Source organism: Sphaerisporangium sp. NPDC005289, from assembly GCF_040607455.1.
GTDB classification, from domain to species: Bacteria; Actinomycetota; Actinomycetes; order Streptosporangiales; family Streptosporangiaceae; genus Sphaerisporangium; species Sphaerisporangium rhizosphaerae.
In genome coordinates, this window is the sequence record NZ_JBEXGS010000006.1 from 56,995 (window position 1) to 113,833 (window position 56,839).

Annotated in this window: 50 protein-coding genes and 1 tRNA gene (2 of these 51 running past the window's edge); 25 read left to right on the forward strand and 26 right to left on the reverse strand. The window is 71.4% G+C overall.

The annotated features are described in order from the left end of the window. Positions 1-19 carry the beginning of a response regulator transcription factor gene (locus ABZT47_RS12750; RefSeq protein WP_354839861.1) on the reverse strand. 632 nt of this gene lie to the left of the window's left edge, so only the first 19 of its 651 coding nucleotides appear in the window; it begins with the start codon at positions 17-19; its stop codon lies beyond the left edge, outside the window. 122 nt (positions 20-141) lie between these two features. Here ABZT47_RS12750 and ABZT47_RS12755 point away from each other — a divergent pair, with 122 nt between their 5' ends. Genes ABZT47_RS12755 through ABZT47_RS12770 form a run of 4 tightly spaced genes read left to right on the forward strand, consistent with a single transcriptional unit; the run spans position 142 to position 3,891 of the window. Then, the gene (locus ABZT47_RS12755; RefSeq protein ID WP_354839864.1) at positions 142-681 is read left to right on the forward strand and encodes a hypothetical protein; all 540 of its coding nucleotides are present in this window, start codon (positions 142-144) and stop codon (positions 679-681) included. Beyond that, entirely contained in the window at positions 678-1,985 is a 1,308-nt protein-coding gene (locus ABZT47_RS12760) for a peptidoglycan-binding domain-containing protein (RefSeq protein WP_354839867.1), read from the forward strand. Before ABZT47_RS12755 ends, ABZT47_RS12760 begins: the two co-directional genes overlap by 4 nt. After that, the gene (locus ABZT47_RS12765; RefSeq protein ID WP_354839870.1) at positions 1,982-2,677 is read left to right on the forward strand and encodes an ABC transporter ATP-binding protein; all 696 of its coding nucleotides are present in this window, start codon (positions 1,982-1,984) and stop codon (positions 2,675-2,677) included. Before ABZT47_RS12760 ends, ABZT47_RS12765 begins: the two co-directional genes overlap by 4 nt. Continuing rightward, positions 2,674-3,891 (forward strand): ABC transporter permease, encoded by a 1,218-nt coding sequence (locus ABZT47_RS12770; protein WP_354839873.1) that lies wholly within the window; start codon positions 2,674-2,676, stop codon positions 3,889-3,891. The genes ABZT47_RS12765 and ABZT47_RS12770 overlap by 4 nt, the downstream gene beginning before the upstream one ends. 238 nt (positions 3,892-4,129) lie before the next feature. Here ABZT47_RS12770 and ABZT47_RS12775 read toward each other — a convergent pair whose 3' ends face one another. The 7 genes from ABZT47_RS12775 to ABZT47_RS12805 form a co-directional block, all read right to left on the reverse strand. Then, positions 4,130-4,507, reverse strand: coding sequence for a hypothetical protein (locus tag ABZT47_RS12775; protein ID WP_354839876.1), 378 nt, complete (start codon positions 4,505-4,507; stop codon positions 4,130-4,132). Between the two features lie 117 nt (positions 4,508-4,624). Further along, positions 4,625-5,764 carry a sulfotransferase gene (locus tag ABZT47_RS12780; RefSeq protein WP_354839879.1) on the reverse strand — a complete coding sequence of 380 codons (1,140 nt, stop codon included), beginning with the start codon at positions 5,762-5,764 and terminating at the stop codon, positions 4,625-4,627. Positions 5,765-5,914: 150 nt separating this feature from the next. Next, the gene (locus tag ABZT47_RS12785; RefSeq protein ID WP_354839882.1) at positions 5,915-7,435 is read right to left on the reverse strand and encodes a polysaccharide biosynthesis C-terminal domain-containing protein; all 1,521 of its coding nucleotides are present in this window, start codon (positions 7,433-7,435) and stop codon (positions 5,915-5,917) included. Between the two features lie 11 nt (positions 7,436-7,446). Next, positions 7,447-8,304, reverse strand: a complete 858-nt coding sequence (locus ABZT47_RS12790; RefSeq protein WP_354839885.1) for a sulfotransferase domain-containing protein — start codon at positions 8,302-8,304, stop codon at positions 7,447-7,449. After that, entirely contained in the window at positions 8,301-9,593 is a 1,293-nt protein-coding gene (locus tag ABZT47_RS12795) for a hypothetical protein (RefSeq protein WP_354839888.1), read from the reverse strand. The genes ABZT47_RS12790 and ABZT47_RS12795 overlap by 4 nt, the downstream gene beginning before the upstream one ends. Then, positions 9,590-11,113: a hypothetical protein gene (locus ABZT47_RS12800; protein ID WP_354839891.1), complete on the reverse strand. Its 1,524-nt coding sequence runs from the start codon at positions 11,111-11,113 to the stop codon at positions 9,590-9,592. Before ABZT47_RS12800 ends, ABZT47_RS12795 begins: the two co-directional genes overlap by 4 nt. Beyond that, the gene (locus ABZT47_RS12805) at positions 11,110-12,369 is read right to left on the reverse strand and encodes a hypothetical protein (protein ID WP_354839894.1); all 1,260 of its coding nucleotides are present in this window, start codon (positions 12,367-12,369) and stop codon (positions 11,110-11,112) included. The genes ABZT47_RS12800 and ABZT47_RS12805 overlap by 4 nt, the downstream gene beginning before the upstream one ends. 437 nt (positions 12,370-12,806) lie before the next feature. On the opposite strand from ABZT47_RS12805, the gene ABZT47_RS12810 reads away from it, so the two are divergent. Further along, on the forward strand, positions 12,807-13,811 hold the full coding sequence (locus ABZT47_RS12810; RefSeq protein ID WP_354839896.1) for a glycosyl hydrolase: 1,005 nt from the start codon (positions 12,807-12,809) through the stop codon (positions 13,809-13,811). 20 nt (positions 13,812-13,831) lie between these two features. On the opposite strand, the gene cysC is transcribed toward ABZT47_RS12810, so the two are convergent. Then, positions 13,832-15,082, reverse strand: a complete 1,251-nt coding sequence (cysC, locus tag ABZT47_RS12815) for an adenylyl-sulfate kinase (RefSeq protein WP_354840623.1) — start codon at positions 15,080-15,082, stop codon at positions 13,832-13,834. Positions 15,083-15,191: 109 nt separating this feature from the next. Between cysC and ABZT47_RS12820 the strand changes: the two genes are divergently transcribed. Together ABZT47_RS12820 and ABZT47_RS12825 are read left to right on the forward strand one after the other, a co-directional pair. Next, complete coding sequence (locus tag ABZT47_RS12820) at positions 15,192-15,722, forward strand: SigE family RNA polymerase sigma factor (RefSeq protein WP_354839899.1); 531 nt, start codon at positions 15,192-15,194, stop codon at positions 15,720-15,722. Further along, positions 15,719-16,978, forward strand: a complete 1,260-nt coding sequence (locus ABZT47_RS12825) for a hypothetical protein (protein WP_354839902.1) — start codon at positions 15,719-15,721, stop codon at positions 16,976-16,978. Before ABZT47_RS12820 ends, ABZT47_RS12825 begins: the two co-directional genes overlap by 4 nt. 40 nt (positions 16,979-17,018) lie before the next feature. On the opposite strand, the gene ABZT47_RS12830 is transcribed toward ABZT47_RS12825, so the two are convergent. Then, positions 17,019-17,750 carry a class I SAM-dependent methyltransferase gene (locus ABZT47_RS12830; protein ID WP_354839904.1) on the reverse strand — a complete coding sequence of 244 codons (732 nt, stop codon included), beginning with the start codon at positions 17,748-17,750 and terminating at the stop codon, positions 17,019-17,021. A 446-nt stretch (positions 17,751-18,196) separates the two neighbouring features. Between ABZT47_RS12830 and mfd the strand changes: the two genes are divergently transcribed. The 7 genes from mfd (at position 18,197) to ABZT47_RS12865 (ending at position 27,203) form a co-directional block, all read left to right on the forward strand. Further along, on the forward strand, positions 18,197-21,778 hold the full coding sequence (gene mfd, locus ABZT47_RS12835; protein WP_354839907.1) for a transcription-repair coupling factor: 3,582 nt from the start codon (positions 18,197-18,199) through the stop codon (positions 21,776-21,778). A 54-nt stretch (positions 21,779-21,832) separates the two neighbouring features. Then, entirely contained in the window at positions 21,833-22,456 is a 624-nt protein-coding gene (locus tag ABZT47_RS12840) for a SurA N-terminal domain-containing protein (protein ID WP_354839910.1), read from the forward strand. A 4-nt stretch (positions 22,457-22,460) separates the two neighbouring features. Then, positions 22,461-23,432, forward strand: coding sequence for a MazG family protein (locus ABZT47_RS12845; RefSeq protein ID WP_354839913.1), 972 nt, complete (start codon positions 22,461-22,463; stop codon positions 23,430-23,432). A gap of 300 nt (positions 23,433-23,732) precedes the next feature. Beyond that, entirely contained in the window at positions 23,733-25,010 is a 1,278-nt protein-coding gene (gene eno / locus ABZT47_RS12850) for a phosphopyruvate hydratase (RefSeq protein ID WP_354839916.1), read from the forward strand. A 57-nt stretch (positions 25,011-25,067) separates the two neighbouring features. After that, entirely contained in the window at positions 25,068-25,490 is a 423-nt protein-coding gene (locus ABZT47_RS12855; RefSeq protein ID WP_354839918.1) for a septum formation initiator family protein, read from the forward strand. Positions 25,491-25,623: 133 nt separating this feature from the next. Next, positions 25,624-26,196 (forward strand): DUF501 domain-containing protein, encoded by a 573-nt coding sequence (locus ABZT47_RS12860; RefSeq protein ID WP_354839921.1) that lies wholly within the window; start codon positions 25,624-25,626, stop codon positions 26,194-26,196. Then, on the forward strand, positions 26,193-27,203 hold the full coding sequence (locus tag ABZT47_RS12865) for a Ppx/GppA phosphatase family protein (protein ID WP_354839924.1): 1,011 nt from the start codon (positions 26,193-26,195) through the stop codon (positions 27,201-27,203). Before ABZT47_RS12860 ends, ABZT47_RS12865 begins: the two co-directional genes overlap by 4 nt. Before the next feature lie 16 nt (positions 27,204-27,219). On the opposite strand, the gene ABZT47_RS12870 is transcribed toward ABZT47_RS12865, so the two are convergent. Continuing rightward, a complete protein-coding gene (locus ABZT47_RS12870; RefSeq protein WP_354839926.1) occupies positions 27,220-27,843 on the reverse strand; it encodes a DJ-1/PfpI family protein in 624 nt (207 codons plus the stop codon). A 197-nt stretch (positions 27,844-28,040) separates the two neighbouring features. Between ABZT47_RS12870 and ABZT47_RS12875 the strand changes: the two genes are divergently transcribed. The 5 genes from ABZT47_RS12875 to ABZT47_RS12895 all read left to right on the forward strand — a co-directional run bounded on the left by ABZT47_RS12875 (position 28,041) and on the right by ABZT47_RS12895 (position 32,595). Next, positions 28,041-28,835 carry a uracil-DNA glycosylase gene (locus ABZT47_RS12875; protein WP_354839929.1) on the forward strand — a complete coding sequence of 265 codons (795 nt, stop codon included), beginning with the start codon at positions 28,041-28,043 and terminating at the stop codon, positions 28,833-28,835. A 216-nt stretch (positions 28,836-29,051) separates the two neighbouring features. Continuing rightward, positions 29,052-30,410 carry an NAD(P)/FAD-dependent oxidoreductase gene (locus ABZT47_RS12880; RefSeq protein WP_354839932.1) on the forward strand — a complete coding sequence of 453 codons (1,359 nt, stop codon included), beginning with the start codon at positions 29,052-29,054 and terminating at the stop codon, positions 30,408-30,410. Positions 30,411-30,640: 230 nt separating this feature from the next. After that, positions 30,641-30,713, forward strand: a tRNA-Leu gene (locus ABZT47_RS12885). Between the two features lie 643 nt (positions 30,714-31,356). Further along, on the forward strand, positions 31,357-32,145 hold the full coding sequence (locus tag ABZT47_RS12890) for a Bax inhibitor-1/YccA family protein (RefSeq protein ID WP_354839934.1): 789 nt from the start codon (positions 31,357-31,359) through the stop codon (positions 32,143-32,145). Between the two features lie 216 nt (positions 32,146-32,361). Further along, positions 32,362-32,595: a DUF4287 domain-containing protein gene (locus ABZT47_RS12895; protein WP_248961667.1), complete on the forward strand. Its 234-nt coding sequence runs from the start codon at positions 32,362-32,364 to the stop codon at positions 32,593-32,595. A gap of 141 nt (positions 32,596-32,736) precedes the next feature. On the opposite strand, the gene ABZT47_RS12900 is transcribed toward ABZT47_RS12895, so the two are convergent. Both ABZT47_RS12900 and tnpA read right to left on the reverse strand, forming a co-directional pair. Further along, positions 32,737-33,921 (reverse strand): transposase, encoded by a 1,185-nt coding sequence (locus tag ABZT47_RS12900; RefSeq protein ID WP_354839938.1) that lies wholly within the window; start codon positions 33,919-33,921, stop codon positions 32,737-32,739. Continuing rightward, positions 33,914-34,309: an IS200/IS605 family transposase gene (gene tnpA / locus ABZT47_RS12905; RefSeq protein WP_354839941.1), complete on the reverse strand. Its 396-nt coding sequence runs from the start codon at positions 34,307-34,309 to the stop codon at positions 33,914-33,916. The genes ABZT47_RS12900 and tnpA overlap by 8 nt, the downstream gene beginning before the upstream one ends. A gap of 154 nt (positions 34,310-34,463) precedes the next feature. On the opposite strand from tnpA, the gene ABZT47_RS12910 reads away from it, so the two are divergent. After that, positions 34,464-34,874: a PPOX class F420-dependent oxidoreductase gene (locus ABZT47_RS12910; protein ID WP_354839944.1), complete on the forward strand. Its 411-nt coding sequence runs from the start codon at positions 34,464-34,466 to the stop codon at positions 34,872-34,874. Positions 34,875-34,993: 119 nt separating this feature from the next. Here ABZT47_RS12910 and ABZT47_RS12915 read toward each other — a convergent pair whose 3' ends face one another. From ABZT47_RS12915 to ABZT47_RS12925, 3 genes are all read right to left on the reverse strand, one after another. Continuing rightward, on the reverse strand, positions 34,994-36,214 hold the full coding sequence (locus tag ABZT47_RS12915) for an acetyl-CoA C-acetyltransferase (protein WP_354839947.1): 1,221 nt from the start codon (positions 36,212-36,214) through the stop codon (positions 34,994-34,996). 146 nt (positions 36,215-36,360) lie between these two features. Further along, complete coding sequence (locus tag ABZT47_RS12920) at positions 36,361-37,713, reverse strand: PQQ-binding-like beta-propeller repeat protein (RefSeq protein WP_354839950.1); 1,353 nt, start codon at positions 37,711-37,713, stop codon at positions 36,361-36,363. A 51-nt stretch (positions 37,714-37,764) separates the two neighbouring features. Continuing rightward, complete coding sequence (locus ABZT47_RS12925; RefSeq protein ID WP_354839953.1) at positions 37,765-38,757, reverse strand: SGNH/GDSL hydrolase family protein; 993 nt, start codon at positions 38,755-38,757, stop codon at positions 37,765-37,767. Between the two features lie 279 nt (positions 38,758-39,036). Here ABZT47_RS12925 and ABZT47_RS12930 point away from each other — a divergent pair, with 279 nt between their 5' ends. Then, on the forward strand, positions 39,037-40,416 hold the full coding sequence (locus ABZT47_RS12930; RefSeq protein ID WP_354839956.1) for a cystathionine beta-synthase: 1,380 nt from the start codon (positions 39,037-39,039) through the stop codon (positions 40,414-40,416). A gap of 10 nt (positions 40,417-40,426) precedes the next feature. Here the strand turns inward: ABZT47_RS12930 and ABZT47_RS12935 are convergent, their stop codons facing one another. Then, positions 40,427-41,596 (reverse strand): histidine kinase, encoded by a 1,170-nt coding sequence (locus ABZT47_RS12935; protein WP_354839959.1) that lies wholly within the window; start codon positions 41,594-41,596, stop codon positions 40,427-40,429. Between the two features lie 385 nt (positions 41,597-41,981). Here ABZT47_RS12935 and ABZT47_RS12940 point away from each other — a divergent pair, with 385 nt between their 5' ends. After that, positions 41,982-43,127 carry a cystathionine gamma-synthase gene (locus ABZT47_RS12940; RefSeq protein WP_354839962.1) on the forward strand — a complete coding sequence of 382 codons (1,146 nt, stop codon included), beginning with the start codon at positions 41,982-41,984 and terminating at the stop codon, positions 43,125-43,127. Between the two features lie 33 nt (positions 43,128-43,160). Here the strand turns inward: ABZT47_RS12940 and ABZT47_RS12945 are convergent, their stop codons facing one another. From ABZT47_RS12945 to ABZT47_RS12960, 4 genes are all read right to left on the reverse strand, one after another. Next, positions 43,161-43,592 (reverse strand): hypothetical protein, encoded by a 432-nt coding sequence (locus ABZT47_RS12945; RefSeq protein ID WP_354839964.1) that lies wholly within the window; start codon positions 43,590-43,592, stop codon positions 43,161-43,163. Between the two features lie 76 nt (positions 43,593-43,668). Further along, positions 43,669-43,827, reverse strand: a complete 159-nt coding sequence (locus tag ABZT47_RS12950; RefSeq protein ID WP_354839967.1) for a hypothetical protein — start codon at positions 43,825-43,827, stop codon at positions 43,669-43,671. Positions 43,828-44,047: 220 nt separating this feature from the next. After that, positions 44,048-46,003 (reverse strand): hypothetical protein, encoded by a 1,956-nt coding sequence (locus tag ABZT47_RS12955; protein ID WP_354839969.1) that lies wholly within the window; start codon positions 46,001-46,003, stop codon positions 44,048-44,050. A gap of 141 nt (positions 46,004-46,144) precedes the next feature. Further along, positions 46,145-47,614, reverse strand: a complete 1,470-nt coding sequence (locus ABZT47_RS12960; RefSeq protein ID WP_354839972.1) for a sigma 54-interacting transcriptional regulator — start codon at positions 47,612-47,614, stop codon at positions 46,145-46,147. Positions 47,615-47,784: 170 nt separating this feature from the next. Here ABZT47_RS12960 and ABZT47_RS12965 point away from each other — a divergent pair, with 170 nt between their 5' ends. The 3 genes from ABZT47_RS12965 to ilvA all read left to right on the forward strand — a co-directional run bounded on the left by ABZT47_RS12965 (position 47,785) and on the right by ilvA (position 51,520). Beyond that, positions 47,785-48,954: an FIST N-terminal domain-containing protein gene (locus ABZT47_RS12965; protein ID WP_354839975.1), complete on the forward strand. Its 1,170-nt coding sequence runs from the start codon at positions 47,785-47,787 to the stop codon at positions 48,952-48,954. A 235-nt stretch (positions 48,955-49,189) separates the two neighbouring features. Further along, positions 49,190-50,233: an ROK family protein gene (locus ABZT47_RS12970; protein ID WP_354839978.1), complete on the forward strand. Its 1,044-nt coding sequence runs from the start codon at positions 49,190-49,192 to the stop codon at positions 50,231-50,233. 72 nt (positions 50,234-50,305) lie between these two features. Next, the gene (gene ilvA, locus ABZT47_RS12975; protein ID WP_354839980.1) at positions 50,306-51,520 is read left to right on the forward strand and encodes a threonine ammonia-lyase; all 1,215 of its coding nucleotides are present in this window, start codon (positions 50,306-50,308) and stop codon (positions 51,518-51,520) included. 62 nt (positions 51,521-51,582) lie between these two features. Here ilvA and ABZT47_RS12980 read toward each other — a convergent pair whose 3' ends face one another. The 5 genes from ABZT47_RS12980 to ABZT47_RS13000 form a co-directional block, all read right to left on the reverse strand. Continuing rightward, a complete protein-coding gene (locus ABZT47_RS12980; RefSeq protein WP_354839983.1) occupies positions 51,583-51,906 on the reverse strand; it encodes a MazG-like family protein in 324 nt (107 codons plus the stop codon). 190 nt (positions 51,907-52,096) lie between these two features. After that, a complete protein-coding gene (gene fxsT, locus ABZT47_RS12985) occupies positions 52,097-55,315 on the reverse strand; it encodes an FxSxx-COOH system tetratricopeptide repeat protein (RefSeq protein ID WP_354839986.1) in 3,219 nt (1,072 codons plus the stop codon). A gap of 42 nt (positions 55,316-55,357) precedes the next feature. After that, a complete protein-coding gene (locus ABZT47_RS12990) occupies positions 55,358-55,831 on the reverse strand; it encodes a toll/interleukin-1 receptor domain-containing protein (protein ID WP_354839989.1) in 474 nt (157 codons plus the stop codon). A 212-nt stretch (positions 55,832-56,043) separates the two neighbouring features. Continuing rightward, positions 56,044-56,244, reverse strand: coding sequence for a DUF397 domain-containing protein (locus tag ABZT47_RS12995; protein ID WP_354839992.1), 201 nt, complete (start codon positions 56,242-56,244; stop codon positions 56,044-56,046). Positions 56,245-56,251: 7 nt separating this feature from the next. Next, positions 56,252-56,839 carry the 3' portion of a helix-turn-helix transcriptional regulator gene (locus ABZT47_RS13000; protein ID WP_354839995.1) on the reverse strand. 261 nt of this gene lie beyond the right edge of the window, so the window shows 588 of its 849 coding nt (coding positions 262-849); its start codon lies off the right edge, out of view; its stop codon occupies positions 56,252-56,254.

The window sequence follows — 56,839 nt, forward strand, 5'->3', positions numbered from 1 at the left end:
CGATCAGCAGCACTCGCACCCCTGCACCCTCCCTGACCGCAGTATCCGCGATCGCGCATTACACCGGTGTTACCCGCTCTGTGACGACCGGGTTGCCGGCGTCCTGCTCCACTGGGCCGACAGGACCAGAGGAGAACACCGATGAGAACGCAATTACTGGCCGGCTGCCTGCTACCGCTCTTGCTGGTGGCGACGGCCGCCTGTACCCGACCGGCCGACGGCGAGCACGTCGCCTCGGCGGGCGGCTCGGCCGCGCCGGCGGCGACGGCGAGCCTCAGCCTCCTGGACCAGGGAATCAGGTGGGCACGGTGCATGCGGGAGCACGGGGTGCCGCAGCCGGATCCGGTGGTCAATCACGGTGACGGCATCCGTTACCAGGGGCTCGCCAAGGACGCGGTGGACGGCAACGTGCTGGAGAAGGCACAGCAGGCGTGCGAGAGCCTCCGCCCCGTCCTGCCGGCCGACGTGCGGCAGTTGAAGCAGGGGCTGTCGCGCGTGCTCGCCCAGTGCATGCGGGAGCAGGGGGTGGCGGGCTTTCCTGATCCGGAGCCCGACGGTCACTTCGAGATCGAACCGTCGGTGGAGAACGACCCGCGGTTCCCCGCGGCCAAGGAGACCTGCGACGCGCGGGAGGACGCGGCGGCCGCGTCGGCGCGGCCGAGCTCGCGGCAGAGCCCGTGAGCGGCGTGGCGCCGGCGAGCGACAGAGAACGGACGGGCGACGCGGTGCCGGCGGGCGACGCGGTGCCGGCGGGTGACGCGGAACGGGCGGGCGATGTGGCGCGGGTGGCCGACCCCGTGCCCGCGAGCGACGGCGAACGCGCGAGCGACGGCGAAGGAACGGATGACGGAGAAGGGACGGGTGACGTCGTGCCGGTGAGCGGCCGCGCCGCCCGACGGAGGCGCGGCGGGACCGTCGCGGTCCTTGGCGCGGTCGTGCTCGCGGCAGGTGCGGCGACCGCAGGCGCGGTCGGATTCGGCGGCGGCGGATTCGGCGGCGGGTTCGGCGGCGGGAGCGGCACGGGTGCGCCGGCCGCGGCGAACCTGCCGCCGGCCACCGCCCAGGTGACCCGGATGACGATGCTGGACACCGACGAGGTGCCAGGTGATCTGGGCTACCGTGCCGAGACCGTCCTGGCCGGCCGGATCGCGGGTGTCGTCACCAAGATGCCTCTGCCCGGCGACGTCATCGCCAGGGGCGGGCGGATCTACCGGGTGGACGACACGCCGGTCGTGCTCATGTACGGCGACGTCGCCGCCTACCGGACGCTCGCTCCAGGCGTCACCGGCGCGGATGTGCGGCAGCTCGAACGCAACCTCAAGGCGCTCGGCTATGGCGGGTTCACGGTGGACAAGACCTACACGTGGAGCACCTCGGTCGCGGTGCGGCGATGGCAGAAGCATCTCGGCCTGCCGCGGACCGGCCAGGTCGAGCTGGGGCGGGTGGTGTTCGCCCCGGGCAGGATCCGGATCGACGCCGTCTCGGCGGGGGTGAACCGGTCCACCGGCGGCGGGCAGGAGGTCCTGCGGTACACCGGGACCGGCCGCCAGGTCACCGCCCGGCTGGAGGTGTCCAAGCAGCGGCTGGCCCGCAAGGGGGTCCGCGTACGGGTCCAGATGCCCGACGGCCGGAAGGTCGCCGGCCGGGTGGAGCGGGTCCGTACGGTGGTCCTGCGGCCGACCGGCTCCGGAGGGCAGGCGGAGACCTCGATCGAGACGATCATCGGGCTGCGCGATGCCAAGGCGGCCGCGGGGATCGAGGTGGCCGTGGTCAGCGTGGTCTTCACCGCTGCCGAGCGCGAGGACGTGCTCACCGTGCCCGTCGCGGCGCTCGTGGCGTTGGCCGAGGGCGGCTACGGCGTCGAGGTGGTCGAGGGATCCGCCACGCGCTACGTCAAGGTGAAGACCGGCCTGTTCGCGAACGGCCGGGTGGAGATCACCGGCGACGGGCTGCGCGAGGGCACGACCGTGGGGATGCCGCGATGATCGAACTGACCGACGTGACGAAGGTGTACCCCGGCGATGTGCGGGCGCTCGCCGGCGTCACCCTGACCATCGGCGCCGGCGAGCTGGTCGCGGTGGTCGGCCCGTCCGGCTCGGGTAAGTCGACCATGCTGCACGTGCTGGGCACGCTCGACCGGCCCACTTCCGGCCGGGTGGTGGTCGACGGCCACGACGTGTCGCGGCTGTCCGACCGGCAGTTGTCGGCGCTGCGCGCGACCCGCATCGGCTTCGTGTTCCAGCAGTTCCACCTGGCCTCGGGCGTGCCGGCGCTGGACAACGTGGCCGACGGCCTGCTCTATGCCGGGGTCGCCCTGAGGGAGCGGCGACGGCGGGCCGGGGCGACGCTGGAGCGGGTGGGCCTCGGACACCGGCTCGACCACGAGCCGCATGAATTGTCCGGGGGTGAGAGGCAGCGGGTGGCGATCGCCCGAGCGGTGATCGGCGACCCCGCGCTGCTGCTCGCCGACGAGCCGACCGGCAACCTCGACTCCGCCTCGGGCGAAGGGATCATGGCCGTGCTGCGGGAACTGCACGCCGCCGGCACGACGGTCGTGGTCATCACGCATGACCTGGACATCGCGGCCGGGCTGGACCGGCAGGTGCTGATGCGCGATGGCAGGGTGGTCGGCGACACCGTCACCATGCCGCACGAGGCGGGAGTGACCACGTCATGACGGGCCCGCAGACCCGCCCCCGGCTCACGCCCGCCCGGCTGTCCCCGCGTGAGGTGGTCCGGGTCGGCGCGACCGGCTTGCGCAGCCGGCCGACCCGGGCACTGCTCTCGGCGCTGGGCATCGCGATCGGCATCGCCGCCATGGTGGCGGTGGTGGGCATCTCGTCCTCCTCGCGGGAACAGCTCGAACGGCAGCTCGCCGCGCTCGGCACGAACCTGCTCACGGTCGTACCCGGACAGACCTTCGACGGTCAGGAGGCGAAGCTTCCCGCCGAGGCCGAGGCCATGATCGCGCGGATCGGACCGGTCACCGCCGTCTCCGCCACCGGGGCGATCCGCGACGCCAAGGTGTACCGCTCGGACAGGATCCCCAAGGTGGAGACCGGCGGGCTGACCGTGTCGGCCGCCCGGGCGAGCCTGCCGGGGACCGTCGGTGCGACGCTGCGCAACGGCGTCTGGCTGAACGGCGGCACCGGCCGGTACCCGGCCGCGGTGCTCGGCGCCGACGCGGCCGGGCGGCTCGGCATCGGCCGGGCCGGGCCGGAGACGATGATCCTGGTCGGCGGCGAGCGGTTCACCGTGATCGGCGTGCTCGACCAGGTGAAGCTCGCACCCGAGCTCGACACGGCCGTCCTGATCGGCTGGCCGGCCGCCACCGACCTGTTCCGCTTCGACGGGCGGGCGACCACCGTCTACACCCGGTCGCGGGACAGTCAGGTCGAGGCGGTGCGCGCCGTCCTGGCGGCCACCGCCAACCCGCAGGCGGCTGGTGACGTCAGCGTGTCCCGGCCCTCGGACGCCCTGGCCGCGAGCCGGGCGGCCAACGCCACCCTGAACGGACTGCTCCTCGGCCTCGGCGCGGTGGCACTGCTGGTGGGAGGCGTCGGGGTCGCCAACACGATGGTGATCTCGGTGCTGGAGCGCCGGTCCGAGATCGGCCTGCGCCGTTCGCTCGGCGCCACCCGAGGGCAGATCCGGACGCAGTTCCTCGCCGAGTCGCTGCTGCTGTCCGCGCTCGGCGGCATCGGCGGGGTACTCCTGGGCATCGCGGTGACCACCGGCTACGCCGCCTACCAGAGCTGGCCGACCGTCGTGCCGGCGTGGGCGACGACCGGCGCGCTCGCCGCCACCGTGCTCATCGGCGGCGTGGCCGGGCTCTACCCCGCGATCCGCGCGGCCCGGCTGTCCCCGACAGAAGCGCTGGTGATGGTCTGAGTCCATCCGCGTGGCCCGGTTGTTCTCGACGGAGGCGTTGGTGATGGTCTGAGTCCGTCCGCGCGATCCGGGTTGTTCCCCATCTGAGTCCGCTCGCGTGGTCCGGTTGTCCTCGACGGAGGCGTTGGTGATGGTTGCGTCCGCCGGCGCGGCTCGGTTGTCCCCAGCGGAAGCGCGGGTGATGAGCTGAGCCTGCCCAGGCGGCCTGGCTGTGTCTTCGTCGAAGCGCTGGGACGATCTACGTTTGGACGACTATGGCGAGGGCGTTCGGGGCGGCGCTCCTGGTCGTGTGCCCCCTTCCCGTGGTGTCCTCGATCATGATCACGTCCCCGGTCGTGAACGTACGCGTCTCGCCGTCGCTGACGGTCACCTCGATCGCGCCGCTCATCATCACCATGAGCTGCTCGCGCGGCGCGGGATGCGCCTCGCTCGACCAGTTGTCGGGCAGGGCGAGGAACATCGAGCGCGCCGCCGCCGTGGGCGGCGAGACGAGGATGGCGGGGGCCGGCGGGGCGAACTCGGCCAGGCCCAGCGTCATGCTGTCGTCGGTGAAGTGGGATTCGCCGTCCTCGTCCGCGTGCAGCCGGACGACGGGGACCGAGTGGTTCTCGTTCATGCCACCTATCCTCTGACCAGCATGGATGTGCTGACAATTCCCTCCATGACATTGCCTTGACGCATGGAGGGGACCGGCCGGGGTCACCGGCGGCGAGGAGGCTCACGCGAGCGGCCGTCATCGCGTGATCGCTTCGATGCGCGAGAGGTCCTGGGCGGTGAGCCCGGAGGGCGGGCGGGCGGCGGCGCTCGCCGAGTCCATGCGGCGGTAGGCGGTACGCGACAGACCCGTCCAGGCGAATCCCCCCGCCCGAGGGGATCCGTCCGCCAGGGTGGATTCGCGCTCCTGAGAGGACGCGTGCCCCTGAGCGGATCCAGCCGTCCGGGTGGACCCGTCCGTCCGGGTGGATCCGCTTGCCCGGGTGGAGTCGTCCGTCCGGGGGGACCCACTTGCCCGGGTGGAGCCGTCCGTTCGGGTGGAGCCGTCCGTTCGGGTGTCGCCGTGGCGCGCGGCGGAGGCGCCGTGCGGCGGGCGGGCCGCGCGGGGGCCGGTCGTGCAGGCGCGCTCGACGCGCCGGGCCGCGCGGGGCGTCCAGGGCAGGCCGCACCAGGCGTACAGATCGCGGTAGCCGGCGAGCGGATCGGCGGCCAGGTGCTCGTAGGACACCAGGCGGACGGCGGGGTGGCGGGCGGCCAGTTCCCCGGCGACCTCCCGGGCCACGGCCCACAGTGTGGCGATCGCGGCGATGTGGTCGGGGGAGCCGGCCAGCGGGCGCACCCGTCCGACCACCGGGTGGTCGCGCAGCAGGAGTGGCTGTTCCAGCAGCTCGTGAAGGTGAACGGTCCAGCCGAGCCGCCGCCAGCTCGCCACCAGGGACGCCGGATCGCGCACCAGCAGCACCACCCGGCAGCCGAGGCGCTCGGCGAACCACCCCGCCGAGAACAGCGCGAACGGGTCGTCCAGCAGCGCGCGGCGGCGGCGTGTCCGGCCGAGCGCGAAGGCCGAGGCGTTCTTCACCAGACGCGCCAGATCGCCCGGCGAGCGGTTGCGGCGCAGCTCGGCGACGTACTGATAGCGCAGGGCCACGGTGTCGGCGAAGGCTTGCCGCCACGGCTCCTCGTCGTCCCGGCAGATGTACTGGAACCGGTGCTCCACCGTGGCGTTCAGCACGCCAGGGGAGCGCCCGGGCGGGCGCTGCGGGTTGAGCGGCTCGTTGACGTACACCGCGCCGCCCCCGGCGGTGAGCATCTTGCCCGCCCAGCTCGTGCCGCTTCGCGGCAGCCCGGTGACCAGGATCGGCGCCGCTTCTCGCGTCACGTCGCCTGGTCGCGGCGCGCGCTTCATGTGTCGCCTCGGGGGCCGGTGTCGCCTTCTCGGTCGCTCATCTCGCCTTCTCCGAGCATCGCGTCGTCTCCGCGGGTGCCTCGTGTCGCCTTTCCGGGTCTCATGGCGGCCCTCCGGCGGACATCACGTCGCCTCTTCGGCGTGCCAGAGGCGGAGGGAGGGGAGGCTGTGGGCTCCGAAGGGACGCAGCCCGTACAAGCGGGCGATCTTCACCAGGGGCATCAGGTTCTTGGCGAACATCCCGCCGGACCAGCCGAGGGCGGCGCCCAGCGCCCCGTGCGAGGGGACGAGCGCGACGTCGAGCGCGACGGTGACCGCGATCGCGCTCAGGATGTTGGCCGTGCTCGCGGCGGTGTGTCCTGCGGCGATCAGCATGACGTCGGCCATGCCGCACGCCGTCGCCAGCATCATGGTGGCGGCCAGGACCACGGCCACGGTGGCTCCGTCCGGGTAGCCGTCGCCGAAGGCCCGCAGCAGCCAGGGGGCGAGCACGGCGTAACCCAGCCACACCGGCCAGGTCAGCAGGACGAGCCACATCGTGGTCATCTGGTACAGCCTGCGGGCGAGGGGGAGATCACCCTCGGCCATGGCCCGGACGAGCCGGGGCTGGGCCGCCTGGGCGAACCCCTGGTTCACGAGCTGGCCGACCACCTTGAACCGGGTGGCGGCCGTGTACAGCGCCGCCTGCGCGGGCCCGGCCAGCACGGCCACGACGACGACGTCAAGCCGCTGGAACACCGCCTGCGCCGCCCCGCCCAGCGCACGCGGACCGGTGTACCGCCAGAACGCGCGGGCCGCGCGGGGGACGTACGGCCCGGTGGGCATCCGCCGGCGCAACCAGAAGGCGCTCAGCGCGAGCACCGGCAGCGCGGGCGCCGCCCAGGCCGCGGCCAGGAGCCACCCGGTGCCGGACGCGGAGCCGAGCGTCCGGGTGCCCTCACCTAGGCCGGTGGCGCCGGCGAGGACGACGGCGCCGACCAGGAGGAGCTGCGCGCCGGGCTGGAGCACCCCGCTCAACAGCGCGGTCGGGCGCATGACCCCGAAGCCCCTGGTCGCCGACACCAGGATGTCGGCCAGGACGATCACGGGAAGCGCCAGACCGAGCCCGCGCAGCGCCGCGCCGAGCAGGACGACGGCGGGGTCCGCGCCGGGCGAGGGCGCCGCGGTGGTCCCCAACGCGACATGGGCGGGGCCGGTCGTGGTGTGGGTCAGCGCGGTGGCGAGCGCGTCCGCGTAGGCGACGACGAGGGCCGCGACGGCGAAGGACAGGATGACCACGGGCAGCAGGGCGGCCCGCAGGTATCCGCGGGGCGCGGCGGGCATGGCAGAGGCGGCGGACGTTGATACGCGAAGGGTGGCGCGCCCTGCGGAGGCGGGTTGCTGTGCGGGGGTGGCGGTGCGGGCTGCGGCGATGAAGTAGATCAGGCCGTTGCCGCAGTCGAGGCGCAGGACGCCGGCCGCCATCAGGCACACGGTGGTCGCGGTGAAGAAGCAGCCCGCCGTTCGCGCGTCGAACCCGCGGGTGACGGCCACCACGATCAGGAACTGCGACCCCGCGGCCACCGCCGCTCCCACCAGCCCGGCCGCGCCGCCCTTGACCACCGATCGCGTCGCGCCCGCTCCGCCGGCGGAGACGACAGGCATGGGGTGCGGGGTCAGGGGCGCCATGAGGGGCGCTCGTCGAGCCAGGGTTCGAGGCGGGCGTCCCAGGGGGCGAAGTGCTCCGACAGTCGTCGCCGCAGACCCGCCGGCATGTCGCACGGGCGGGGGCGGGCGTTGTGCCGCTCGAACACCGGGTCGCCGAGACGGGGCAGCCCGAGGAACTCCAGCACCCGGTCGTACGCGCGCTCGGGTGCGGTGAACAAGGACCCGCTGTCGAGCACCAGGATGCGGTCGCGGCCGACCAGCGGCTCCAGCCGCGCGAGCTGTTCGGCGTACTGGCCGCGGGCGACGTAGGCGTGGTGCCGGTGGGCGCGGCTGCGCGCGGCCGGGTCGGCGCGCAGCCGTTCCTCCTCGCCGTCCAGGCGGTAGGGCTCCAGCGCGAGCGCCCGCTCGAACGAGGCCTCGGTCTCGAACCCGCGCGCCACCTCGTGCGCGTGCGCCGAGTAGGCCCGCTCGACCGGGTCGCGGACCAGGGCGATCAGCTTCACCCCCGGCAGGTCGGTGGCGATGCGCGAGGGGACCATCGGATGGAACAGGTAGTACGGCGAGGATTCGAAGCTGAGCGGGCGGATGCCGAACCTGCGTTCCAGGCGGTGCGCGGTGACCTTCAGCGGGAAGTGCGCGCGATACCAGGAGGAGCCCTTGCCGTAGGCCATGTCGAAGTAGTGCACCCCCTTGCGCAGCACGGGTTTGAGGATCAGGGGATGCTGTGCCAGGGCGCGGTACAGGGAGGTGGTGCCGCAGCGCTGAGCGCCGGCGATCAGGAAGGACGGCAGGAGCCGCCCGCTCACGGTGAGCCGGCCCGCCGTATGGGACAGGGCGTGCGCGGATCTCTTCACCGTGCGGTTCAATGCAGGACCTCCAGATGGTCGAGGGCGGGGTTGAGCCACGCGGCCGGCGGGCCGAGCGGCTGGTGGCCGTCCCCCTCATGGCGGTCGGCCAGGGTGATCAGGTACTGGACGGCCGTCCACCGCGCCGCGCCCGCCGAAGGGCCGTACGGCGCGAGCGTGCGGACGGCGCCCGCCACGCACGCCTCGGCGGCGAGCCGGGGAGGCATCCGGCGCAGTGCCCGCTGGAAGAAGTGGTGCAGCGCGTCGAACCCGAGCGGCACGCCGGTGGTGAAACGCTCCCAGTCCCAGACGGCCAGGCGGCCGTCGGGGGAGAGGGCCATGTTCCACGGCGAGAAGTCGCCGTGCCAGGCGTGGTCGCCCCGCCCGTCCGCCGGGAGGCGGAGGACGCGTGCGGCGCCGTCGTTCACCTCGTCGCCGGCGGCGGAAGAGCGCGCGGGGTGGCCGGTGGCGAGGTGACGCCCCGGGTCGGCGGCGAGAGAGCGCACCTGGTCGGTGGAGGCGGAAGGACGCGGGTGGCCGGTGGCGAGGGGGCGCGCCGGGTCGGTGAGGTCGTCCTCGCTGGGGCGCTGGGAGGGGACGAACGGAGAGGCGCGGCCCTCGCCGGGCGTGGCCCGGGGGACGGCGAGCGCGGCGATCTCGTGGACGGCGTCCTCCAGCAGGGCCGCGGGGACGCGCCGCCGCCGCGTGGCCAGCGGGGACAGGGCGAGCACGTCGAGGCCGTTCCAGACGCCGTGGTGCAGCACGATGGGCGCGGCGACGACCCGCAGTGGCAGCCCGGCCAGCGCTTCGAGCACCGCGCTCTCGTGCCGGACCAGCGACCGGGAGCGCTCGGTGTCCCCGATCTTGACGAACGCGAGCGGCTCCCCGGAGCCGGAACGGATCTCCAGGATGGGCTTGCGGTTGGCCCGCCGGGCCGGCCGGACGTGCACGATGACCTTGACCGGCCGGCCGAACACCTCGCTGAGGTAGGTCTCGATCGTGCCCGGCCCGTGCGGCAGGCGCCGTCGTCCCGGCAGCCAGCGGGAGCGCGGCACGAGCCGCCGGGGCAGGTACCTGCTCGGCAGCACGGCGTACGCGGCCCTGGCCCCGGAGGAGCCGGGGTCGACGCCGGAGTCCGTGGTGGAGGGAGTGGAGTGGCTGGCCGGAGACGAGCGGCCCGTCTCCGGAGGAACGGAGACCGCGGTGCCGGGATCGGTGGCCGAGGGCTGGGACGGCGTGGGAGCGGGGGTCGGGTAGAGCAGAGTGGTGACCTGGTCGAGATAGCCCAGACGGGCGCGGTAGTCCCTCACCGGAACGCCTCCATTGGTGCGGTGGTCGTCGTACCGGTGGTCCGTGTCGGACGACCGGCCTCATTACCGACTGCCCGCAGACGACCGCGGGTCACGCCACCGACGGTCCGCATCGGGTCAGTGACCGCCCTGTTGTCGTTCAAGATCGGTTCGGTGCCCGCCGCGCCGTTCGTCCCGATCGGGGCGGTGAGGGCCCGCGATCCGGCGGGGCCGGGGGGCGCGGCGCCTGGGACGGGGGCGTTGCGCCAGAGGAGGGCGTAGGAGACCAGGTAGAGGATCAGCGCGGTGACCAGGCCGTCGTACACGACCATGTACATCAGCACGAGGATCATGACCAGCGTCCCCGCCTGGCCGATGGGGGTGCGGTCGTGCCGGAACCGGCGGACGGCCCCGGCGAAGAACGCGATGTACAGCGCGGCGCCGGTGTAGCCCTGAGTGATCAGCAGCAGCCACAGCTGCCCGTCGCTGCCGAGCGGGGGGTGGCCGCATTCGGCGCACCAGTCGGTGCGGCCCGTGGTGATCGTCTGGTAGTTGCCGAAGGCGTTGCGGGTGTTGCCGTACCCGATGACCGGCGAGTGGGCGGCGGCCTCCAGCGTGCCGGCGACCGTGAAGGCCCTGATGCGGTTGCTGTGCGGGCTGTCCAGGCGCTGGGCGACGATGGCGCCGAGCGGCCCGGCCCAGAACGCGAGCGCCGCCGCCGCGAGGGCCGCGCCGACCGCGAGCGCCGTGCGCGACCGGGCGCGCACCAGGACGTAGGCGACGGTGACGGCCAGGCCGATCCACAGGCCGCGGTTGAGGGAGTAGACGATGGGCACGGTGGCCAGCGCGACGACGGCCGCGCACAGCAGGCGGCGGACGGTGCCGCCGTAGGTCCACCAGCCGACGACGAACCAGATGAGCAGCACCGAGATGTTGCTCCCCCAGGCGTTGGCCCATTCGAAGGGCGCCTCGGGGCGTGGCGAGGCGTGCCCCAGGACGTGCTGCACCTGCGCGGCCGTCGGGTGGATCAGGTTGCGGACGTAGGAGTTGCCGCCGATCCACTCGGGCAGCGCCATCTCCAGTGGCGAGGTGAACTGGAAGCCGGGGGCGAGCACGCCGAGCAGCCCGCCGGCCACGGTGGTCACGCAGAGCACGCCGAGCATGCGCACCAGCGTGCGCTGCGGCAACTCGTCGGGGGTGAGGTTCCCCAGGTACAGCACCATGATCATGAGGGACAGGTAGAGCGCGAGCCGCATCGCGTACCCCAGGACGCGGGCGGCGCCGAGGTCGCCGTAGGTGCCGGGCGGCATTTCGCCGAGCATGAGGGCGCTGACCAGGTATCCGGCGATGAGCAGCGCCCACAGGCCCATGCCCTTGGGCACCGCGATCGGCCGCCGCCGCCACAGCACGACGGCCATCGGGACGGCCAGGACCACCAGGGACAGGCCGCCGAAGCCGAGCGCCCACCACAGCGGGTAGCCCACGAGCAGCGCGGCGATCGGCCAGCGTGCCGGGGGCGGCGGCCGCAGGAGCCGTCTCATGAGGCGCGGGAGGCGGGGTTGCCGGGGTGACGGTGGTGGCCGTGCGGCAGGGAGGCTTGGCCGCGGGGCAGCGGAGCGGGCGAGGGCAGCAGGATCACGCCGAGGGGCGCGGTGTCGGTGCGCCTGAGCTGCCGGACGGCCTGGGCGAGCTGCTTGGACCGGGCGGCGCGGCGCTCGACGACCAGCACCGCGGCGTCGGCGCGCGCCGCCTGGTCGGTGCGCACCCAGATCGGGGCCAGGCCTGTGAGCGCCACGCGCAGGTCGTCGGCGATCGGCTCGGGGTCGGTGTCGGGGGAGACACCGCGCACTAACAGCTCGCCGCCGTCGCGCAGGTGGCGGGCCACGGCCATGGCCAGCTCGCGCAGCTCGCGGGCGTTCTCACCCTCGCACAGGACGGGCAGCCCGGTGAGGCGCTCGATGTCGGCGGCCGTCCTGAGACGGGTGTCGAAGCGGTCGCGGACCATGGCGGCGCCGGCCCCGGCGAGCAGGCCGAGGAACAGCCCGCTGCCGAGGTAGAGCGGAGGGCTCGGCTGGGAGGGCGACGCGGGTGGGCGGGCGTCGCTGATGACGGTGCCCGGGGTGATCGCCACGGTCTTGAGTGCGTCGTACTTGACGGTGAGGTTGTAGACCTGCCGGCTCAGGACGTTCTGCCGCTGACCGGCGATGGTGCGCGCCGCCGAGCCCGGGGCGGTGCGGGGCAGGCCGGCGACGGTGGTGGCGAGCCGGGAGTCGATCTCGCGCAGCTTGCCGGAGAGCACCTTGAGCTGGGCGTCCAGGGCGCGGGTGGCCGTCGCCTCGCGGTTGGCGAGGTAGGCCTTGGCGAACGCCTGCGCGCCCGCGGCGGCGCTGACCGGGTCGGCGGCGGTGTAGGAGATGGCGAGCACGGCGGAGTTGGGCGGCACGGTGACCGCGACGCGGTCTCTGAGCGGGTCGGGGTCGTTGACCTTGAGGGCGCGCGCGGCCCGGGCCGCGACCACGGCCGAGCGGGCGACCTGCGCCTCGGTGTCGAGGTTGAGCGGCTCGCGCTGGCGGGGCGTGGTCGGGTTGGTCTGGTCCTGCACTCCGGTGGGGGCCACCAGCACCTCGGCGGTGGCCGTGTACGAGGGCGGGGTGGTCGCGAGCACGACGCCGCCGCCGCACACCCCGGCGAGCAGGAAGACGGTGAGGGCGACGCGGCGCCGCACCAGCATCGAGCCGAATTCGGCGAGCTCGCGCCCGGGGGCCGGGCCGGAGACTGAGGACGCCGGGTGGTCCATGGGAACGGCATGCCTCTCGGTGCGGAATTGTTCCTGCGAAATCCGCCCGGTTCGCTGTGATGTGCCGGGCGCCGCGTGGTGAACGGTTCCCGAGGGGCGGATCCAGAGAACTATAGGCACAACGCGGGATGCCGCGACCGCATACCGGAGTTTTGGTGGACGAGGCATCGTCCCAGCTCAGCCTCATAATCGGATATTTCCGTTATTGGGGTCCGGTATGACGTGCGCCGCGACGCGGAGCCAACGACGGCGCGGACGCCGGACCGCCGGGAAAGCGCGCCGAGTTACCGGCGGCATGGCACCGATTAGTGGGAAGGTGAATAGCGACCTTCGGGGAAGACCGGGGAGAAGGGGGTTTGGGTGCATTGCGAAAAGTGACGGGAATATGGTTTTTCGGCACCGGGCTCGCCGTCGGCTGTGGACTGATCATTTACGCCGTGGCCTCGGTGAAGCCCCCGCAGCCCGCCGTGGAGGGAGACCGCGTCCCGGGCGCCGGCGTGACCGCCACCGACGACGCCCCCGACTGCGCGGCCACCGCCAAGCTCATTCCGAGCTGCGGCGCGTGGTGGGGGGTGGCCCCGGAGGTCTTCGGCGGACGGGCGCCCGCCCGGTCCATCGCCGCCGCCGAGGAGCGCATGGGCCGCAGGGCCGACATCCTGCACGTCTACCACCGGGGCGGCGACCCGTTCCCCACCCCCGAGGAGCGCCGGCTGGCCAGGAAGCGCATCCTGCTGATCAATTGGAAGCCCTCCGTGCACCACACGTGGGCCGAGATCGCCGCCGGCGCCATCGACGGCCGCATCGACCGCGTGGCCCGGCGCATCAGGCGCACGCTGCCCGAGCGCTTCTTCCTCACCGTCCACCACGAGCCCGAGAACGACGTGCGCGCCCGCCCGGGGTCGGGGATGACCGCCGAGGACTACGCCGCCATGTACCGCCATGTCGTGCTACGCCTGCGCGAGCGCGGGGTCAAGAACGCCGTCACGGTCATGACGTACATGGGGGCGCCCAACTGGGCCGCCAAGCCGTGGTTCGAGCGGCTCTACCCAGGAGACGACGTGGTCGACTGGATCGGCCTGGACCCCTACGCCGACCGCCGGGTGAACGACTTCGCCGGCCTGGTGGACAAGACCCGTGACGACCACTCCGGCTGGCCAGGCTTCTACCGCTGGACGCAGATGCGCTTCCCCGGCAAGCCGATCATGGTGGCCGAGTGGGGCGCCTTCGAGCGGCTGGACGAGCCGGCGTTCAAGGTGTCGTTCTTCAACTCGGTGCGCCGCCAGATCAAGGGATACCCGCAGATCAAGGCCCTGGTGTACTTCGACTCGCCGCGCGCGCCGCGCGGCGACACCCGCTTCGACGCGACGGTGGCCGCCCGGCGCGCCTTCACCGAGCTGGCCCGCGCGCCGTACTTCAGCTCCACCCCGGTCCCCGACCACTGAGCCGCAGGCGCGGGCGGGGCTCAGCGCAGCCAGCCGCCGGCGGTGAGCACGTCGAGCACCCGCTCGACCCCGCGCTCGACCGATATGCCCGTCGTGTCGAGCGTCAGATCGGCGTCCTCCGGCTCCTCGTACGGCGAGGAGATGCCGGTGAACTCGGGGATCAGCCCGGCCCTGGCCTTGGCGTACAGGCCCTTGCGGTCGCGGCGCTCGCACTCGTCCAGCGGCGTGGCCACGTGCACCAGCAGGAAGTCGGCGCCGACCCCCTCGACCATGTGGCGCACCTCGTCGCGCGTCGCCGCGAACGGGGCGATGGGCGCGCAGATGGCGAGGCCTCCGTGCCGGGCGACCTCGGCGGCGACGAACCCGATGCGGCGGATGTTCAGGTCGCGGTCGTGCCGGGAGAAGGTGAGCCCCGCCGACAGCAGCCGCCGCACGACGTCGCCGTCCAGGTAGGTCACCGTGCGGGTGCCGCGTTCGAGCAGCGCGTCGTGCAGGCCGCGCGCGATCGTCGACTTGCCCGACCCGGACAGGCCGGTGAAGAACACCACCAGGCCGCGCCGGTGCGGCGGCCCCGGCAGCGTGACCGGCTCGGGCCCGGCCAGGTGCTCGACCGCCCCGTACGCCGTGGCGACGTGCTCGCGCAGTTCGAGGTCGATCTCGGGCTCACGGGGGGCGAGCGGGACCACGACGACGGCGGTGCCGGACGGCAGACGGTCGCGCGCCTTGAGCGCCGCGCGGACGACCGCCGGGCCTCCCTCGCCGAAGGCCAGCGGCAGCAGCAGGATCGCCGCGTCCAGCTCGCGGGCGGTGGCGGTGATCTCGTCCAGGTCGTCCAGCGGCCCCCGCATGGTGACGGCGAGGACGGGACGCTCGCCCAGCTCGGCCCGCACCTGCTCCGGCGAGCGCCGCAGCCGTGCGAAGGGGCCGTGCTCGGGTGCGCCGAGAGAGGTCACCGGGCCGGCGACCAGGCCGTCCGCCGTGCGCTCGGTCACGCTCATGACGGCGACCGCGGCGCCTTCGGGGTCGCGCAGCGTGAGCTCGTCGCCGGCCGAGACGGGATGGTCGTGCGGCACCAGGAGGGTGACCGGGTCGGGCCACGGCGTGCCGTCGGGAAGGCGGCCGTCCTCGGTGACCGAGGCGGCCTCGGCCGAGCCGAGGAACCCCTTCAGCGGGGCGAACGCGCCCGAGAGCAGCAGCTCGAGGTCGGCCAGTTCGCGCGCGTCGGGCACCCACTCGGGGGCCGTCCCGGAGGGCGGCGTCGTCTGCTCCACGTTTCCCACCGGGACAGGATAGTGCGGGAGTGCGTCCACGGAACGGGGTGAGGCATAGCGGGGGGCGGCCGGTCGCGTCCTAGGGGCACGACGACTTCTGGAGGTGATCGTGGACGTTGCCGAGGAGCGACGTTTCCGCGAGTTCGTGTCGGCGCGGTCGCCCGCGTTGATGAGGCTGGGCTTCCTGCTCACCGGCGGCGACCAGCACGCCGCAGAGGACCTGCTGCAGACCGTCCTGGCGCGGGCCGCCGCGCGGTGGAGCCGCATAGACGACCCCGAGCCGTACGTCCGGCGCGCCATGTACCGCCAGCAGGTGAGCTGGTGGCGGGGGGCGTCGCGGCGGCGCGAGACGGTGGTCGCGGACCCGCCCGAGCGGGCCGGGCGCGACGACACGCATCTGGCCGACACCAAGCTCATCCTGCGCCGCGCGCTGGCCCGCCTCACCGCGCGCCAGCGCGCCGTGCTCGTGCTGCGTTACTTCGAGGACCTGCCGGAGGCCGAGGTCGCCCAGATCATGGGCTGCTCGGTCGGCACGGTCCGCAGCACCGCCCACCGGTCCATCGCCCGGCTGCGTTCCGTCTCGCCCGAACTCGCCGATCTCCGTACGCCGAGCCGCTCCTTGGAGGAGGCCATCTCATGAAATCGGAGACCTTGCTGCCCGAGACCCTTGGAGAGTGGTCCAAGGAAGCCGTGGTACCTCACGACCTCGCCGACCGGGCCCTGCGGGGGCGGGCCCGGTACCGGTTTCGGTCCGGCGTGCTCGCGGCGGGGCTGACGGTCGCGGTCGTCCTGGTCGCCGTCGCCGTGCCCCAACTCGTGCGCAACGACCGCGCGCCCGTTCCCGCCGCTATGACCGACCCGTCGGACGACATCCAGATCAGCGTGGCCCCCGCCGAACCGGCGGAGACCGACCTGCGTACGGACACCGGGAACTCTCCGCCGCGGACGCTGATCGCGGCGGGACGGACGGCCGTGTCCGCGTACTACATCGACAGCGCGGAAAAGCCGGCCAAGGGCCCCAAGGGCGCGGTGCGCTACCGCTCCACGTGGTATCTGTACAACCCGTCAACCGAGAGCTACGAGAAGACCCCATGGGCGGCGCTGGACGTCGCTCCGGGGTTGAAGTACGCCGCCGTGCTGGAGGACGAGCTTCCCACCCGGCGGGTCGGCATACTCGACACGGCCACCCGCGAGGTCGTGAAGTGGATCGGCCTGGATCACCCGGTGGGCGAGGTCGCCTGGTCCCCGGACGGCACCCGGCTCCTCACCACCGCCTATGACGAGGATCCCCGGATGCGCATCGAGCGGCCGTCCGGTCCGGTGTCGTTCGAAGACGTGCAGAACGGCCGCACGGGGTTTCACGTCGTCGACGTGAACGCCGGCACGGCGCGGTTCCACGCGATGGCGAACCCGTCGCTCATGGAGCGGACGGGCATCCTGTGCCCCATGGGCGGCAGCCCTTTCGGGTGGAGCCATGACGGCGCGTTGATCTGGGAATCGACGTGCACCACCCCGTCGAAGGTCTTCTACGACCTTCAGGGCAGGCCGCACGACCCGCCCAACGGGTGGACCCATCCATGGATGAGCTCGGAGGATGCGGGGATCTCCCCGGACGGCAGGCTGTACGCCGACGGCGGCGCGCCGCCCGGTCCGCAGACGACGGTGCGGGAGGTCGGGACCGGCAAGCTCGCCGGGGTGCAGACGACGCTGCAGTTGCTCGCCTGGGCGGACGACGAGCACCTGATCGGTCTCGGGTGCGCGGGCAGGTGCGAGAACGAGTTCCACAACGGGCTGGTGCTGGTCAGCCTCGACGGCAAGCAGATCACCCAGCTCTCGGGCGACCGCGAGAACGCCGACGCGGCCGGAACCTGGCGGCCGCTGTTGACGCGCCGCTGACGGTTCGTGCCTTCGGGGGCCGGCCGGTCCCCGAAGGCGTTCAGATCAGGCGGGCGAAGTGGTTCTGCGGCTTGCGGATGACCAGGGTGATCTCGTCGCGGCCGGCGGGCAGGCGGTCGCCCGAGAGGTGCTGGACGACGCGCAGCGCGGCCCGCACCAGCTTGGGGTGCCGTCCGCGCAGCGCGGGGCCGGAGGTCGCCGAATAGTCCTCGGCGATCATCAGCCCGCGCATCAGGCAGTACGAGTGGATGCCCTCGCGGGAGGCCACCTGCTCGTAGACCGCCCGCAGCGGGCCCACGGCGCCGGCCGGGGCGAGGCGCGCCCACAGCAGGCGGCGCAGCCACCACGGCGTGAGGCGGTCGCAGAAGCCGTACGCCGACGTGCGGTCGCGCATCCTGATCAGCAGCAGCCCGCCGGGGCGCAGGGCGTTGACCATGCGGTCGAGCACGAGCTCGGCGTTGCGCACCCGTTCGAGCAGGAAGGCGGCGTGCACGACGTCGAAGGTGCGCGGCAGCAGCGGCGCGTCGCGCAGGTCGCCGAGGAAGCGGGCGTCGAGGCCGGAGCGGCGCTCGACGGCGGCGCGCAGCACCGGGGTGTCCTCGTCGATGCCGGTGACCCGGGTGTCCACGCGCTCGACGTCGATCGCGTCGCCGCGGGCGCACCCGGCGATCAGGACGTCGAGCCGCCGGCCGAGCTGCTCGGTCCACAGCTCGCGGATGCGGTGACCGAACACGTCGCCCTGGGTCTCCGGCCACCATCGAACCTCTGACATGTGACTCAGAGTAGTCACCCTGGCCCTCTCTGTATTGGATTCACCTGACGAAAGCTCCGGCTTTCGCCGCCGGGAGCGCGCCGCGTCCGCCCTCAAGGCCCGCGCCGGGCGGCCGGGGAGTTTCGCGTTTCCCGACAGAACGGACGGAGGGACGGTTCCCGGCATGGTGCCGCCGAGGGGGAAGTAGCCTTGAGACAACCCCGACTCCGACGAGCCGGGGTCGCGCGTGTCGCCGTGGACACCGTGGGCCGTTCCGGTTCCGTCATGTCGTGATTCGATGGACGTGTTCCGTCTGCGGTCATCGGTGGGTTCGCGGAGTGATGCGCGGTGACGGGCGCCACGCGGGGATCTCGGCCGGCCGATCAGGCCGACAAGATCGAGAAGGCCGGCAGGCCGGGCCCTGAAGCGCGTGAGAAGGCGGGGATGACCATGTGGGGGCATTTCTAATGAGTCTTTCCGGACTGCTCGACCTTGTCGTCGCCGATCCGCAACTCGCCGGTGCCCTTGAGCGCCACGGCGAGGACGTCAACCTGGTCGCGCCGCCCGCGCTGCGGCCGTTCGCCGTGGCCGCCCTCGCGCGCCGGCGGCCGGTCCTGGCCGTCACCGCGACCGCCCGCGAGGCCGAAGACCTCGCCGCCGCGCTCACCGGCCTGGTCGGCGACCACGCCGTCGCCGTCTTCCCGGCTTGGGAGACCCTGCCGCACGAACGGCTCTCGCCGCGCAGCGACACGGTCGGCCAGCGGCTGGCCGTCCTGCGCCGGCTGGCACACCCCGTCCAGGGCGACGCCGCCGCCGGGCCGCTGGACGTCGTGGTCGCGCCGGTCCGGGCCCTGCTGCAGCCGCTCGTCGCAGGGCTCGGCGACCTCGAGCCGGTGCGGCTGCGCTCCGGGGACGACGCCGATCTGGAGAACGTGGTCGAGCGCCTGGTCGGCAACGGCTACCACCGCGTCGACATGGTGGAGAAGCGCGGCGAGGTCGCCGTGCGCGGCGGGCTGCTGGACGTCTTCCCGCCCACCGAGGAGCACCCGCTGCGCCTTGAGTTCTGGGGCGACACCATCGAGGAGATCCGCTGGTTCAAGGTCGCCGACCAGCGCTCTCTGGAGGTCGCCGAGGGCGGGCTGTTCGCCGCGCCGTGCCGCGAGCTGCTGCTCACCGACGAGGTCAGGGTGCGGGCGGCCGAGCTGGCCGACCGGCATCCCGCGCTGAAGGACATCCTCGACCAGCTCGCCGACGGCATCCCCGTCGAGGGCATGGAGGCGTTCGCGCCCGTCCTGGTCGACGGCATGGACCTCCTGCTGGACCACCTCCCGGCCCGCGCGTCGGTGTTCGTCTGCGATCCCGAGCGCATCCGCGGGCGCGCCGTTGAGCTGGTGCGCACCAGCCAGGAGTTCCTCGAGGCGTCCTGGATCAACGCCGCCGCCGGCGGCGAGGCGCCGATCGACCTCGGGGCGGCGGCCTTCCGCGACCTGGAAGAGGTGCGCCACCACGCCCGCGAGCTCGGCCAGTCGTGGTGGACCATCGCCCCGTTCGCCACCACCGACCAGCCCTCGGGCGGCCAGGCCCCCGCGGCGCCCCCCGCGTCGAGCGGCGACGTCTACGGCGAGAGCGAGATCGTCGAGCTGTCCGCGCGCGAGGCCGAGGCCTACCGAGGGGACACCCAGCGCGCGCTCGGCGACATCAAGGGTTGGCTCGGCGAGGGCCGCGCGGTCGTCCTGCTCAGCGAGGGCCACGGCCCGGCCGAGCGCATCGTCGAGCTGCTCAAGGGCGTGGACGTCGCCGCCCGCCTGGTGCCCGGCCTCGAGACCGCCCCCGGCAAGGACGTCGTGAGCGTCACCACCGGCCGGGTCGAGCACGGGTTCGTCGGCGACGCGGTCGCCGTCCTGACCCACCTCGACCTGGTGGGGCAGAAGGCCTCCACCAAGGACATGCGGCGCCTGCCGTCCCGGCGCAGGAACATGGTCGACCCGCTCCAGCTCAAGGTCGGCGACCACGTGGTCCACGGGCAGCACGGCGTCGGGCGCTACGTCGAGATGGTCCAGCGCTCGGTGCAGGGCGCCACCCGCGAATACCTGGTCATCGAGTACGCCAAGGGCGACCGGCTGTACGTGCCGACCGACCAGCTCGACGAGGTCACCCGGTACGTCGGCGGCGAGTCGCCCACGCTCAACCGCATGGGCGGCGCCGACTGGGCCAAGGCCAAGTCCCGCGCCAAGAAGGCCGTCAAGGAGATCGCAGGCGAGCTGATCCGCCTCTACAGCGCCCGGATGGCCTCGCCCGGGTACGCCTTCGCCGCCGACACCCCCTGGCAGCGCGAGATGGAGGACGCCTTCCCCTACGCCGAGACGGGTGACCAGCTCGAGGCCATCGACGAGGTCAAGCGCGACATGGAGCGCGCGGTGCCGATGGACCGGCTGATCTGCGGCGACGTCGGCTACGGCAAGACCGAGATCGCCGTGCGGGCGGCGTTCAAGGCCGTGCAGGACGGCAAGCAGGTGGCCGTCCTGGTGCCCACCACGCTGCTGGTCCAGCAGCACCTGTCGACCTTCGGCGAGCGGTTCGCGAGCTTCCCCGTGGTGGTGAAGCCCGTGTCGCGGTTCCAGAGCGACGGCGAGGTCAGGGCCACTCTGGACGGCCTCAAGGACGGCACCGTCGACATCGTGATCGGCACCCACCGGCTGCTCAACCCCGACATCCGCTTCAAGCAGCTCGGCCTCATCATCGTCGACGAGGAGCAGCGGTTCGGCGTCGAGCACAAGGAGGCCATGAAGCACATGCGCACGCAGGTGGACGTGCTCGCCATGTCGGCGACGCCGATCCCGCGGACGCTGGAGATGGGCCTCACCGGCATCCGCGAGATGTCCACCATCCTCACCCCTCCGGAGGAGCGGCACCCGATCCTCACCTTCGTCGGCCCCTACGACGAGAAGCAGATCGCCGCCGCCGTCCGCCGCGAGCTGATGCGCGACGGCCAGGTCTTCTTCGTGCACAACCGGGTCTCCTCGATCAACAAGGTGGCCGCCCGCCTGCGCGAGCTGGTGCCCGAGGCCCGGGTGGCCGTCGCCCACGGCCAGATGAACGAGCAGCAGCTCGAGAAGATCATGGTCGGCTTCTGGGAGCGCGACTTCGACCTGCTGGTCAGCACGACGATCGTCGAGTCCGGCCTGGACATCCCGAACGCCAACACCCTGATCGTCGACCGCGCGGACAACTACGGCCTGTCCCAGCTCCACCAGCTCCGCGGCCGGGTCGGCCGGGGCCGCGAGCGGGGCTACGCCTACTTCCTGTACCCGCCGGAGGCCCCGCTCACCGAGACCGCCCACGAGCGGCTGGCCACGATCGCCCAGCACACCGAGATGGGCGCCGGCATGTACGTCGCCATGAAGGACCTCGAGATCCGCGGCGCCGGGAACATCCTCGGCGCCGAGCAGTCCGGCCACATCGCCGGCGTCGGCTTCGACCTGTACGTCCGGATGATGGCCGAGGCCGTGCAGGAGCAGAAGGCCAAGCTGTCGGGCGAGGAGGTCGTCGAGGGGCGCGCGGACGTCAAGGTCGAGCTGCCGATCAACGCGCACATCCCGCACGACTACGTCACCTCCGAGCGGCTGCGCCTGGAGGCCTACAAGCGCATCGCCGCGGTGGGCGACGGCGCCGACATCGTGGCCGTCCGCGAGGAGCTCGTCGACCGGTACGGGCGCCCGCCGCAGGAGGTGGACAACCTGCTGGAGGTGGCCCGCTTCCGCGTCCACGCCCGCCAGGCCGGCCTGACCGACGTCGCGCTGCAGGGCCAGCACATCAGGTTCGCCCCGGTCACGCTGAGGGAGTCCCAGCAGGTCCGCCTGGACCGGCTGTACCCCAAGGCGATCCTCAAGGTGGCCGCCGAGACGCTGCTGGTGCCGGTGCCGAAGACCCGCCCGCTCGGCGGGCAGCCGCTGCGCGACCTGGATCTGCTGAAGTGGTGCACCGACCTGGTCGAGGCGATGTTCCTGGAGCCCGCACGGGCGGCCGGTGGCCAACGAGCACATCGATGAACGGACCTGCGCGCGGTTTGAGTAGAGTAGCCGCGTCTGTCGAAGGGACCGCTAGTGAAGTCGAATCCTGTGCGCCTGCTCCTGGCCGCCGCGGCCGCGTGCGTCGCGCTGACCGCCTGCTCCTCGCCCGTGCAGGTCGGCACGGCGGCCACCGTCGGCGGCGAGCGCATCAGCAACGGCCGGCTGGACTCCGAGATCCGCGAGTACCAGGCGGCGCTGAAGCAGGCCAAGATCAACGAGTCGCAGCTCCAGATGCCCTCGATCCCGCGCGCGGTGCTGCTCCAGCTGATCTACTTCAGCCAGTTCGAGCAGTTCGCCCAGCGCACCGGCCTCACCATCAGCGAGGGTGACGTCGACAAGTTCATCAACGAACAGGGCGGCATCGAGAAGGTCGGCCCGGCCATGCTCGGCAGGGGCGTCCCGCCGTCGGAGGTCCGCAAGTGGGTCCGCACCTCGCTGACCTACCAGAAGGGCCTTGAGCGGTTCGGGGCCAACCTCACCGACCAGGCCTCCGTCCAGGCCGCGCAGCAGAAGCTGTTCGCGCAGCTCGACTCCATCCCGGTCAAGGTCTCCCACCGCTACGGCACCTGGGACACCGAGCAGGGCCTGGTCGAAGAGGCGCGCTTCGGGGCTCCGGCCCAGGGCGCGGCCCAGCCGGCGCCGCCCGCCGCCCAGTAGACACATGCCCCTCCTCGTCGTCACGACGTCGCCCAGGGTGGCTCCGGGCCTGCTGAGCGGGCGGGCGTGGGCGGCCCTGGGCTCCGGGCGGGTGCTCACCGGCTCCGGTGACCACCCGCTGCTGCCCTACCTGGCCGAGGAGGACATCCCGGTCGAGGTCGTGACGCCCGACCCGGCGGCCCTGGCCCGCGAGGGCCGCGACGGCACTCTCGTGTGGCTGGCAGCCCAGGACGGTGACGAGCCGCTCATGCGCGCCATCGGCCACGCCGCGCTCGGCATGGACGACCCGCCGGTCATCGAGCTGGTCCCGGGCTCCTACGACCTGCCAGGGGCGCGGATGCTCGACCTGGTGGCCGTCATGGACCGGCTGCGGCGCTCGTGCCCGTGGGACGCCGAGCAGACCCACGAGTCCCTCCTGCCGTACCTGCTGGAGGAGTCCTACGAGGTCATGGAGACCATCGAGGACGGCGACCACGCCGCCCTGCGCGAGGAGCTCGGCGACCTGCTGCTCCAGGTGGTCTTCCACGCCCGGCTGGCGCAGGAGCGCTCCTCCGAGGACGGCGGTTTCGACGTGGACGACGTCGCCGCCGGCATCGTCGACAAGCTCGTCCGGCGCCACCCCCACGTCTTCGCCGACACGGTGGTCGAGGGCGCCGAGGACGTCAGCGCCAACTGGGACGCCATCAAGGCCGCCGAGCGGGCCGCCAAAGGCTGGGAGTCGGTGCTCGACGGCGTGCCGATGGGCCAGCCCGCGCTGTCGCTCGTGAGCGGGCTGCAGAGCCGCGCCGAGCGCTCTGGGGTCCCCGACTCGCTCGGGCGCGCGGTCGGGCAGGGCATCGGGCGCGAGCTGTTCGACCTGGTGCGCCGGGCGCGCGCCGCCGGCATCGACCCCGAGGCCGAGCTGCGCGCCGCGGCCCGCGCCTACCGCGACCGGGTGCACGCCTGGGAACGCTCCGAGGGGCGCCCGCAGCAGTAGGGGGCGCGTCCGCGTCGGGGAACGGTGTGAGGCGGAGGGTGTCCGGAAGCGGTTCGCGGCCAAAGCGGCGGGCATCCGGGAGCGGTGTGAGACGGATACGGCGGGCGTCCGCGTCCCGGTCGCCCCGGGTTCATCCGAGTGTGGGCAACCAGACACCTGATCCGCGGGCGCGTTATCCGTACCCGCCGGTAGACCCCGATAGGCTCGTGAGGCAAACCGTCCGCAACCGCATCGCGTACGACGGTGCGGTGATGGGTTCCGGGGGCCCGTCCCCGGGCTACTGACTCATAGGAGCGCTTCGTGGCTGCCATCGAGGCCGTTACCGCCCGCGAGATTCTCGACTCCCGGGGCAACCCGACGGTCGAGGTAGAGATCCTGCTCGACGACTACAGCACCGGGCGCGCGGCCGTCCCGAGCGGTGCCTCCACCGGCCAGTTCGAGGCCGTGGAGCTGCGCGACGGCGACGAGCGTTACGCGGGCAAGAGCGTGCAGAAGGCCGTGCTCAACGTCACCGACGAGATCGCCGACGAGATCATCGGGTTCGACGCCGAGGAGCAGCGGCTCGTCGACCAGACCATGATCGACCTCGACGGCACGCCCAACAAGGGCCGGCTCGGCGCCAACGCCATCCTCGGCGTCTCCCTGGCCCTGGCCAAGGCCGCGGCCGACAGCGCCGACCTGCCGCTGTTCCGCTACGTGGGCGGGCCGAACGCCCACATCCTGCCCGTCCCGATGATGAACATCCTGAACGGCGGCGCGCACGCCGACAGCAACGTCGACATCCAGGAGTTCATGATCGCGCCGATCGGCGCCGAGACCTTCTCCGACGCCGTGCGCATGGGCGCCGAGACCTACCACGTGCTCAAGAAGGTGCTCAAGGAGAAGGGCTACTCCACCGGCCTCGGCGACGAGGGCGGGTTCGCCCCCAGCCTGCCGAGCAACCGCGACGCGCTCGACCTGATCCTCGTCGCCATCGAGAAGGCCGGCTACACCCCGGGCGAGGACATCGCGCTGGCCCTGGACGTGGCCGCCACCGAGTTCCACTCCAAGGGCGTCTACACCCTCGACGGCAAGGGCCACGGCTCCGACGAGCTGATCTCCTTCTACGAGGACCTGGTCCGCTCCTACCCGCTGGTCTCCATCGAGGACCCGCTCGACGAGGAGGACTGGGAGGGCTGGAAGGCCATGACCGCCGCGCTCGGCGGCAAGGTCCAGATCGTCGGCGACGACCTGTTCGTCACCAACCCCGAGCGCCTCGAGCGGGGCATCGCCGAGGGCGCGGCCAACGCCCTGCTGGTCAAGGTCAACCAGATCGGCACCCTGTCGGAGACCCTCGACGCCGTCGACCTCGCCCACCGCAGCGGCTACCGCTCCATGATGAGCCACCGCTCCGGCGAGACCGAGGACACCACGATCGCCGACCTGGCCGTGGCCGCCAACTGCGGTCAGATCAAGACCGGCGCCCCGGCGCGGTCCGACCGCGTGGCCAAGTACAACCAGCTTCTCCGCATCGAGGAACTTCTCGACGATGTCGCCCGCTACGCGGGTCGCGGAGCTTTTCCGCGCTTCCAGGGCTAGTTTCTTCCGTACGGCTTGCGCGCTTATGGGCGCAAGCCGTACGGACCCGGGAGGACCATGAAGAAGCGACCGCAGTTGACGGGACGGGCTGCGATCCTGGCGGTCGTCGTGTGCGCGATCGCCATGAGCCTCGCCTATCCGGTGCGCGAGTACGTCGCGCAGCGACGCCAGATCGCCCAGCTGGAGAGGCAGCAGGCCCAGGCGCTGAAAGACCTCCAGGAGCTGGCCGAGCGCAGCCGGCGGCTCGACGACCCCGCCTACATCAGGCAGCTCGCCAGGGGCCGGCTGCACTACTGCGGCGACGGCCGCCAGACGTGCTACGTCCTGCTGGATCCGGCGAAGAAGGCCAGGAAGCCCGCGGCCGGGGCCACGCCGCAGTCCGCGCCCCCGTGGTACCAGACATTGTGGGAGTCCATCGAGGCCGCCGACCGCGGCACCGGCCAGAGCGTCGAACTCGGCGCCCGCACCCCCGCCCCCTGACGCCCGAGGCTCGGGCCATGGCTCTGTGGTCTCTGGGCATCGGTGGTCGTGGGGTGCTGGATACTTACGTGTCCGGGTTTTCGGTCCGGGTGTGCCCGACGGGCCTGCCCGTCGTTCTCAGGGGGAGTGCGCGATGGTCGATCCGGCCGACACGGCCGCCGGAGGCCGGGAAGGGGCGCCGGAGGTGGACCCGGCGGACGCCGCCGTGGTCGAACGGCAGCTCGGCCGCCCGCCGCGGGGCCTGCGGGCCGTGGCCCACCGGTGCCCGTGCGGACTGCCCGACGTCGTCGAGACCTCCCCGCGGCTGGCCGACGGCTCGCCGTTCCCCACGCTGTTCTACCTGACCTGCCCGAGGGCCGCCTCTGCCATCGGCACACTGGAGTCCTCCGGGCTCATGAAGCGCATGCAGGCGCGGCTCGCCGAGGACCCGGCCCTGGCCGAGGCGTACGCGAAGGCGCACGCCGCCTACGTCGAGAGACGCGACCAGGCCGCCGCCGAGGACGGCCTGGAGCCCCTGCCCCGCGACATGCAGAGTGCCGGCGGCATGCCCGACCGGGTGAAGTGCCTGCACGCCCTGGTGGGCCACGAGCTAACCATGCCGGGCACCAACCCCTTCGGCCGCGAGGCCCTCGACTCTCTGCCCGAGTGGTGGAGCGACGGGCCCTGCGTGCCGGCCGGCCCCGACGAGCCCGAGGAGGGCGCATGATCCGCGTGGCGGCCATCGACTGCGGCACGAACTCCGTCCGCCTGCTCATCGCCGACCTCACCGGCGGCCCGGCGGGCGCCGACAGCGCGGCTGGGGACGGCGGTGCCGCCCGGGACGGCGGCGCGGGCCCTGCCGGGGGTACGGCCGCCGGGCGGCTCGTGGACGTCGAGCGGCGCATGGAGATCGTCCGCCTTGGCGAGGGCGTCGACCGCACCGGGCGGCTGGCCCCCGAGGCGCTGGAGCGCACCTTCACCGCGATGCGAGGCTACGCCAAGCTGATCAGGGAGCACGGCGCCGAGCGGGTGCGCGTGGTGGCCACCAGCGCCACCAGGGACGCCGCCAACCGCGCCGACTTCGTCACCGGCGTGCGCGAGATCTTCGGCGTCGACCCCGAGGTCGTCACCGGCTCGGAGGAGGCCCACCTGTCCTTCCTCGGCGCCACCGCCGGGCTCACGGGCGTCCAGGCTCCTGTGCTGGTGGTCGACATCGGCGGCGGCTCCACCGAGTTCGTCCTGGGTTCAGCCGACGTGGAGGCCGCGATTTCGGTCGACATCGGCTGCGTCCGCCTCACCGAGCGCCACTTCGCGGCGGCCGGCGCGCGTCCCGGGGCCGGGTCTGAGGCCGTGGCGGCGGCGGCCGCCGACATCGAGGCGGCGCTCGACCGGGTGGCCGAGGCCGTGCCGGTGGGCCGGGCGCGCACGCTGATCGGCCTGGCAGGGTCGGTGACGACGGTCGCGGGCATCGCCCTGGACCTGCCGGCCTACGACCCCGAGCGCATCCACGGCTCGCGCGTCCCGGCGGCCACGGTGGGCGAGATCTCCCGGAGCCTGCTGGACATGACCCACGACGAACGGGCGGCGATCCCGGTCATGCACCCCGGCCGGGTGGACGTGATCGGCGCGGGCGCGCTCATCCTCGACCGCATCGTCAGCCGGTTCGGCTTCGGCGAGGTCGTCGTCAGCGAACACGACATCCTCGACGGCATCGCCCGCGGCCTCGCCTCCTGACGGCCCGCCGAGGCGCTCAGCGCCGGCGGGCCAGAAGAAGCTCCATGGCCTCGTGCGGGGCCTTCGCCGGTGACCCGGCGTCGAAGGGGGGCTGGGGGTCGTACTCGATGGCGAGTTGGGCGGCCTCGGCCGCCGTCCGGCCGGCGATGCGTTCGAACAGCGTCAGCGCCATGTCGATGCCGGAGGACACCCCGGCGGCCGTCACGATCTTGCCTTGGACGACGACGCGCTCGGGCGTGTAGGTCGCGCCGAAGGCTTCGAGCGTTTCGACGGCGCCCCAGTGGGTCGTGGCGCGGAGCCCTTCCAGCAGGCCGGCGCCGCCGAGGATCAGCGACCCGGTGCACACCGAGGTCGTCCAGGTCGTGCCGTCGTGCAGCCGCCGGATCCACGCGGTGAAGGCCTCATCACGCATCATCGTCCGCGCCCCCGGTCCGCCGGGGACGACCAGGACGTCGCAGGAGTCCACCTCGGCCGGCGTTGCGGTGGCGGACAGGGCCAGCACCCCGACGCCGTCCCGGACGGGGCCGGCCTCCGGGGCGGTGAACACCACCTGGGCCTCCGGCAGCATCCGGAGCACCTCGTACGGGCCGACGACGTCGAGAGCGGTGAAGCCTTGGAAGAGCGGGATGACGATTCGCATGGTGAGTCCTCGGTCGGTGGTCCGGTCGGGTGCCGCCGGGTTTCGGCGGTCCTCGACGTCGTGGCGGCGACGACAGGCGTCGTGACGATCATGCCAAAGGCGGCGAGCGCGGCGCGGGTGGCCGCGGAGTGGTCGGGGCATGCTCGGGTGGCCGCGGGGTGGTCAGGGCATGCCGGGGTGGCTGGCACGATCGGGGTATGAGCTTTGTTCCCCCTGGCAGTGGCTGGCCGGAGGATCCGGCCGGGCCGGACACCCCTGTGGCGGGCACGCCCGAGGAGGTCGCCGATCTCGCCCGCACGAGCGGCACGCTCGCCGAGCTGACCGCCCGGCAGTCGGTGTGCCGGGCGTGTCCCCGCCTGGTCGAGTGGCGGGAGGAGGTCGCGGAGGTCAAGCGGCGGGCGTTCATGACGGAGACCTACTGGGGCAGGCCCATCGCCGGCTGGGGGGACGACAAGCCGCGCGTCCTGCTCGTCGGGCTCGCACCGGCGGCGCACGGCGGCAACCGCACGGGCCGGGTCTTCACCGGTGACCGCAGCGGCGACTGGCTGTTCGCCTCGCTGCACCGCACCGGGCTGGCGGCGCTGCCCACCAGCACGCACGCCGGGGACGGGCAGCGGCTGCTCGGCGCGCGCGTGGTCGCGGCCGTCCGCTGCGCCCCGCCGGCCAACAAGCCGACGGTCGAGGAACGGGCGGCGTGCTTCCCGTGGCTGGCCCGGGAGCTGGAGCTGGTCGCCGATCCGCTGCGCGTCATCGTCGCCCTCGGCGGGTACGCCTGGCAGGCCCTGTGGCCCGCGCTGCGGCAGGCCGGGTACACGCTGCCGAGCCGCAGGCCGCCGTTCGGGCACGGCGCCGAGGTGGAGATCGCGCGCGGCGGCGCGCCGGTGCGCCTGCTGGGGTGCTATCACCCGAGCCAGCAGAACACCTTCACCGGGCGGGTGACCGAGGAGATGCTCGACGCGGTCTTCGCCCGCGCGGTGGAGCTCTCGGGCTGACGCCCGCGCCGGAGCAACGGGCCCGCCGTCCTCGCGACGGCGGGCCCGTTCCGTTCCGCGGACGTGCCGACTTGGAGTGAAGTTCGTCACTAGACGAAAGTTTTGCCGAACTTCTGTGGAGAAACGCCTGCTCAAGGGGTTAGTTTCGGAAAAATCGCCAAAGTTTGATGCCTGGCGGGATTGGCGTCGATAGGCAACCGTGACGTAAGCTTGTGAATGCTTTCACAAGCGACCATGCCGCGAAGGGGCACTCACGTGGACCAGAAGGCGAAGCACATCCTGATCGTCGGCGGAGGGTACGTCGGCCTCTACACGGGCCTGCGGCTGCAGCGCCAACTGCGCGACGAGCTGCGCTCCGGGCGCGTCCGCATCACGATCGTCAGCCCGCAGTCCTACATGACCTACCAGCCGTTCCTGCCGGAGGCCGCGGCCGGCAACCTGTCGCCGCGCCACGTCGTCGCGCCGCTGCGCCGGGTGCTGAACCGTGTCCGCATCCTGAACGGCAAGGTCACCAAGGTGCACCACGCCAACAAGTCCGTCACGTTCGAGCCCAGCACCGGCCCGGCCAAGGAGCTCACCTACGACGTCCTGGTCATGGCGGCCGGCTCGGTCTCGCGCACGCTGCCCATTCCGGGCCTGAAGGACGCCGCCATCGGCTTCAAGACGGTCGGCGAGGCCATCGCGCTCCGCAACCGCGTGCTCGCCCTGTTCGACCGGGCCGACTCCACCGACGACGAGCAGGTGCGGCGCAGGGCGCTGACCTTCGTCGTGGTCGGCGCCGGCTTCGCGGGCGTCGAGGCGCTGGCGGAGCTGGAGGACATGGCGCGCGACGCGGTGCGCTACTACGACACTCTCAACGAGAGCGACCTGCGCTGGGTGCTCGTCGAGGCCAGCGACCGCATCCTGCCCGAGGTGGGCCCCGAGATGGGCAAGTGGACGCTGGAGGAGCTGCGCGAGCGGGGCATCGAGGTCAAGATGCGCACGCTGCTGGAGTCCTGCGAGGGCGGCCACGTGATGCTGTCCGACGGCGACCGCTTCGAGTCGGCCACGATCGTGTGGACGGCGGGCGTCAAGGCGAGTCCCGTCGTCAACGCGGGCGACCTGCCGCTGGACGAGCGGGGGCGCATCAAGACCACGACGCGGCTCACGGTCGCCGGCGTCAAGGACGCCTTCGCGGCCGGCGATGTCGCGGGCGTGCCCGACATGACCAACCCCGGGCAGTTCTGCGCGCCCAACGCCCAGCACGCGGTGCGGCAGGCCAAGGTGCTCGCCGACAACATCGTCCGGCACCTCAAGGACCGCCCGCTGCGGGAGTACCGGCACAAGTACGTCGGTTCGGTGGCCGGGCTGGGGCTGCACAAGGGCGTCGCGAATGTCTACGGCGTCAAGCTTCACGGATTTCCTGCGTGGTTCATGCACCGCACCTACCATCTGTCCCGGGTGCCTACGTTGAACCGCAAGGTCCGCGTGGTGGCCGACTGGACGCTCGCGCTCTTCTTCAAGCGGGAGACCCTCTCACTGGGTGAGATCGAGTCTCCGCGTGAGGAGTTCAAGGCGGCCGCCGCCACCGGCTGACCGCTTCTGGTACGGCTCGCGCCCGAGGACCTCGGGCGCGAGCCGTACCGTTGTCTGTAGGCATAACAAGGATGCGTGGTGGAATTGGGCTACTTGAGCGGTCTGTTGTTCATTGCCCGAGTCGCGGGGGCGTGCGACGTATACGGTTATCTTGCGGACTACGGAAGGAAGAGCGGAGACGTGGGCTCTGACCCGTTACGCAAGTGTGGTCCGTTACGTATGATTACGGCGCCCCCGTAGCCCAATGGCAGAGGCAAACCCCTTAAAAGGGTTCCAGTGTGGGTTCGAGTCCCACCGGGGGCACTCTGCCGGCTATATGAAACACCCCGTGATAGTAACGACGGGCCTCTTGCCCCTATAATTGTTGGTTCGCCACCCGGAGCCGCGTGTTTATCCCCGGCTCCGTGCGGGTTCCGCGGGCCTTGCTCCGTCCGCCACGGGCAATCGTTACCGTCTTGTGTCCTGCCGCGACGCCGTCCCGGCACTCCCGCCGGTGGCCCGCTATTCGCCGCCCGGCCCGTCGATGATCTACGCACGGTAATTGCTTATAAGCGATAAAGTCACCATAAATAGGGTAGCGGTCAACAATGGCGGAAAAATCCACCTGCGGCGGAGGTTAGGGACGGGACAGAACCTCCCATTCCAGTGACGGTACGTCCCGCGAAGCCCCGAGTCCGCCATCGGACGCCGACCTCGCCGGTCGGAGAAGTCACGGGCGCGCCGTCCGGGCGGACCGCGGTGATCCAACCGCAACATGCGGGGCGGAACTCAGGTGGAGAGTCGGTCGTTGTACTCGTTGCCGCCGGAGGCCGGGATGCCGTCCCCGGCGGCGCAATACGGCAGGGTCGTCCTGACCGCCATGACCGATGACGAGTTTTCGCGTGCAAGCGGCATCCCCTGTGAGGCTCGACGAGCAGGGTGATCGCAGGTCGCAGTGGAGGCAGTGATGCAGAGCAGGAACCCGGTCCTCAACAGGCTGGGTAAGAACAACCGTCAGTCGTGGGCGGGCCCGACCGCCAGTCCGCAGTACCTGCAGGAGATGTACAACACTCCGTCGTACGCTCCGCCGACCGCGGCGCGGCCGATGACGATCGACGATGTCGTCGTCCGGGGCTTCATCACGCTCGGCACCCTCGTGGTTTCCGCGGCGCTCGCCTGGTACCTCAACCTGGGTCTCGCGGTGGCCATGCCGGCGGCGATCGTCGGCCTGGTGCTCGGCCTGATCGTCTCCTTCCGGCAGAGCACGAACCCGGCGCTGATCCTCGGCTACTCCGTGGCCTACGGCCTGGCCATCGGGGTGATCAGCAACGCCTACAACTACATCTACGAGGGCATCGTCTTCCAGGCCGTGCTCGGCACGATGGTCGCCTTCGGCGGCACGCTCGCGGTGTACGCGCTCAAGATCTTCCGGCCGACGCCGAAGTTCACCAAGTTCGTCGTCGCCGCCGGCTTCGCGGCCGTCGGCCTGATGCTGGTCAACTGGGTCGCGGGCTTCTTCACCGACGGCGGCCTCGGACTGCGCACCGACAGCCCGATCGGCTGGGTATTCAGCGTCGCGATGATCCTGCTCGGCTGCTTCTTCCTGCTGCTGGACTTCGACTCCATCGAGCAGGGGGTGCGCGCGGGCGTCCCCGAGAAGTACTCCTGGCTGATGGCCTTCGGTCTCACGGTGAGCCTGGTGTGGCTCTACCTGGAGATCCTGCGCTTCATCAGCTACTTCTTCAACAACGATTAGATCCTCGCCACGCACGCCCCGCCCGGTCCCGGGCGGGGCGTCCGTATTTGCTGGTTCCTGACCGAAAACCGGCATGGCAAGCGCAGGTATGGGTATGCCAACGCGCTGCGACCAATGATCTACCTGGTGAGATGCAAGTCTGGCCTTTGGGCCCTTGCCATCACGGGGCTGGTGATGCAGTGTCGAGCAAAAGAGGCTTCACTCATGGAGGTGCCCATGTCGTTGAACCACTCACCGGAGACGCAGAACAAGCTGATCGCCAGGGTTCCGGACATCACCGGACGCGCACTCCCAGAGTGGTTCCAAGCCATCGACAACGGCCCGTCGTTCCTACGCTGCGATGAGCGGGCCAACTGGCTCGCCGACGAGCACGGGCTGACCCACGGCTACGCCGCCGCGATCGTCATCGAGCACGAGCGGCAACGCCGTTCCCGCATGGGCTTCATGTAAGTCCTGCAGTCCCAGCGCCCACGTCACCGTCTGGCGTGGGCGCCGTTCTGTGTCATGAGGCCTGCCGCCGTGACGCCTCTGCCGCCGCGGGATCATCATGGAGACGTGACTCCTCCGTTCCCTGAAGGGAGCGGCTTCTCGTTAAGCCGCTTTCGCAGCGTCGCGAAGGGCAAGCCCTGCCCTGAGGATGTTGATCGCCGCGTTCACGTCGGCGTGCGCGACATGCCCGCACGCCAGGCATCGGAACTCGGCCTGGGTGAGGCGGTTCTCCTTTGCCTGGTGCCCGCATCGGGCACAGGTGCGGGAGGTGCCGGCGGGGTTCACCTCGATCAGCTCTCGACCGGCGCTTTCAGCCTTGTGCGACAAGATCGTCAGGAACACCCCCCAGCCCGCGTCGAGAATCGAACGGTTGAGACCGGACTTGCCGGCGACGTTGCGCCCCGGGGCCTCGAGCGTGCCGGACGCCGAGCGGGTCATGTTCGCGATCCGCAGGTCCTCATGCACGATGACGTCGTAACCGCGTACCACGGCCAGAGCGGCCTTGTGCGCGCCGTCCAGACGTCGGCGGCGCACCTTGGCGTGCAGAGCAGCGACCCGCAGTGCGGCCTTGCGGCGGCGCTTGGAGCCGCGCTTGGTGCGGGCGAGGTCGCGCTGGGCGGCGGCCAGGCGGACGGCGCAGCCGGTCAGATGGCGCGGGTTTGCCAGGTGCCTGCCGTCGCTGGTGGTGATCAGCGACGACACTCCCATGTCGATTCCCGCCGCCGCGCCGGTCGCCGGCAGCGGCGCGGCGGGCACGCCGTCACACGACAGCACCAGGTACCAGCGGGAACCCTCCCGCTTCACGCTGATCGTCTTGACGGTGCCCCGCACGGGCCGATGCTGATGGACCCGGACGTGCCCGACGCCCTGGAGGCGGACGAACCTCGCCGATGGGTGATCGGGCTGGGTGTCCCACCGGCAGCCATCGCCGTCCTTGGGCCAGACCACGGTGTCGAACCGGCTCTTGCCCTTGAAACGGGGAAAGCCCGGCGTGCGCCCGGCCTTGACCCGGGCGAAGAACGCCGCGAGCGCTCTGTCCAGACGGCGCAGGGTGGCTTGCTGGGAGGAGAACGACCACCGGCCCTGACCCGCAGGATCGTCGCTGCGGATGTACTTCAACTCGGCCGACTGATCGCCGTACTTGATGCTCACCCCGGCCTTGGCATAAACGGTGCGGCGGTGCTCCAGCGCGGCGTTGTACAAGGCGCGGTGATCGTCCAGGCACGCCGTCAACGCGATGACTTGCTTGCTGGTAGGACGCAGCAGGAACTTGTAGGACCTACGCATGGCTCTGCCCCTTGGGGGTGCGCTCGTATTGCCTGTCGATGTAACGCCGCACCGTCTGGGCGGACACCACGCCGACCGTGGCCACCACGTACCACCGTGACCACATGGTGGGCAACCGGGAACGCAGAGGCGCAAACCCGGTCCGCAGGTGATGGGAGGTGAAGCCCTTGAACCGGCCGGCCACGAACGACGGCGCGTTGCTCGGGTGGGGCATGACCTCCAGCGCCACCATCTGCCGGCCGTGCGCGGCGGCCCTGGCGTGGATCAACCCCTCCAGGCGGCCTTTGAGCCGGCCACCCAAAACCGGGCGGCGGTACTTCGGGCACCACACGAGGTGGTATCCCAGGTCGTACGCCGCGCCGGGGGAGGTGCGCACCTGACGAGTCACACGACCTTCCTAACAGCATCATCCATATGACATGCGGTGATTGGAGAACTCTGATGCGCAGACCTGACCGGTCAGGACACGCCCGGGCCCTGGCGGCCCTCCCGCTCCCAATTCCCCCCTCGCCTGAAGGCGCCGGTCCCCTTGGGAGGATCTGATGGATCTCGACAAGGCCCGTGAATTCCTCCGCGCCAACCACCGCGCGGTGATGCTCACCTTCCACCCCGACGGCCGCCCGCAGATGTCACCGGTGACGGTCGGCGTGGACGCCGACGGGTACGCGGTGGTCAGCACCCGGGAGACCGCGGCCAAGACCCGCAACCTGCGCCGTGACCCCAAGGTCGCGCTGTGCGTGATGAACGACGGCTTCTACGGCGACTGGATCCAGATCGAGGGCACCGCCGAGGTCGTCTCCCTGCCCGAGGCGATGGAGCACCTGGTCGGCTACTACCGCACCGTCGCGGGCGAGCACCCCGACTGGGACGACTACCGCGCGGCCATGACGCGGGACCGGCGGGTGATCGTCCGCATCGACCTCACCCGCGCCGGCCCCGACGTGCACGGCTGACCGTCCCCCCGCCGGGCGTCCGCGAGCGACCCTCTGCCCCGGCGTCCACGGCTGATCGCCCCCGGCCGGGCGTCCACGGCCCCAGGGCCACGTGGCGCGCCCGGTCGCCGGGGAGGCGTCTAGTTGAGGCGCTCCAGCACCATGGCCATGCCCTGGCCGCCGCCGACGCACATCGTCTCAAGGCCGATCGACTTGTCGTGGAAGCGCAGCCCGTTGAGCAGCGTGGAGGTGATGCGGGCGCCCGTCATGCCGAACGGGTGCCCGACGGCGATCGCGCCGCCGTTGACGTTCAGCCGGTCGAGGTCGATGCCGAGCTCCTGGTAGGACGGGATCACCTGCGCGGCGAACGCCTCGTTGATCTCCACCAGGTCGACGTCGGAGATCGACATGCCGGCGCGGCCCAGCGCCTGCCGGGACGCCTCCACCGGCCCGAGGCCCATGATCTCGGGGGACAGGCCGGTGACGCCGGTCGACACGATGCGGGCCAGCGGCGTGATGCCCAGTTCGGCGGCCTTGACGTCGCTCATCACGATCACCGCGGCGGCGCCGTCGTTCAGCGGGCAGCAGTTGCCGGCCGTGACCGTGCCGTCGGGCCGGAACACCGGCTTGAGCTGCGAGACCGCCTCGTAGGTGGTGCCGGGCCGCGGGCCGTCGTCCTTGCTGGCGACCGTGCCGTCGGGCAGCGTCACCGGGGTGATGTCCTGCTCCCAGAACCCGTTGGCGAGGGCCTTCTCGGCGAGGTTCTGCGAGCGGACGCCGAACTCGTCCTGCTCCTGGCGGCTCACGCCGCGCATGCCGGCGACGTTCTCGGCGGTCTGGCCCATCGCGACGTAGATGTCGGGCAGCCGCGCGTCCTGGCGCGGGTCGTGCCACACCGGCCCGCCGCCCTCGGCCCGGGCGTCGGTGCGCGTCTTGGCGTCCAGGAACAGCGGGTTGGTGGTGTCGGGCAGCGAGTCGGAGTTGCCCTTGACGAAGCGCGAGACGCACTCGACGCCGGCGGAGATGAACACATCGCCCTCGCCCGCCTTGATGGCGTGGAAGGCCATGCGGGTGGTCTGCAGCGAGGAGGAGCAGTAGCGGGTGACCGTGGTGCCGGGGACGCCGTCCAGCCCGAGCAGCACCGAGACCACCCGGGCCATGTTGAACCCCTGCTCGCCGCCCGGCAGGCCGCAACCGAGCATCAGGTCGTCGACCTCGTTGGGATCGAGCTGCGGCACCTTGTCGAGCGCGGCCTTGATCATCTGGACGGTGAGGTCGTCGGGACGGATGTCCTTGAGCGACCCCTTGAAGGCTCGGCCGATCGGCGAACGTGCGGTCGCGACGATGACTGCCTCGGGCATGTGGCTCTCCTGGGTTCGTGACAGGGCTCCCTCCAGCGGAGGTTACCGCGCGGTAGGGCCGTTGCCACGCGCCGGGGCGTCAAGAAACAGAACTATGTACGGCCAACACGTACCGGGCCGCGCCGGCCTGTGCCCCGGCCCATGTGTCAGCCGTACATACCGGGAGCGGTGCCCGTGGCGTCCCGGACGGCGTGCACGGCGCCCTTCTCGTCGCGCCACAGGCGCCAGCCGTCCTGGCTGCCGGTGAACCACGCGGGCGGCGTGCCCGCCGCGCTCAGACGCCTGCCGGTGGCCAGGTCGAACTCGCACAGGGCCGCGACGGAGTAGAAGCCTTGGGCCGCCTCGCGCAGCGGCAGCGGCTTGGGGTCGGTCACGCAGAACGACCAGCCGTGCTGCCCTCGCACCGGGGCGGCCCGCCCGGAGGCCAGGTCGAACGCCGACCCGGCGGCGCCGGGCTTGAGGAAGCCGAGCCGCCCCATGTCGCCCGGGAAGGCGAGCCACCAGCCGGTGCCGGGGACCTGCTCGGAGGTGATCTGCCCCGTCACGCGGCCGGTGCCGGGGTCGAGCCGGGCGAAGCCGCCGTACTGCCCCTGTTCGTCGACGGGACGCACGATCGGGGCGAGGCCGGGGCTGCCGCTGGGGTAGACGCGCACCACCGACGGGCGCAGCCAGTTGACCCGGCCGTCCGCCAGTCGCACCGAGAAGACGCCGAAGGAGGAGGTGCGCTTCTTCTCGGGGTTGGTGTACGGGGCGACGTAGCCGACCAGGTCGCCGCCGGTGGCGCCGAAGGCCCAGCCGCCCGACAGGTCGACGCCGGTGTTCAGCGCCTGCTCCACCGGAAGCCGCCACACCGGCTTGCCGGTCTTGACGTCGTGGGCGGACAGCACGGGGTGCCTGGCCATGCGGAGCATGACGACCCGGGCCGCGTCGGACCACTCGACCTCGGCGATGCCGGGCAGCCGCCACAGAGTGCGGCCGGTGAGCGGGTCCAGGACGACCATGCGGGCGGAGGCCAGGGCGGTGTTCTCCGACACGCAGAAGTAGGGCCCGCACCGCTGCGGGCCGAAGGTGGAGTGGATCGGGCGGGACCACCTGCGCTGCCCGGTCCGCGCGTCCACGGCGGCCAGGGACGCCGTCCATCTGCCCTGCGCGACCGGGTCGACCGCGGCGACGACCCCCTGGCCGGGGGCGGTGTCGACGGCGGCCGGGGGTTGCACGCCCATGCCCGGCAGGCGCCCGGCGATGGTGGCGGGGCGGGCCCACAGCTTCCGGCCGGTGGCGAGGTCGAGGGCGGTGGTCTCCAGCGTGCCGTCCGCCCTCATGGAGGTCACCGCGGCGACACCGGCGGCCACGGTGGCGCGGCTGACGGCGTTGACCTCGTCGTTGCGCCAGGTCGGGTGCGTCTGCTCGCCGGCCGCCTTGCTGCTGGAGCAGCCGGCCAGGGCCAGGACCCCGGCGAGCGCCAGGGCTGGTTGCGCGAGAGACCGGATCACGGGCATTACCCTCCAATGCCGACATAGTGACGGCTGTATCGCGGAGGGTGACCGGGTCTAGGCGCTGCGAGGCATCGTCCCCGGCCGCCGACGAAGAATCATGGCCCATCTGCCGTGGGGGCCGGTCGCGCGGCCGGCGACGCGGGTCGCGGTGACCTCGGTGCCGGACTCCTCCGCGGCCTTGGCCGCCGCGAGGTAAATCGATTGCGATCCCTCGCCGCGCTCGGGCTCGGGCTCGGGCCCGAATCCCAACGCGGCGCATACAGAAGGTAGCACTACGTAAGCGGACCGTTGGTAACCTCGGGCAGATGGGTGATATCGATCAGGTCCGAACATCTCGTCCGGATATGTCGTGAATTCCGGGCCGAGGATGTCGGCGAAGGCCACCGTGCGGCCGCCCTCCTCGATCACCGCCACCGTCTGCGCCGCCGCGAGCTGCCGGCTCCACCGCTGCGTCATCCAGCGCAGCGGCTGGGCGATGGGACGGATCGTCCCGAGGTCGGGACAGGTGCCGACGACGACCTCCGTGCCCGCCTCGCGCAACCGCGCCACGGCCTCGCGCAGGTGCCCGACCGCGTCGCCGGGCCGGGTCTTGGTGGTCACGTCGTTGGCGCCGACGAAGATGACCGCGATCTCCGGGCGCGTCTTGAGCGCGCGGTCCACCTGGTGGGACAGGTCGGCCGACACCGCGCCCGACCGGCCGAACACGTCGAGCCGGACGGGCCGGCCGGCGGCCGCGGCCAGGCCTCTGGCGATGATCACGGCGGGGGTGTCCTCCGGATCGGACACGCCGAGCCCGACGGAGGTGGAGTCGCCCAGCATGACCATGGCGATGGGCCGGCCCTGCTCGGCCCCCGCCCGGCCGTAGAGCCCATCTGAGGCGGGGCCGTCCATGCCGTGCGGGCGGCCGACGATTCTGCGGGCGACCAGCGCCTCGGTGAACAGGACGGCGTACATGGCGGCTCCGAGCGCGGTCACTCCACCGCCGCCCAACGCGGCCGCGGTGGCGATCCGGCGAGCGGCCCGTGCGGTCGCGGGCGTCCAGATCACTTCCGGTGTCCTTTCCTGGATCCGTTTGCTTCTGTGATGATTCCCATCCCGGCCGCGGTGCTCACAACGACGCGGGCGGCCGGTGAACGGCGGCCGACGAGGACCGCCGTGCGCCCGCGCCCGTCTTTAGGGGCCCCCGACTCGTGGCGGCCCGTCCCCTGTGGTCCTGGTCGTGACGGTACGGTGAGGAATTGGAACCAGCCGGACCCGGATCACGCACCGGAAACCGGCATCAATCGGCACGCTGACACAGCTTCGGCAAATGAGGTGTTATTCCCGGTGCGCGTTCACGATTCGCTCATCGAGCTCATGGGCGACACTCCGCTCGTGCGGCTGCGCAAGGTCACGACCGGCATCTCGGCGCAGGTCCTCGCCAAGGTCGAGTACTTCAACCCCGGTGGCTCGGTGAAGGACCGCATCGCCCTGCGCATGGTGGAGGCCGCCGAGCGCTCGGGCGCGCTGCGGCCCGGCGGCACCATCGTGGAGCCGACCTCGGGCAACACCGGCATCGGCCTGGCCATCGTGGCCCAGGACCGCGGCTATCGCTGCCTGTTCGTGGTCCCCGACAAGGTCGCCCAGGACAAGATCAACGTGCTGCGCGCGTACGGCGCCGAGGTCGTGGTGTGCCCGACGGCGGTCTCGCCCGACCACCCCAACAGCTACTACTCGGTCTCCGACCGGCTGGTGCGCGAGGTGCCGAACGCCTGGAAGCCCGACCAGTACTCCAACCCCGAGAACCCCGAGAGCCACTACCGCTCGACCGGGCCGGAGATCTGGGAGCAGACCGAGGGGCGCATCACCCACTTCGTCGCCGGCGTCGGCACGGGCGGCACGATCAGCGGCACCGGGCGCTACCTCAAGGAGGTCTCCGGCGGCCGGGTGCAGATCATCGGCGCCGACCCCGAGGGCTCGGTCTACTCCGGCGGCTCCGGGCGTCCCTACCTGGTCGAGGGCGTCGGTGAGGACTTCTGGCCGGCGACCTACGACACCAAGATCGCCGACCGCATCGTCGCGGTCTCCGACAAGGACTCCTTCTGGATGACCCGCCGCCTGGCGCGCGAGGAGGCTCTGCTGGTCGGCGGCTCCTGCGGCATGGCGGTCGTGGCCGCCCTGCGGGTCGCGGCCGAGGCCGGTCCGGACGCCGTCGTGGTCGTCCTGCTGCCGGACGGCGGGCGCGGCTACCTGTCCAAGATCTTCAACGACGACTGGATGGCCGACTACGGCTTCCTGACCTCCTCCAGCGAGGAGGGGCTGGTCGGCGACGTGCTCGGCCGCAAGTCCCCCGGCCTGCCGGAGTTCGTGCACACCCACCCGCACGAGTCGGTCAGCACGGCCATCTCGATCATGCGCGAGTACAGCGTCTCGCAGCTTCCCGTCATGAAGGAGGAGCCGCCGGTCATGGCGGCCGAGGTGGTCGGCTCGATCGTCGAGCGCGACCTGCTCGAGGGGCTGTACCGGGGCAAGGTGCGCGGCGAGGACCCCATCGAGGACCACATGTCCGCGCCGCTCCCCATGGTCGGCGCGGGGGAGCCGGTCGCGGTCGCCATCGAGGCGCTGGAGAAGGCCGACGCGGCGGTCGTCCTCGACGACGGCAAGCCGATCGGCCTGATCACCCGCCAGGACCTGCTGGCCTTCCTCGCCAGCACGGTCAACGCCTGACCTTCGCCCGTCAGGAGGCGGTGGTCTCGCGGTCCGCGCGGTCGAGAGGGAACCAGGCGCGGACCTCCCACGCGCCGTCGGCGGCGGGGCCCGCGACGAGGTCGCCTCCGACGGCCTTGACCCGCTCGGCCATGCCGACCAGCCCGTACCCCCCGCCCATCTTGGACAGGCGGGGGTCGGCCGAGGTCCGCGGGTTGCGCACGCGCAGCGCCACCCCGCGCTCGGCCGGGCGCAGGTCGGCCGTCACCCAGGCCGCGTGGGGCGCGTGCCGCCGTACGTTGGTCAGGGACTCCTGAAGGACCCGGTGCAGGGTGGTGAGCACCTCCGGCGCCAGCGACGGCTCAGCGAGGCCCTGGCCCACGTCGAAGGCCACCTGCGGGCCCGAGGAGGAGAAGCGCTCGACGAGCATGCGCAGGTCGGCGAGCGTGGTGGCCCCCGCGTTCCGCGAGGCGTCGTCCTCGGCCCGCAGGACGCCGACCAGGCGGCGCATGGAGGCCAGCGCGTCGGCCCCGGCGCCGGCGATGGCGGAAAGGGCGGGCTCGACGGCGTCGGGCCGGTGAGCCGCCACCGCCTTGGCCGCCTGTGCCTGGACCACGATGCCGGTGATGTGGTGGGCGACCAGGTCGTGCAGCTCGCGCGCCAGCTCCAGGCGCTCGGCCCTGCGCACGGCGCTCACGGTCGCCTGGCGGCGTTCCAGCTGGTAGCGCAGGTAGCTGCCGATGCCCATGGCGGCGGCCCAGGCGACGAACATCATGAACCCGAAGGCGAGGTTGGCCGAGGTCATCGGGCGCAGGCTCGCCAGCTGCAACGTGAGGGCCGACAGCACCGCCAGCAGCACGGCCGTGCGCAGCGGCCGGACCCAGCGCACGACGCCCACGGTGATCAGCAGGAGGGCGCCGGCCTCGGCCAGCCCGGGGTTGCCGTGGGAGCGCAGCGCGAGCACCGCGATGGAGACGGCCGCGGACATCGCCATCAGCAGCACCGCGCCCTGCGCGCGGTAGCGGTGGCGCAGCAGATAGGCTCCGATGCCGATGAGGCCGCACAGCGGGACCGCCGGCTGCGCCTTGCCGACCTGGAAGGCGATCACCGTGTCGACCGCCAGCAGCAGGCACAGGAACCCGACCAGCGTGATCTCGCTGAGCCGCTGGACGACGTGGACCAGCTGCGGGGTCTCCCTCACAGGCATCGAGGTTAACCGCCGTCCGGACATCCCGTATCGGCCGTTCGGCCGGTTCCCGAGGCCGTGCCCGCGCGGCGTTCGGGGGGCCCTGCCCGCGAAGTCGGGGGCCCTATTGCTCCCGGTCGGGGCGGCCGCGCGGGAAAACGGGGTTCACACGGCGCCGATCATGTGGTCGCGCCCGTGAGAGCGTCCGGCCGGCGGCGCGTTGCATCGACGTCGTGCGGCGGAGCCGGAGCCGCCGTCCGGAGCGCTCGGTCTCCGCACGGCCGGCATTAGGGGTTCCCGGCGCCGCGCGCGGGCGAGCGCCGGGCCGATCCCGGCGTCATCGCGGGTACGTCGTCCCCTGCCGCCGTTTCCCCCTCCGAGAGGGCGATACCGTGAAGTCATGATTGAAGGCTTTGAGACGCTGGCCATTCACGCAGGCCAGGAGCCCGACCCGCACACCGGCGCGGTCGTGCCCCCCATATACGCCGTGTCGACCTACAAGCAGGACGGCGTGGGAGGGCTGCGGTCGGGGTACGAGTACAGCCGCTCGGCCAACCCGACCAGGGACGCGCTGCAGGAGTGCCTGGCGGCCATCGAGAGCGGGACGCGCGCCATGGCGTTCGCCTCCGGCCTGGCGGCCGAGGACGCCCTGCTCCGCACGATCTGCCGGCCCGGCGACCACGTCATCATCCCCGACGACGCCTACGGCGGCACCTACCGGCTGTTCGCCAAGGTCCTGGAGCGCTGGGGCCTGCACTTCGACCCGGTGCCGCTCGGTGACCTGGACGCGGTGCGCGCGGCGGTCCGGCCGGCGAGCACCAAGGCCATCTGGGTCGAGACCCCCACCAACCCGCTGCTGAACATCGCCGACATCGAGGCGCTGGCCTCCATCGCCCACCAGGCGGACGCCCGGCTGGTGGTGGACAACACCTTCGCCTCGCCGTACCTGCAGCAGCCGCTCGCCCTCGGCGCCGACGTGGTCATCCACTCGACCACAAAGTACGTCGGCGGGCACTCCGACGTGATCGGCGGCGCGCTCATCGCCCGCGACCGCGACCTCGGCGACGAGCTGGCCTACCACCAGAACGCCATGGGCGCCGTCGCCGGCCCGTTCGACGCCTGGCTGACGCTGCGCGGCATCAAGACCCTCGCACTGCGCATGGAGCGCCACTGCGACAACGCCGAGCGGGTGGTCGACCTGCTGCTGTCGCACCCCAAGGTGACCCAGGTGCTCTACCCGGGTCTGGCGAGCCACCCCGGGCACGAGGTGGCGGCCAAGCAGATGCGGCGCTTCGGCGGCATGGTCTCCTTCCGCGTGGCGGGCGGCGAGGAGGCGGCCGTCGAGATCTGCAACCGCGCGAAGCTGTTCACGCTGGGCGAGTCGCTCGGCGGCGTGGAGTCGCTGATCGAGCACCCGGGGCGCATGACCCACGCCTCGGCGGCGGGCTCGCCGCTGGAGGTGCCCTCGGACCTGGTGCGCCTGTCGATCGGCATCGAGACCGCCGGGGACCTGCTGGCGGACCTCACCTACGCCCTCGGCGGCTGAGCAGGACGACGCCGCCCCCTGGCGCCGGCGGCGTCAGGGGTTGAACCACACCATCAGCACGAGGATCACCAGCCAGATGAGCGCGGTGATCGAGCCCAGAGTGGCGATGCGCCCGGTCTGCACCTTGGCGTCGTCCTCGGGCGTCTCGTTGGACAGGGCCCGGACGGCGGCGCGCTGGTCGCGTTCGATGATGACCAGCAGCACCGCCGCCACGACGAACAGCGTCATCGAGATCGACAGGTAGGGCCGGCCCAGGGCGCTGCCGCCCAGCGCGATGCCGAACAGGAAGACGCCGAGGGTGAGGACGCCGAAGACGCGCGTCGTGCGGTGCAGATGACGCAGCACCCCGACGTCCTTGGCCCGGATGTATCGCGGCGTGAAGCTGGTGGCGACCGTCACCGGCCCGATCGCGAAGATCGCGAAGCCGATGTGCAGCCACAGCAGAAGTTTGTCGAGGAACGACATGCCGCTGAGGCTACCGTCTCAGTGATCAGCGTGGGAACGGTGTGACGGGCGGCCGTGCACAATCATGGGACGCGGCTCAGGCGTTCGGGACGTTCGGGGCGTCCTGCGCCGCCTCCTCGGTGAGGGGCGGCTCGTCCACCGGCGGCCTCGCCTGCAGGTGGCGGTTGTTCACGGTGAGCTCGAACATCGCCACCGTGATGATCATGAGCGCCAGGAGAGCGATCGCGGCGAACATTGCACTCTCCTTTCATGACGGGCCGTTGCCGGCCGCTTTTGCGATGGCTTGGACCACCTCCAATAAATATCCTCCGGTATTGCATATCAGTCAGCAACCGATTAACGAAGCGCATCGAATGCCTGGACCAAATCGGAAAGCGGTCCAGTGAAATGGACATACCCCCGTAAACCAGTCGATAGACCAGCTCGCGGGGGTCGGCCCTCAGAGGCGCCCTGGTTCAGCGGGAGCGGCGCGCCCGCAGGAAGTCGCTGACCACGTACTCGCCGAGCCGGTCGGCGCTGGGGGAGAAGACCCGGCCGCCGTTGCGCCGCGCCACCTCGTCCACGAACTCCTTGAGCCGCTCGTCGGTGGCCAGCATGAAGACGTTGATCGTGGCCCGGCGCCGGGTCATCTTGTCGACCTCGGCCAGCGTCAGCTCCAGCGTCTCGCGCGAGGGCGGCCACTCGAACCAGGACCGGCCGTTGCGCATGAGGTGGGCCGTCGGCTCGCCGTCGGTGACGACCAGCACCACCGGCTCGAAGTCGGGGTGCCGGTCGAGGTGGCGGCCCGCGATCAACAGCGCGTGGTGGAGGTTGGTCCCCTGCACCATGTCCCACTCGAGCCCGGCCAGCTCCTCGGGCTGGAGCACCCGGGCGTAGTTGGAGAAGCCGACGATCTGCACGGCGTCACCGGGGAACTTCGAGGCCACCAGCGCCTGCAGGGCGAGCGCCGTCTGCTTGGCGGGCGCCCAGGTGCCGCGCAGCGCCATGGAGTAGGACAGGTCCACCAGCAGGCACACGGCGGCGGCGGTGCGCCGTTCGGTCTCGGCCACCTCGAAGTCGTCGACGGACAGCGACACCCGGCCCTCGCCGGTCGGCCCGCCCCGCCGCACGCCGTTGACCAGCGTGCGCACCACGTCGATGGGCTGCTCGTCGCCGAAGCGCCACGGGCGGGTGGTGCCGGTGAGCTCGCCGGCGGCCCCCGCGTCCCGCTGGTCGTGGTCGCCGCGGCGACCGGCGTCCAGCGAGTCGAACACGCGGCGCAGCGCGGTCTCGCCGAGCCTGCGCACGGCCTTCGGGGTCAGCTCCAGCTTGCCGCGCTGGCGGCGGAGGTACCCCTGCTCCTCCAGCTCGCGCTCGATGCGCCTGAGGGCCTCCAGGTCGTCGACCGCCGAACGGCCGAGGGCGCGGCGGATCGCGGCCTCGTCGACGTCGTCCAGCCGAGCGCCCGGGTAGTCCTGTGCGAGCGACTGCTCCAGGCGGTCGAGGTCGGCGAGCTCCTCCAGCGCGCTGACGGCGTCGCCCATGCCGAGGGGCTGGTCGCCGTCCATCCGCTCGGAGCCGTCCCAGGCGAGGTCGGGCCGCCGGGCGTACAGGGCCTCGCCGAGGCGGGCCATCTGCTCCGACAGGCCGGCCTGGTCGAGAGTCTGGTCGATCAGGGCCTGCAGCTCCGCGCGCTGCTCGGGGGTCATGGAGGCGAGCATGCGCTGGGCCGCGGCGGCGCGGCGGGCGAGGATGTCGACCAGTTCTTCGAGGTTCCGGGGATTCTCCGGGAAGAATTCCCCATATTTTTCCATAAATTGCTGGAAATCCTGCTGGGTGTGCCGGCCTTGCGCATCCCGGTCCAGCATGTCGTTCAAATCCGACATCATCTGCCGGACCCGTTCCATCGCCTCCGGGTCCGGATTCGCGAGCGCGTCTCGCATTCCACGGAACCGGCTGTCGAGGACCTCACGGCGCAGCAGATCGCGCAGTTCCTCGAAGGTCTGCCGCGCGGCGGCCGAGCGCCACTCGTAGGAGCCGAGCTGCTGGACGGCGCTCGCGGTGTCGGCCGGCACCGAGTCCAGCTCGGCCTCGCGCAACCGCGCGTCGTCGGAGGGGTCGGGGAACAGCTCGGCGCGCTCCTGCCCGATCGCCTTGTCCAGCAGGGCGCGGGCGCGTTCGAGCGTGCCGTTCAGGTTGCCGCGCTCACGCAGCTCCCGGCGGCGCCGGCGCACCTCGCGCAGCAGCTCGTCCAGGCCGCGCCGGTCGGGCGCGCCGGGCAGGCCGCGCCGGAGCAGGTCGCGCAGGGAGTCCAGCGGGGTGGAGCCGGACAGGATCGCGTCGCCCATCTCGTCGAGCGCGGCGCGGACGTCGTACGGAGGCGCCAGCGGGTCCGGGCCGTCGTGGTACTCGCCGTATCGGTAGCCACTCATCGCATGTGAGCCTAATCGTCGTATGTCCGGTGTGCGAAGAACGTCCGCTTAGCGCAGACGGGGGCGTCCGGACTCCCGGAGCAAGGGGGAGACCGGAGGCCGGGCCCGGCGCGGCCGGAGGGGCCGGCGGGCCCGGGGTGCTCAGGTGCGGTAGACCGCGCCTCCGTCGACCTCGTCCTTGGACAGGCGGCGCATGAGGTAGAGCCCTTCCAGGGCGAACTCCAGCGCGGCGGCGGCGTGCCCGGGGGACTCCTCGCCCTCGCCCATCCCGACGCCCGCCATGATCTTGGAGAGGCCGTTGACCGGGCCGATCTGCTGCAGCAGCTCGGTGGCGGGGGTCATCTCGCCGGACTCGATCTGGGCGCCCTCGGAGAACTTGTCCAGCAGCGCCGACAGGTCCATGCCGCCCAGGGTGCCGCGGAAGGTCTCGGCCACGGCCCGGCGCAGCAGGTGCGCCAGCACCTCGACCTCGCGTCCCTCCTCGCTGACCTCGAACTCCACCTTGCCCCGCAGCGTGGGGACGACGCCAGGCAGGTCGGCGACCCGGGCCACCGGGCGCTCCTCCCCGGTCAGGGCCGCCCGCCGCACCGCCGAGGCGGCGGCCGTCTCGGCCGCGGCGATGGCGAACCGGGCCGACACGCCCGACCGGGAGTCCACGGCCGTGGACTCGCGCACCAGGCGGGTGAACCGGGCGATCGTCTCCACCAGGTGCTCGGGCAGCTCGGCGCTCAGGCCCGCCTCCGCCGCGCCGCCCTGGCCCTCCGGCTCGTGCCCGCGCCAGTTGAGCGCGGACTCCTGGCGGATGAGCGCCAGCTCGTCCTCCAGGGTGAGCGGGTAGTGCGTGCGGATCTCCGCGCCGAAGCGGTCCTTCAGCGGGGTGATGATGCGGCCGCGGTTGGTGTAGTCCTCGGGGTTGGCGCTGGCGATGAGCAGGATGTCCAGGGGCAGCCGCAGGTTGTAGCCGCGGACCTGGATGTCGCGCTCCTCCAGCACGTTCAGCAGCGACACCTGGATGCGCTCGGCCAGGTCGGGCAGCTCGTTGACCGAGAACACGCCCCGGTTGGTGCGGGGCACCAGGCCGTAGTGGACGGTCTCGGGGTCGCCCAGCGTGCGGCCTTCGGCGATCTTGATGGGGTCGACGTCGCCGATCAGGTCGCCCACGGAGGTGTCGGGCGTGGCGAGCTTCTCGCCGTACCTGTCGTCGCGGTGCTTCCAGGCGACCGGGAGGTCCGCGCCCTTCTCGGCGGCGAGCTTGAGGCAGCGGACGCACTCGGGCGCGTACGGATGGTCGTTGATCTCACAGCCGTCGATGACCGGGGTCCACTCGTCCAGCAGGCCGGTGACGGTGCGGATGAGGCGGGTCTTGCCCTGACCGCGCTCGCCCAGCAGGACCAGGTCGTGACCCGCCAGCAGGGCTCGCTCGAGGTGGGGCAGCACGGTCTCGTCGAATCCGACGATGCCCGGGAATCTCGGCGCCCGTGAGCGTAACCTGGCCAGCAGATTCTCGCGGATCTCCGCCTTGACCGTGCGATAGGTGTGTCCACTTTCGCGCAGCTCACGGAGAGTGCGAGCTTGCGGCGTTTCACTTCGCTGTGTGGGCGATTCATGCACGAAGACGAGACTACGTCGCGGGGGACGGTGTCGGCAGCATTCCGGATTTCGGATCTTGACTATTGCGGGGCGCTCCGTACGCGTTGTTAGTCCCGTAGTGGGGACAATCCGGCTAAGAGGGGCGAACGTACGACACACTACGACTCGCGACACTGGAGGAGGCGAGGCGTGTGGCAGTGCTGACGAGCCGGTTCTCGGACGGTCTCGCCGTGGGCCCCGACCTGGTCGGCGCCGCGGAGGCCGCGGTACGCCAAGCGCTGTCCGGCCTCTCCGGACCACCCGACCTCGTGTGCTTCTTCATCTGCGGCGACGACCCCGAGGAGGTCGCCCGCGCCGGGCTGCGCGCCATGCGCATGGCGCCGGGCGCCGAGATCATCGGCTGCAGCGCCACCGGCGTCATCGGCGACGGCCAGGGAGTCGAGCTGACCTCGGCGGTCAGCGCGTGGGCGGCCAGCTTCGACGGCGGCCGCGCGACCACCTTCGCCCTGGAGACCCTCCGCATGGAGGACCGCTTCGTCATCATCGGCCTGCCCGACCGCGACCCCGACGACCGGGTGGCCGTCCTGCTGGCCGACCCCTACAGCTTCCCCACCGACGCCTTCGTCGAGCACTCCTGCGACGTCCTCGGCGACCTCCCGATCGTCGGCGGCCTGGCCAACGGCATCGGCGGGCAGGGCTCGGTGCGCCTGTTCGCCGGCGGCGAGATGTACACCGAAGGGGCGATCGGCGTCATGCTGAGCGGCCCGATCAACGTGAGCACCGTGGTCAGCCAGGGCTGCCGCCCCATCGGCCCCACCATGGTCGTCACCCGATCCGAGGACAACCTGCTGCTGGAGCTCGCCGGGCAGCCCGCGCTCGCCCGCCTGGAGGACATCGTCAGCGGCCTGGACGAGGAGGACCGCGAACTGGTCGCCTCCGGGCTGCAGATCGGCGTCGCCATGGACGAGTACGCCGAAAGCCACGAACGCGGAGACTTCCTCATCCGCGGCATCCTCGGCATCGATCCCGAACGCGAGGCCGTGGCCGTCGGCGACGTGCTCGACATCGGGCAGAGCGTCCGCTTCCAGGTCCGCGACGCCGCCGCCGCCGACGAGGACCTGTACGAACTGCTCGACGCCCACGTGGAACAGCGCGGACGCATCGACGGCGCCCTGCTGTTCTCCTGCAACGGCAGGGGGTCGGCCATGTTCGGCAGCTCCGACCACGACGTGCTCGCCCTGCACGACACCCTCGGCCCCATCGGCATGGCCGGCTTCTTCGCCGCCGGCGAAGTCGGCCCGGTCGCCGGCCACAACCACGTCCACGGCTTCTCCGCCGCCATCCTCGTCTTCTCTGCGTAGCTTCTGCCTCGCTCCGCTCGGCGGGCTCGGGGCGCCCTTGAGGCGGCGCCGTTCGTCGTCGTACGGGGCTCGTTCCTCACCCCTCCCTCCTCCTCACAGCACCGCCGCGCCCCGAGCGGGTTCTTGGGCCGATCCGCGTCGAATTGGTCGGCGGGCGGGGGACAGGGCGTGTGATCCTTGGGGGAGCGGGTCCGCTTGGCGGGGCGCGTATGGACGAGGGCTTGGAGGGTGGTCGGTGGGGCGGGAGTTATTGGGGGACGTCGCGCGCGAGCTGGTGGAGGAGGCGGGGCGCGGCCCCGAGTGCGTGCTGGCGGTCGACATCGGGGGGACGAAGTTCGCCGCCGGGCTGGTCGGGGCGCACGGAGCGATCATCGTCGCGGAGCGCGTCGCCACGCCGCCCGGCGGGGACGCCGCGACGCTGTGGAAAGCCCTGGCCGACCTGATCGACGTGGTCCTCGCGCGGCGGCCGGACGCCCGGCCGGTCGGCGTGGGCGTGGGCTGCGGCGGGCCGATGACCTGGCCCGAGGGCGCCGTCTCGCCGCTGAACATGCCGGGCTGGCGCGGGTTCCCGCTCCGCGAGAGGCTGGCCGGGCGGTTCCCCGGAATGCCGGTGCGCGTCCACAACGACGCCATCTGCGTCGCCGCCGCCGAGCACTGGCGGGGAGCGGGCCGGGGCAGCGACGACATGCTCGGCATGGTCGTCTCGACCGGGGTCGGAGGCGGGCTCATCCTCGGCGGCCGGCTGATCGACGGCGGCACCGGAAACGCCGGGCACATCGGGCACGTCGTGATCGACCCCGACGGCCCCCCATGTGAGTGCGGCGGCCGTGGATGCCTGGAGGCCATCAGCCGCGGCCCGGGCCTCGCCGCCTGGGCCCTGGAGCAGGGCTGGAAGCCCGGCGCCACCGGCGCCCGCCCCGAGGGACCGTACGTCGAGGCCGCGCAGGCGAGCGGCCGGCAGCTCGCGGCCGACGCCGCCGCGGGCGACCCGGTCGCTCTCGCGGCCTTCGCCCGCGCCGGCCGCGCGCTCGGCATCGGCATCGCCTCGGCCACCCACCTGTGCGACCTGGACGTCGTGACCATCGGCGGCGGCGTGTCGCAGGCCGGGCCACTGCTGTTCGGCCCCCTGGAGGAGGCGCTGCGGAAGCACGCCCGCCTCGGCTTCGCCCAGCGCGTCCGCGTCGTCCCCGCCCACCTCGGCCAGGACGCCGGCCTCATCGGCGCCGCCGCCCTGGTCCTGCGCCCCGCCCACTACTGGACCGGCCCGCCCGACATGTGAGATGACGGCGGGGGGCGGGTGATCGGTGGGCCGGTGAGATTACGGCGGAGCCAGGAGTGGGAGACTGCGGGCATGGCGCAGTCTGAGGTGACCTACGACGATGTGGTCGCCGCCCGTGATCTGCTCGAAGACGTCGTGATCCGCACCCCCCTGCTGCATTCGCGCGTGCTGTCGGAGATGATCGGCGGCCCGGTGTACCTCAAGTGCGAGAACCTCCAGCGGGCCGGGTCGTTCAAGGTCAGGGGCGCCTACGTGCGCATCGCCCGGCTGACCGAGGAAGAGCGCTCCCGCGGCGTGGTGGCGGCCAGTGCGGGCAACCACGCCCAAGGCGTGGCGCTGGCGTCGGGGCTGCTGGGCTGCAAGTCCACGGTGTTCATGCCCGAGGGCGCCCCGCTTCCCAAGGTCGAGGCGACCCGCGCCTACGGGGCCGATGTGATCTTCTCGGGGACGACCGTCGACCAGGCGCTGGCCGCGGCCAAGCAGCACGCCGAGGAGACCGGGGCGGTGTTCATCCACCCCTTCGACCATCCCGACGTCGTGGCGGGCCAGGGCACCGTGGGGCTGGAGATCCTCGACCAGCTCCCCGACGTCGGCACGATCATGGTCGCGATCGGCGGCGGCGGGCTCGCGGCCGGGGTGGCGCTCGCGGTCAAGTCCATGCGCCCGGGGGTGCGCGTGGTGGGCGTGCAGGCCGAACAGGCCGCCGCCTACCCCGCCTCGCTGGCGGCCGGGCACCCGGTCATGGTCGACCCGGCGTCCACCATGGCGGACGGCATCGCCGTCGGCCGGCCCGGCGACATCACGTTCGAGATGATCCACTACCTGGTCGACAGTGTGGTCACCGTCTCGGAGGAGACGCTGTCGCGCGCGCTGCTGCTGTGCCTCGAACGCACCAAGCTCGTCGTGGAGCCGGCGGGCGTGGCCGGGGTCGCGGCGCTGCTCGACTGGCCGCACGCCTTCGAGCCGCCGGTGGTCGCGGTGCTGTCCGGCGGCAACATCGACCCACTGCTGCTGTCCAGGGTGCTGCGCCACGGCCTGTCGGCCGCCGGTCGCTATCTCGCCTTCCGGCTGCGGCTCCCCGACCGCCCGGGGGCGCTGGCGACGCTGCTCGCCCGGCTGGCCGACCTCGGAGCGAACGTGCTCGACGTCGGCCACGAGCGGGTCGACCCCCGCCTCCACCTGGACGAGGCCGAGGTCCTGCTCCACCTGGAGACCCGGGGCCCCGTCCACTGCGACGAGGTCCTCGCCGGCCTGCGCCGCTACGGCTACAAACTCATCTTCGGATAGGCCAAGAAATCGACTCGCCAGGACGCCGGCATCGCGGCCCCGCGATCGTCCGGAGCCCGGGTCTAGGCGGGTGAGCCGAGGGCTCTGGTCACGACGCCGGTGACGTGCTCACGGAAGACGTTCGCCGCGTCGGTGTTCCGTGACCGCAGGGCGACCATGGCGGTCAGGATGACGTCGCAGAGCTCGGCGTCGACCTGTTCCCACGTGTGGGTGACACCCTTGCGGGGGTTCTGGCCGAGGGCGCCGATGACGGCCGCCGCGACCTCGCCCGTCTCCTCCGACACCTTCATCAGCCGCAACAGCAGCTCACTCTCAGGCGCAAGCGCACTCGCCGCATCCAGCCAGCCGACGAGCCGCTCGACGTTCCCCCAGGTACCGGCGTCCATGGACAGCAAAACTATCCGCCTGATGCGAAGAGCGTGGCAGATCTGGAGAGCCCACCCCGTACGACCCTGGACTCGCTGACCACGTCGCAGAACAGTGAGCAGCGGCGCGGACAGACCCTCTGTGAGACTGCCTTACCTCATCTGGCGGACGCTTCTGGACGAGAGGGCCTGGTGGACCCATGCGGGCAGGCTATTTCTTGCGTTTCGACGGGCGGCGGTTGGCCGGCTTGCCTCCGCCGAAAAGGAAGCGCTTGATGCGCTCCTTGATGCTCTTCTGCTCTCCACTCAGCCTGCTGGGTGGTTCCTTCGACAGCCAGGAGAGGTTCTCAATGACGACGGATTTCTTCCTGTTCGCTTCATGAGGCGCGTCAAGGAGAGACACCAGCTGCCAGGCGATACGGGATGTGACCGTGTTCTTCTTGCCGTAGGCCCGCTGACTGGCAGTGAGGGCTTCGAAGAGCAAGGACTGCGCTTTCGCCGATTCGCCTTGTGCGTGGAGGGTGGCGGCGAGGTTGGCGGTCGCGGTGAGGGTGTTGGGGTGTTCGTCGCCGAGGATTCGGCGACTGGCGTCACGCACCTGTTCTTGGAGGGTGCGGGCGTGTTCGTATTCGCCCAGTGCGTGGAGGGTGGTGGCGAGGTTGCCGGTCGCGGTGAGGGTGTCGGGGTGTTCGTCGCCGAGGATTCGGCGGCGTGCGTCGCGCACCTGTTCTTCGAGGGTGCGGGCGTGTTCGTATTCGCCTAGTTCGTGGAGGGTGGTGGCGAGGTTGCCGGTCGCTTTGAGGGTGTCGGGGTGTTCGTCGCCGAGGATTCGGCGGAGAGCGTCGCGCACCTGTTCATCGAGGGTGCGGGCGTGTTCGTACTCGCCCAGTGCGCGGAGGGTGATGGCGAGGTTGCCGGTCACGGTGAGGGTGTCGGGGTGTTCGTGGCCGAGGAGTCGGCGGCGTGCGTCGCGCCCCTGTTCTTGGAGGGTGCGGGCGTGTTCGTATTCGCCCAGTGCGCGGAGGGTGGCGGCAAGGTTGGCGATCGCGGTGAGGGTGTCGGGGTGTTCGTCGCCGAAGAGTCGGCGGAGAGCGTCGCGCACCTGTTCTTGGAGGGTGCGGGCGTGTTCGTACTCGCCCAGTGCGCGGAGGGTGGTGGCAAGGTTGCCGCCCGCTTTGAGGGTGTCGGGGTGTTCGTCGCCGAAGAGTCGGCGGAGAGCGTCGCGCACCTGTTCTTCGAGGGTGCGGGCGTGTTCGTACTCGCCCAGTTCGCGGAGGGTGGCGGCGAGGTTGGAGGTCGCTTTGAGGGTGTCGGGGTGTTCGTCGCCGAGGACACGGCGACGCACTTCCAGAACCCGCCCCTCCAGGAGGTGGGCCTGTCGATACTGTCCGGCACTGCGAAGGAGAGTTGCCTGGTAAGCGGAAGCGGTGACCGTTTCTAGGTCCTCCGAGCCGAGGACCGCGGTGAATTCGTCGACGAGTCGATCCTGTAGATGAGTGGCCTCGGTCCATTTACCTTGGTGAAAGAGGGCCTCAACAAGATCTCGGCCAGCCCGCAGCGTGTCTCCATGGTCTTCTCCGAGTTGCTGTATCCGGGCCTGATACACCTCCTCCTGCGCTTGCCGAGCCTTGTGATGGTTGCCCTGACTCAGCAGGATCAGTCCCTGGGTGTTGCGGCAGCGAAGATACTCAAGCGCATCGGTGGGAAGCGATTTGGCTAAGGCCAGCGCGTCCTCGACCACCGCGGCCGCCTGGTCAGACCTTCCTCGAGCCAGGAGGTATCGCGCAACCCGATCCAGCAGGTCGATGGTCTCCGTGATGTCGATGTGGAGTCGCTGGGAGTGTTGTGCACTCGAAAGAGCGTGGGCGAGCATCGTTTCACACGTCGGCCAAGACGTGGGGTCACGAACCTCAATGGGAAACGTGGTGCTCATAGTCGCGAGCGCAAACCCGGCCCAGAGAGCTTCGTCGGCGGCGAGTTCGGTGCGCGTGACGGCTTGCACAATGCGATGGATCGACATGAGGCCGTCACCGGTTTTGGCCAGAGAGTACTCCCGGAGGGACTGCGTGGCCTCGGTACGGCGGAACGGGTCGGTCAGCGCCTCGGCCAAGTCGGCAGGCATGCCCGGTACGGGAACGAGCCGGGCCAGCGGGATCGCCTCGGCTCCGAGAAACGCGGCGAGGCGTAACAGGGCCACGGCGGCCGGGGACCGGTCGGCCAGGCGGCCGAAGGACACCCGCCAGGTGGACGCGATCGTCGCCTGGTGGTTCCCGGTGGGTCCCCGCGTGAACAGCTCCGGCGACTGCTTGTGGAGCTGGTCGAGGTAGTCGGTGGCGGCCATTCCGTCCGCGATGACGCTCGCCGCCTGGGCCAGCGCCAGCGGCAGACATCCGAGGGCCTCTGCCAGGTCCCTTGCCGTGTCAGCGCTAGACACCCGTCCCCACTGCCGCAGATAGTTCAACGCGGCGGGGACGGGGAGGACGTCGAGGTGCCGGAGTTCCGCATGCGGCCATTCCGGCCGCCGAGAGGTAATGAGCACATGCCCCATGTGCCGCTCAGGGAGCAGCGGTAGGAGCTCATCAGGGTCCTCGGCGTTGTCGAAGATCAGCAGCCAGTTCTTGCGGCGGCGCAGTGACTGGCGAAGCGCCGCTATCGCCTGGTCGTCCTGCTCGAACGGCAGATCCAGCTCGGTGGCAAGCTCAGCGTAGTCTCCCCGCAGCGTGGTCGGGTCCTCGGCCCGCACCCACCACACCACGTCGTACGCGACACCGTGCCGAAAGGCGTATTCGACGGCGACCTGGGTCTTGCCCATCCCGCCCAGGCCGGTGATCGCCTGGACGGCGGAAGTCGGACGGTTCGCCCGCAGTGCACGGTAGAGATCGGCCAGCGTGTCATCGCGTCCGATGAAACGCGGGTCCGGACGGTGCCCGCGAAGTTCGTACACCTCCTGCTCGGCGCCAGGAAATCGGACCCGCTTCGCGGACCTGTTGGGGAAGCCTTCTCGTGCGACCCGTTCCGCGCGGTCGGCTACCCCCGCCAGCAACCGGCGCCGGGCCTCCTCCTCGTCGTCCACGCCGCGGAGGTCGATCGGCACGAGCGCCGCTATCGTCGGCGGGATGTCGCCATCGCCCTCGTCCACCCGGACGGGGATCAGGGCTCGTTCCTTGCCCTGGAGTTCTTGGTACTGGGCGGCGGTGCGGGCGGCCACATCCGCGTCATGCTCGGCGGACAGGACGTAGAGGGTGTGGCGGCAGGTGGACAGCGCCTCATCGATCTTGTCGAGGCGGTTGTCCCCGGGCCGGATGTCCCACGCCTTGAGGATCACCCCGTATCCGGCGCCTTCCAGTTCGGCCGCGATCCACTCCGCCCACTGCACGTCGGTGTCCGCGTGACTGACGAAGAACTCCGCACTGTATTCGGTATCCGACACAGAATCTCCTGGGCTCCGCCGCCTGACCTGCTTCTACCGGGATCAACGGTCCGAAGCGCCTGGAAATCGGGGGTCTCGGGGTACTCGGCTCACCGTGTCGGCGACGCCGGCCAGCAGTCGATCGCGGGCCTCGTTCTCCGCCACGCCTACCAGGTCGATGTAGACCAACGGCCCGAGCAATGGGGCGACGTCGCATTCGGCGACCCTCACCGGAATGAACCGCCGAGGTTCACCGAGCAACGTTTGGCGATAGGCCGCCGTCCACTCTGCTCGGGTGAAGAGAGAAGCGAGATAGTTGGGCGAGAGCACACCTAGAGTGCGCCGACAGGTCGCCAGAGCGTGATCCATCTCTGTCATGAAGTTATCGCCAGGGCGGAAATCCCATGCCTGAATGGTGATGGTGTATCCGGCGGTCTCAAGTGCTCCGGCGATCCACGTCGCCCAGTCCTCATCCTTCCCGTTGTAAGTGATGAAGAAGTCTTTCGACTGGCTCGCAACCGGACCGTTCTCCGCCATGGTGCCTTCCGCTGACGCTGGGATGGTCCGCACAACTCTACGCAACATGCCAGCACGCAACGTACCAATGCCGATGAGGTGGGCGAGATGTCCCATAATGCAGTCCGGATTCCGGATTAAGGGACTGTCGGAAGCCTTGATCAGCCCCTACTGCGCGTTGGTGAGGGCAGAGATCCACGCTCCGCCTATCTCGCCTGGCCCACCCCTGAACGCTATGGGGTGGCGAACCGGCCGGTCTTCGTGTCACTGATGAAAGCTCGCCACTCGCCGGCGGTGAAGCGCAGCACCGGGCCGGTGGGGTTCTTGCTGTCCCGGACGGCCAGATCTCCTAGGGGAAGATGTGCTACCTCGACGCAGTTGTCATCGGTTCCGCTGTGGCTGCTCTTCTGCCAGGCGAGCATGCCTTGATCCATGTTTCGCCTACCTCGTCCCTGGGTCCATGAGCGCGGCTATGAGCTGCGTCGACTCCTCTGCGGAGAGCGCCAACGTCGACACATGGGTGAATATCAGGCTATACCGCTGGTACTCCTCGGGTCTATCCAGCCAGAGACTGTCGGTTGCCGTCGCCATGTAGACCACGCTCGGATCGCTCGGAAAGTCCAGGATGACGAAAGGGCCTCCGGTCAGTGCCGGATGTGCGCCAATGGCGTTTGGGATGACTTGAATGGTGATGTTCGGCCGGGATGCCATCTCGATGAGGTGTCGAAGCTGGGCATGCATCACTTCTCGTCCGCCTATCGCCTTCAGCAACGCTGCCTCATCGATGATCGCCAGCAGCGAGGGCGGCTCCTCACGGCTGAGGATCTTCTGGCGGGTGATCCTCGCTTCGACATGGCGGTTGACGACGGCTACATCGAGTACCTGGCCGCCTCGGAAGACCGCCGCAGTGTACGCCGGTGTTTGAAGCAGTCCAGGAACGAGGGTGGCCTCATACGTTCGGATCAGGGAGGCGCCAACCTCGAAAGCTGGGAGGTTGGTGCGAAACACATCCTTGTAGTCCGCCCACCA

What these genes read in the sequence shown, in the direction of transcription:
- ABZT47_RS12855 (WP_354839918.1), top strand. Translation starts at nt 25,068, where the DNA reads ATGAAGAAGCGACCGCAGTTGACGGGACGGGCTGCGATCCTGGCGGTC.
- ABZT47_RS12870 (WP_354839926.1), bottom strand. Translation starts at nt 27,843, where the DNA reads ATGCGAATCGTCATCCCGCTCTTCCAAGGCTTCACCGCTCTCGACGTC.
- ABZT47_RS12895 (WP_248961667.1), top strand. Translation starts at nt 32,362, where the DNA reads ATGTCGTTGAACCACTCACCGGAGACGCAGAACAAGCTGATCGCCAGG.
- ilvA (WP_354839980.1), top strand. Translation starts at nt 50,306, where the DNA reads ATGGCGCAGTCTGAGGTGACCTACGACGATGTGGTCGCCGCCCGTGAT.
- ABZT47_RS12920 (WP_354839950.1), bottom strand. Translation starts at nt 37,713, where the DNA reads ATGCCCGTGATCCGGTCTCTCGCGCAACCAGCCCTGGCGCTCGCCGGG.
- ABZT47_RS12950 (WP_354839967.1), bottom strand. Translation starts at nt 43,827, where the DNA reads ATGTTCGCCGCGATCGCTCTCCTGGCGCTCATGATCATCACGGTGGCG.
- ABZT47_RS12865 (WP_354839924.1), top strand. Translation starts at nt 26,193, where the DNA reads ATGATCCGCGTGGCGGCCATCGACTGCGGCACGAACTCCGTCCGCCTG.
- ABZT47_RS12995 (WP_354839992.1), bottom strand. Translation starts at nt 56,244, where the DNA reads ATGGATCAAGGCATGCTCGCCTGGCAGAAGAGCAGCCACAGCGGAACC.
- ABZT47_RS12875 (WP_354839929.1), top strand. Translation starts at nt 28,041, where the DNA reads ATGAGCTTTGTTCCCCCTGGCAGTGGCTGGCCGGAGGATCCGGCCGGG.
- ABZT47_RS12765 (WP_354839870.1), top strand. Translation starts at nt 1,982, where the DNA reads ATGATCGAACTGACCGACGTGACGAAGGTGTACCCCGGCGATGTGCGG.
- ABZT47_RS12785 (WP_354839882.1), bottom strand. Translation starts at nt 7,435, where the DNA reads ATGCCTGTCGTCTCCGCCGGCGGAGCGGGCGCGACGCGATCGGTGGTC.
- ABZT47_RS12755 (WP_354839864.1), top strand. Translation starts at nt 142, where the DNA reads ATGAGAACGCAATTACTGGCCGGCTGCCTGCTACCGCTCTTGCTGGTG.
- ABZT47_RS12830 (WP_354839904.1), bottom strand. Translation starts at nt 17,750, where the DNA reads ATGTCAGAGGTTCGATGGTGGCCGGAGACCCAGGGCGACGTGTTCGGT.
- mfd (WP_354839907.1), top strand. Translation starts at nt 18,197, where the DNA reads ATGAGTCTTTCCGGACTGCTCGACCTTGTCGTCGCCGATCCGCAACTC.
- ABZT47_RS12825 (WP_354839902.1), top strand. Translation starts at nt 15,719, where the DNA reads ATGAAATCGGAGACCTTGCTGCCCGAGACCCTTGGAGAGTGGTCCAAG.
- ABZT47_RS12845 (WP_354839913.1), top strand. Translation starts at nt 22,461, where the DNA reads ATGCCCCTCCTCGTCGTCACGACGTCGCCCAGGGTGGCTCCGGGCCTG.
- ABZT47_RS12805 (WP_354839894.1), bottom strand. Translation starts at nt 12,369, where the DNA reads ATGGACCACCCGGCGTCCTCAGTCTCCGGCCCGGCCCCCGGGCGCGAG.
- ABZT47_RS12860 (WP_354839921.1), top strand. Translation starts at nt 25,624, where the DNA reads ATGGTCGATCCGGCCGACACGGCCGCCGGAGGCCGGGAAGGGGCGCCG.
- ABZT47_RS12915 (WP_354839947.1), bottom strand. Translation starts at nt 36,214, where the DNA reads ATGCCCGAGGCAGTCATCGTCGCGACCGCACGTTCGCCGATCGGCCGA.
- ABZT47_RS12945 (WP_354839964.1), bottom strand. Translation starts at nt 43,592, where the DNA reads ATGTCGTTCCTCGACAAACTTCTGCTGTGGCTGCACATCGGCTTCGCG.
- ABZT47_RS12900 (WP_354839938.1), bottom strand. Translation starts at nt 33,921, where the DNA reads ATGCGTAGGTCCTACAAGTTCCTGCTGCGTCCTACCAGCAAGCAAGTC.
- ABZT47_RS12940 (WP_354839962.1), top strand. Translation starts at nt 41,982, where the DNA reads ATGATTGAAGGCTTTGAGACGCTGGCCATTCACGCAGGCCAGGAGCCC.
- ABZT47_RS12775 (WP_354839876.1), bottom strand. Translation starts at nt 4,507, where the DNA reads ATGAACGAGAACCACTCGGTCCCCGTCGTCCGGCTGCACGCGGACGAG.
- ABZT47_RS12955 (WP_354839969.1), bottom strand. Translation starts at nt 46,003, where the DNA reads ATGAGTGGCTACCGATACGGCGAGTACCACGACGGCCCGGACCCGCTG.
- ABZT47_RS12890 (WP_354839934.1), top strand. Translation starts at nt 31,357, where the DNA reads ATGCAGAGCAGGAACCCGGTCCTCAACAGGCTGGGTAAGAACAACCGT.
- ABZT47_RS12990 (WP_354839989.1), bottom strand. Translation starts at nt 55,831, where the DNA reads ATGGCGGAGAACGGTCCGGTTGCGAGCCAGTCGAAAGACTTCTTCATC.
- ABZT47_RS12770 (WP_354839873.1), top strand. Translation starts at nt 2,674, where the DNA reads ATGACGGGCCCGCAGACCCGCCCCCGGCTCACGCCCGCCCGGCTGTCC.
- ABZT47_RS12800 (WP_354839891.1), bottom strand. Translation starts at nt 11,113, where the DNA reads ATGAGACGGCTCCTGCGGCCGCCGCCCCCGGCACGCTGGCCGATCGCC.
- ABZT47_RS12910 (WP_354839944.1), top strand. Translation starts at nt 34,464, where the DNA reads ATGGATCTCGACAAGGCCCGTGAATTCCTCCGCGCCAACCACCGCGCG.
- ABZT47_RS12880 (WP_354839932.1), top strand. Translation starts at nt 29,052, where the DNA reads ATGCTTTCACAAGCGACCATGCCGCGAAGGGGCACTCACGTGGACCAG.
- ABZT47_RS12980 (WP_354839983.1), bottom strand. Translation starts at nt 51,906, where the DNA reads ATGGACGCCGGTACCTGGGGGAACGTCGAGCGGCTCGTCGGCTGGCTG.